Below are 56576 nucleotides of genomic sequence, written 5' to 3' on the forward strand. Positions count from 1 at the left end.
GGCCCGGACCTACTACCGGGCCCGCGCCGTCACATCCACCCGAGCTGCAAGCGCGCCACGTCCGTCATGCGCTCCTGGCTCCAGGGCGGCTCCCACACGAGCTCGATGTTGGCCTCCTTCACACCGGGCACGGAGGAGACCTTCGTCCGGACGTCGTCCACCAGCACCGGGCCCATGCCGCAGCCGGGCGCAGTGAGCGTCATCTGGATGTCCACCCGCTGCCCACCCTCCGGCAGCGGCTCCGCCTTGCACGCGTACACCAGGCCCAGCTCCACGATGTTCACCGGAATCTCCGGGTCATACACCGTGCGCAGCTGCTCCCAGACCTGCTCCTCGTTGAAGGTGCCGTCGTCCGCCGCCACCTTCTCCTTCGGCGCGTACTCCTCGCCCAGGGCGCCGCCGTCCTTCTCGTCGATGCGGAAGAGCTGGCCGTACGGGTCCTGCACGGTGATGTTGCCGCCCAGCGTCTGCGTCACCCGCAGCTCCGCGCCGGCCGGCAGCGACACCTTGTCTCCACTGGGGATGATGGTCGCGGACACGTCCCGCTCCAGCACCGCTGTCAGTCCTCTCATGGTGCCTTGCCTCCCCTATTCCGTGGACACGGCCTCGCCGCGTCCCTCCAGCGCCGCGCGCAGCGTGTGCCACGCGAGGCTCGCGCACTTCACCCGGGCCGGGAACTCGCTCACGCCGGACAGCACCGCCAGCTTGCCCAGCGCTTCAATGTCCACACCCTCCGGCCCCTCCGTCACCAGCTTGTGCACCCGCTCGAAGAGGGCCTCCGCCTCCGCGCGCGTCTTGTCCTTCACCGCCCCCGTCATCAGCGACGCGGACGCCTTGGAGATGGCGCAGCCCTGCCCCTGGAAGCCGATGTCACGGATGACGTCGCCCTCCACCTTTATCGTCACGGAGAGCTGGTCGCCGCACAGCGGGTTGTGCCCCGCCGCCTCGCGGTTGTGGCCCTCCACCACGCGGTAGTTGCGCGGCCGCTTGGAGTGCTCCAGGACGACCTCCTGGTAGAGGTCCGACAGGTCCGAGCTCACTTGAACACCTCCAGCACCTTGTGCAGCCCGCGGACGAGCGCGTCCACGTCCTCTTGCGTGTTGTAGAGCGCCAGCGAGGCCCGCGACGTGGCCGGGACCTTGAAGTGCTGCATCACCGGCTGCGCGCAGTGGTGGCCCGTGCGGATGCAGATGCCCTCGCGGTCCAGAATCGTGCCCACGTCGTGCGGGTGGATGTCGTCCAGCATGAAGGACAGCACGGCCGACTTCTCGCGCGCCGTGCCGACGAGGCGCAGCCCCGGCACCGACTCCAGCGCATTCGTCGCGTACGCCAGCAATTCCTGGTCATGAGCCGCGACGGCCGCCATCCCCAGGTCCTCCAGGTAGCGGATGGCCGCCGCCAGGCCCACCGCGCCCGCCAGGTCCGGCGTGCCCGCCTCGAAGCGGTGCGGCACCCGGTTGTACGTCACCTTCTCCATCGTCACGGAGAGGATCATGTCCCCGCCGCCCTGGTACGGCGGCAGCGGCTCCAGGCGCTCCAGGCGGCCGTACAGCACGCCGATGCCCGTGGGGCCGAACATCTTGTGCCCGCTGAAGGCGTAGAAGTCGCAGCCGAGGTCCTGCACGTCCACCGGGAAGTGCGTCACCGCCTGCGCCCCGTCCACCAGCACGGGGATGCCCTTCGCGTGCGCCCGGCGCGTCAGTTCCTTCACCGGATTCACCGTCCCCAGCGCGTTGGACACGTGCGTCACCGCGAGGATGCGCGTGCGCTCCGTCAGCAGCGCGTCCACCGCGTCCAGCTTCAGCTCGCCCCGGTCATCCACCGGAATGACCTTCAGCACGGCGCCGGTCTGCTCGCACAGCATCCGCCAGGGGACGATGTTGGCGTGGTGCTCGATGTGGGTGATGAGCACCTCGTCGCCCGGGCCGATGTGCTTGCGGCCGTACGTCTGCGCCACCAGGTTGATGGCCTCGGTGGTGCCGCGCACGAAGATGATTTCCTTCGAGTCACGGGCGTTGATGAAGCGGCGCACCGTCTCGCGCGCACCCTCGTACGCCTCGGTGGCGCGCTCGGAGAGCACGTGCACGCCGCGGTGAACGTTGGCGTTGTCGTGCTGGTAGAAGCGGACGATGGCGTCGATGACCGCCTGCGGCTTCTGCGAGGTGGCCGCGCTGTCCAGGTACACGAGCGGCCGGCCCCGCACCTCCTGCCGGAGGATGGGGAAGTCGGCGCGAACCTTCTGCACGTCGAAGCCGCTCATGCCCGTGCCTCCCGCCGGGCCGCGCCCGGCAGCTTCAGGGCCAGCAGGCCCTCCACCCTGTCGCGCACCGGCCCCGCCGGCACCGCCTCCACCACCTCGCGAGCGAAGGCGTACGTGAGCATCCGCTCGGCCTCCGCCTGGGGGATGCCGCGCGAGCGCAGGTAGAACAGCGCCCCCGCGTCCAGCCGCCCCACCGCCGCGCCGTGCGCGCACTTCACGTCGTCCGCCAGGATTTCCAGCTGCGGGCGCGCGTCCGCCTGCGCCGACTCCGACAGCAGGAGGTTGCGGTTCTGCTGCCGCGAGTCCGTGCGCTGCGCGTCCGGCCGCACCCGGATGAGGCCGTGGAACGTGCCGCGCGACTGGTCATCCAGCACGCCCTTGTACAGCTCACGGCTGGTGCACCGGGGCACCGCGTGGTCCAGCGCCGTGCTGTTGTCCAGGTGCTGCGCGCCCCGGCCCACATACAGGCCGTTGAGCGTGGCGTCCCCGCCCTCGCCCGCGAAGGCCGCGTGGACCTCGTTGCGCGCCAGCAGCCCGCCAAAGGAGAAGGCATGCGACGCGAAGCGGCTGTCGCGGCCCTGTCGCACGTGGAGCCCACCGACGTGCACCGCCGTGTCCGCCTCCGCCTGGAGCTTGTAGTGGTGCAGGCTGGCGTTGTCCTCCAGCGTCACCTCTGTCACCGCGTTGGTGAACGTGGCGCCAGAGCCACCGGGACCCGCGCTGGCGTACGTCTCCACCAGCGTGGCCTCGCTGCTCTCTCCCGCCAGCACCAGGATGCGCGGGCTGGCCAGCACCGGCGCGTCCCCACGCGTGAGGAAGACGAGCTGCACCGGCACCTCGCTCACCGTGCCCGGAGCCAGCCGCAGCAGCGCGCCCTCCTCCAGCAGCGCCGCATTGAGTGCAGTGAACGCCGAGTCCTTCGCCAGGGCCCGCTGGCCCAGCATGGACTCCAGCAGCTCCCCGTCCTCGCGCAGCGCGTCCCGCAGCGGCTTCAGCGTCAACCCGCGCGGCAGCCCCGCCACGGAGGACAGCTCCGGCGCCAGCCGTCCGTCCACGAAGACGAGCCGGGGGCCCGGCAGCCCGAGCCCCTCCACCACCGCCGCCAGGTCGCTCGCGCCGCGCGCCGCCGGGGTTGGAACGAACGTTCCTTCCGCGAGGGGCGCCAGCCGGGTGTACTTCCACGCCTCGTTGCGGTTGGTGGGCAGGCCCTGCCGCTCCAGGTGCGCGAGCGCCTCGCCGCGCACGCGCCGCAGCCAGGCCGGCGCGGACGCGTCACTCGCGTGGAAGCGCGAGGCCACGTCCAGGTAGTGCGCCAGGGCCGGCGTCATCGCCGCGCCTCCCCGCCCTTCGGCGCGGCGGCGGCCTTGCCGTCCTGGAGGCCCAGCCAGCCGTAGCCCTTCTCCTCCAGCTCCAGCGCCAGCTCGCGCCCGCCCGAGCGGATGATGCGGCCCGCCGCCATGACGTGCACCTGGTCCGGGACGATGTAGTCCAACAGTCGCTGGTAGTGCGTAATCAGCACCATGCCGCGCTCCGGCGAGCGCAGCGCATTCACGCCGCCCGCCACCGTGCGCAGCGCGTCGATGTCCAGGCCCGAGTCCGTCTCGTCGAGGATGGCCAGGCGCGGCTCCAGCACCGCCATCTGGAAGATTTCGTTGCGCTTCTTCTCGCCGCCGGAGAACCCCTCATTGACGGAGCGGTTCATGAAGGCCGCGTCGAGCTGCACCAGCTTCGACTTCTCCCGGGCGAGTTGGAGGAAGTCCATCGCGTCCAGCTCCTCCAGCCCCCGCACCCGGCGCTGCGCGTTGAGCGCGGTGCGCAGGAAGTGCAGGTTGCCCACGCCCGGAATCTCCACCGGGTACTGGAAGGCGAGGAACACGCCCGACGTGGCCCGGTCCTCGGGCGACAGCTCCAGCAGCGGCTTGCCGTCGAACAGCACCTCGCCCTGCGTCACCTCGTAGCCGTCGCGGCCCGCGAGCACGCTGGCCAGGGTGCTCTTCCCGGAGCCGTTGGGACCCATGATGGCGTGCACCTCTCCAGGGCGCACCTCCAGGTCGATTCCCTTGAGGATGTCCTTGCCCGCCACGCGGGCGTGCAGGTTGCGAACCGTCAGCAATGCCATGACCTACCCCACGCTCCCCTCGAGGCTCACCCCGAGCAGCTTCTGCGCTTCCACCGCGAACTCCATCGGGAGTTCCTTGAAGACCTGTCGGCAGAAGCCATTCACAATCATCGACACCGCGTCCTCCTGCGAGATGCCACGCTGCCGGCAGTAGAAGAGCTGGTCCTCGCCAATCTTCGACGTGGATGCCTCGTGCTCCACCTGCGCGCTGGCGTTCTTCACCTCGATGTACGGCACCGTGTGGGCGCCGCACTTGTCCCCGAGGAGGAGCGAGTCGCACTGCGTGTAGTTGCGCGCGTTCTCCGCGCTCTTCAGCACCTTCACCAGCCCCCGGTACGTGTTCTGCCCGCGCCCGGCGGAGATGCCCTTGGACACGATGGTGCTGCGGGTGTTCTTCCCGATGTGCACCATCTTCGTGCCCGTGTCGGCCTGCTGCAGGTTGTTGGTGAGCGCCACCGAGTAGAACTCACCCACGGAGTCGTCGCCCTTGAGGATGACGCTCGGGTACTTCCACGTAATCGCCGAGCCCGTCTCCACCTGCGTCCACGAAATCTTGGAGCCCCGGTGGGCGATGCCGCGCTTGGTGACGAAGTTGTAGATGCCGCCCCGCCCCTCCGCGTCGCCCGGGTACCAGTTCTGCACGGTGGAGTACTTGATGTTGGCGCCGTCCAGCGCCACGAGCTCCACCACCGCCGCGTGCAACTGGTTGGTGTCACGCTGGGGCGCGGTGCAGCCCTCCAGGTAGCTCACGGAGGCGCCCTCGTCCGCGACGATGAGCGTGCGCTCGAACTGGCCCGTCTCCGCGGCGTTGATGCGGAAGTACGTGGACAGCTCCATGGGGGAGCGAACGCCCTTGGGGATGTAGACGAACGAGCCGTCGCTGAACACGGCCGAGTTGAGCGCGGCGAAGTAGTTGTCCGAGTACGGCACCACCGAGCCCAGGTACTTCTTCACCAGCTCCGGGTGCTCGCGCACGGCCTCGGAGAACGAGCAGAAGATGACGCCCGCCTTGGCCAGCTTGTCCTTGAACGTGGTGGCCACGGACACCGAGTCGAAGACGGCGTCCACCGCGACGTTCTGCAGCAACTTCTGCTCGTGCAGCGGAATCCCGAGCTTCTCGTAGGTGCGGAGGATTTCGGGGTCCACCTCGTCCAGGCTGCCCTTCTTCGGCTTCTGCTTCGGCGCCGAGTAGTAGCGGATGGCCTGGTAGTCGATGGGCGTGTACTTCACGGCCTGCCAGTTGGGCTCCCTCATGGTGAGCCAGTGGCGGTACGCCTTGAGGCGCCACTCGAGCATGAAGGCGGGCTCGCCCTTCTTCTCGGACAGCTGGCGGATGACGTCCTCGCTCAGCCCCGGGGGGAAGGTGTCCGACTCCACCTCGGTGACGAAGCCGGCCTCGTACGGGCGGCGGGTCAGCTCCTGGAGGGTGTCGGTGCTCATGAACGGACTCCTGTGACGGAAACGGAAGGAGGTGGGGGCGCGCCAGCCGGGGCCGCGGGCCGTGACGGCACGCCCAGGCCCACCAGGCGCTCGGGGATGCGGGGCGCGGGGGCGACCAGGTCCGCCAGCGTCAGCCGCCCCAGCGCCTCCTGGATGGCGGTGTTGATGAGGCGCCAGTGGCCTCGCACGTGGCAGACGGCCTCCAGCTCGCAGGGCGCGCCGCCCGAGGTATGGACGCCGCACTCGGTGAGGGCCACCGGGCCTTCCAGTGCCGAGACGAGCTCCGCCAGCGACAGCTCGGGCGCGGGCCGGGCCAGGCCATAGCCCCCGTTGGCGCCCCGGTGGGACACCACGAGGCCCGCCTGGAGCAGGCTCTTGAGCACCTTGCTGGCCGAGGGCAACGGCACGCGCGTGCGCGCCGCCAGCTCGCGGGTGGTGCGCGTGTCACCCTCCGCGCGTGCCAGCTCGGTCATCAGCACGATGCCGTAGTCGGTCATCTTGCTCATCCGAAGCATGGGTGCGGGTGTCTCCTCTCCAGGTAGGACTTCCACGAGGCCACCGGGCCCCGGGGAGCGTCTTATTTAATCTGGACCAATTTAGTCCACATTGCTTTTTACCCCGGGGTCTGGGAACCCCTGGAAAGCAGCCGGGCGTGGACTAGGGTGAGGCGCCCGCTGCTCCCCTGGAGGAATCCGCCCCATGCGTCGTCCCCTGATGCTGCTCGCCACGCTGGCCCTGGCCGCCGTGGCCTGCGAGAAGAAGTCCGCGCCCGCGCCGACGGAGCCCCAGCCGGGCGGACAGCCGGGCGCCGCGAGCTCGCCCTCGAAGGCGGCTCCCGTGGATGCGAACACCCTCCTGCTCGGGGAGGTAGGCAGCCTGACGGGCTCCGAGGCCACCTTCGGCATCTCCGCGCGCAACGGCATCGAATTGGCCATCAACGAGGCCAACGCGGCGGGTGGAGTGAAGGGCAAGAAGCTGGCCGTGCGCCTGTACGACAGCCAGGGCCGCCCGGAGGAAGGGGCCCAGGCGGTGACGCGCCTGATTACGCAGGACAAGGTGGTGGTCATCCTGGGCGAGGCCGCGTCCTCGGTGTCCATGGCCATGGCGGAGAAGGCGCAGGCGGCGAAGGTGCCGATGATTACGCCCACGTCCACCAGCCCCGAGGTGACGCAGAAGGGCGACTACATCTTCCGCGTCTGCTTCATCGACCCCTTCCAGGGGCTCGTCATGGCGAAGTTCGCGCGGGAGAACCTGAAGCTGTCGAAGGTGGCGATTCTGCGCGACAACAAGAGCGCGTTCTCCATGGGCCTGGCGGACGTGTTCCAGCAGAAGTTCACCGAGTTCGGCGGCAAGGTCATCGGCGACGAGAGCTACTCGAAGGGCGACACGGACTTCCGCGCGCAGCTCACGGCGCTCAAGCAGCTCAAGCCCGAAGCCGTCTTCGTGCCGGGGTACTACACGGACGTGGGCATCATCGCGCGGCAGGCGCGTGAGATTGGCCTGAAGGTGCCGCTGCTGGGCGGTGACGGCTGGGACTCCGACAAGCTGTACGAGCTGGGCGGCTCCGCGCTGGAGGGCAGCTACTTCTCCAACCACTACTCGGCGGACAACCCGGACCCGGTGCTCCAGCAGTTCCTGAAGAAGTACAAGGAGACCTACGGCGCCCTGCCGGACAGCGTGGGCGTGCTGGCATACGACGCGGCCCGGGTGGCGATTGAGGCCATGAAGCGCGCCCCGGACCTGAGCGGCCCGGCCCTGCGCGACGCCATCGCCGCGACGAAGGACTTCCCGGGCGTCTCGGGGCGAATCACGTTGGACGCCAACCGCGACGCGGTGAAGGAGGCCGTGGTGCTGAAGGTGGCCGGCGGCAAGGCGGAGTTCGTCACCACCGTGAAGCCGTAGCCCGCGGGCCGGGCACTTCCAGGGAAGAATGTGGCGCCCCTCCGGCCAGATGCCCATCATCGCCGGAGGGGCGTTTTCAGTTCAGGAGGCGGTACATGGAGTTCACGCTGGAGGTGCACAACTTCCGTGGCCTGCGCCGCGTCGAGTGGACGCCTTCGGGTGTGTGCGCCGTCGTAGGGCCCAATGGCAGCGGGAAGACGACGCTCATCGACGTGCTCCAGCTCTTGAGCGATGCAACGGGCTACGGCTTCACCAAGGCGCTCGAGCAGCACGGTGGTGCCTATGGACTGCGTCACTTCGAGGCCCCCAGCGACGAGCCGGTCCTCTTCGGGGTCCGGCTCGGAACTGCGCACTGGGTGCTCCAGCCCGAGGTCAGCCTGGGTCCTGGAGGGGCCCGCCTCCCCTTCAATGAAAAGCTCCTGGATGGAAACACGGTCGTCTACGAACAGCGGAGCGAGACTGGCCCCATGGGACGCCACGGGTCCCATCTACCGGACGACCAGTTGCTGGACTACATACCCGCCCTAGAGGATTCAGTGTCGAGCTTGAGGATCAGCTTGCTGATCCGCGGATACCACCACCATCGCCACTACGCACTCCAGGCCCTACGCGGCGAGGGCTCGCGCCTGAGCGGCGACCTGACACTCGCGAAGGATGGGCGCAACCTCTTCTCGGTGCTGATGAACTGGCACAACCGGCGTGACCAGAGCGAGCGCTGGCGGTTCGTCATGGACCACCTGCGGGCCTGCTTCCCCGAAATGCTGGCTGACTTCTCGTTCCCCATCGCCGCCAACATCGTCTCCTGCGAGGTGCATACGCCACGGGGAAACACGCTGACGCCTGGCCTGCTGCCGGATGGCTTCCTCGTCACGCTGCTCCACCTCTGCGCAGTCGCGTCGTCGGAGAAGCACTCCGTCGTGGCCATCGATGAGCCCGAGAACGCGCTGCACCCCTTCGCCATTCGGCAGTTGGTCGCGGCCTTCAGGGAGTGGTCGGACAAGCACGACGTCACCGTGCTGCTGGCCACTCACTCCCCTGTCCTGCTCGACACCTTCAAGGAGCACCCCGAGAAGGTCTTCGTGATGGAGCCGGGCCACGAAGTGCTACCGGTGCCGCTCGACAAGCTCAAGAAGCGGAGCTGGCTGGCACACTTCTCGCTGGGAGACCTCTACGAGCGCCTCAAGTACGGGGCACCCGCAGGGGTGGAAGAAGAGTGAGCGTGCGTGTCGGGCTGCTGGTGACTGGGAAGTGCGAAGAGAAGGCTCTGGGTGACTCGCTCGGACGCATCTTTCCCGAGGCTCGGTTCGAGCTGCTCGACCGCATTGAATCCTTCACCAGCGCAGACCTGCGGGAGGTACCGGAGCCAGAAGTGCCCACGACGCTCGCGAAGTTCGCGGCGAGCATCGTCGCGGCGGTCGAAGACGAGCCTCCCGACCTGGTGGTGGCCATCGATGACCTCGAGCTCGTCAACGCGCCACACCCCGAGCTGGTGGGGCGCCGCGTGCGAGACGCGGTCAGCCGGCACCTCGAACACCACGACTGGTCGTCGGAGGCCACGCGTCAGAGAGTCGTCCAGCGCGTCCGGGAGCGCTGCTCATTCCACCTGTTCGCCCCCATGGTCGAGGCCTACTTCTTCGCCGAGCCCGAGGCCCTCACACGGGCGGGAGCCACACGGCTGGCGCGCCTCGCCGTCTCGAGAATGGACCTGGAGAACTTCCTCACGGACGACCCGGAGTTCATCCAGCACCCGGCCGTCCCCCACCAGCAGCGGCGGAAGTCCTGGGCGATTGCAGAGCGCGCCCGGCATCCGAAGCACTACCTGCGCTTCCTGTGCGAGCCGTCGAACCCTTTCACTGACCGGTATGTGGAGACGCGTGGAGGAGCCAGCGCCCTGAACCAGCTTGCCTGGGGACAGGTCTTCGCTCACGGCGACCGCGTACGGCTCGCCCGCTCACTCTTCGAGGACATCGCCTCGGCACTCGGCGTCGAGCACCCGTTCCCCGGAGAGAGCCACCCGGCCACGGCGAGCTTCAAGACGGCACGAGTCCTCAGAAACCTCTGAACCGTGAAGCCGTAGCCCACGGCCCCGCGCGTCGCCCGCGCCTCAGGGGATGGGCGACTGGATGATGTAGTAGATGGACTGGTAGTACCGGTGCAGCCCGTTCAGCAGCTGCACCAGGAACGGCCAGCCCAGCACGGTGAAGCCGAACAGCGCCGCGGTCACCACGGAGTACTCCACCATGGCCTGACCGCGGGCGCGCGCACGGAGCCCGGCCTTCATTTCGCGCCCCCGCCACCCGGAGTGCTCTTCGGGGCAGCACCGGGCGTCGGCGCCTGGGCCGGAGCCGGAGCCGGTGGCGTCTTCGCGCCGGACGACTCACAGCCCTCCAGGCAGGTCTGCTTCGCGTCGGAGCAGAGCTTCAGGCACTTCTGCAGGACGACGCTCTTCTTGCCCTTGTACTGCTTGCAGATGTCCTGACAGGCCGTCGCGTCCTCTTCACACGCGACGACACAGCGGTCCGCCGCCCACGCGGACGCCCCCGTGAGGCCCAGTGACAGGCCCGCCAGCAGGGCCAGCATCCCCCGAGTTCTCTTCATTCGGTACATCCCTCCAGAATCCATCATGGCGTGGCGCCCCGTTGCAGCAAGGACAGCCGCCATTCCACGCCCGGCGGTTGCTCGCGCAGCACGGCCCGGCCGCGCGTCTCTCCTCGCTCCACGTCGAAGGCGATGCCCCCCGTCTCCACCGGCTCCGTCGCTCCCGCCCGCCAGCCCTGCTCACGGAGCGTGGCGCGGTAGCGCGCCTCCGCGCCGCCGAGCGTGTCCTCCGGGAGCTGGCCGGACACCACCTGGTGCGTGGTGCCCTCCATGTTGAAGCGCATCGCCACGGGCGCCGAGAGCCCCGGCGGCAACGGCACCCCCGCCGGCACCGTCATCCCGCGCTCCAGCAACGGCTTCACCTGGCCGGCCGACACGAACACCAGCGTCTCTCCACCCTGCGCCAGCACCGACACCAGACGCACCTCGAGGGTATCGGGAGTCCAATAGCCCACGTAGCCGCCATTCTCCCCGTGGTTCTCCCGGATGACGGGCAGGCCCGCGTCGAGCAGCGCCTTCGCGTAGTGGTCCAGCACCTGCCTGGGGGTGTCCTGCGTGGAGAACCACGCCACCGCCATGGGCACGCCAGGCCCCAGGTAGTCCGCCGCCAGCACGTCCGGGCGGCTGCCTCGCGGGTAGGGCGGGAAGTGCACCAGGGCCCGCTGGAGGATGGCCTCTTCTTCGGGTGTGCGCTGCAGCCCTCGCCGCGAGCCCACCTCTCCGTGCCCGGGAAGCTCGGGGGGAGACCACTCCTCCGACGGCGAGCGCTCGCGGTACGAGACGCGCTCCCAGCCAAAGCCGATGAGGCCGCCCACCACCGCAACGGAGAACAGGAGGGCAGGAATGCGGATGGCCCGCCCTGAAGCCGCGGCCATCAGCAGCTTTCCTGGCGTTGACAGCCCATGTACCAGTTACCCCGGCCCTGGTAGGTCCGCTCGTTGTTGTTCGACCCCCAGTCGCGCCACTCGCTGTTGAAGTAGCTCTGCTGGCTGCCCTGCTGGGTAATCGACTCCTCCGGCTCGCCACTCACGTGCGGACTGATGGCGATGCTGGGCTGGCGCGGGTCATCGCCCGAGGGCGTGCTGTCGCTCAGTCGCAGGCCATCGGCGAGCTGCTGGTTCTGGACGCCCTCCTGGACGACGCGCTCCGCGTCCCCCTGCATCTGGGTGTAGCCCTGGTTCTCCTGGTTCGTGTACACGTGGGCCACGCGGTCGAAGAACTGCCCCTCCTTGGCGCCCGGACGGATGTCGGCGTTGGGCCGGGTGAGCGCCCACGTGTCGGTGACGATGGAGATCCGCTCCCAGGGCAGGAGGTAGGCATTGCTCTCGTTGCCACCCGAGGCGTTGCCGTGGACGCCGTTGCCCTTCTCCTGCTTGTCCTTGGCCAGGTCGACCTTGGAGAACTCCGCGAAGACGCTGCGCTGCAGCAGGTAGTTCTGCACGCCGATGCGCGCCGAGCAGCGGATGAGCCCCCCGCGGCCGAACTCGTCCATATAGGACTGGTGGAGCGACACCCCATAGGCCCCCACCTCGCTGCCGCCGCCGTTCAGCGTGCACTGCACCTGCTGGGCGCCGGGGATGAGCCAGCAGGCGTGCGACACCACTTCCTGGTGGTGGTCCTCGAGGTCGCCGCACTCCCGGGGCTCGACGCCCGTGTCGAAGCTGTCGATGCCCGACTCGTGGTCGCAGTACATGAAGCGCACGTAGCCCGCGACGTTGGAGAAGCCGTCGAACGGCTCCCCATTCTGGGGCTCCTTGGCATAGTCCTGGACGGTGAAGTCCCAGATGGTGGAGAGCGCCGCCTCCTGCGCGTCCAGGGCGTGGCGGAGCATGTCGTCCAGGAAGAGGGCGTAGAGGAACACGGGGACGAAGACCAGCAGGCTCAGGGCCGTCTCCACCGCGGCGGCGCCCCGGGCCGCACGGGACTTCACGCGCCTCATCACAGTGACACCCCCGGCGTGCGCGCCAGCTCGGCCGCGTCGCTGTTGCCCGCCGCCTCCAGCACCCGCCCAGCCTCGTCTCCGTCGCGGAAGGGGTGCAGCTTCGCGCGCCAATAGGGGGCGAAGAGGTTGGGGGCCTCCTGCCAGCCGCCCTCCCCGAAGCGGTGGTAGTAGACCAGGGCCTTGGACACGGCCATGCCCTCGTCCGCCGCCAGCGTGAGCCGGCCGGTGCCCTGCTCGCCGTGCTCGAACGATACCGTGGCCGAGGAGTTCAGCTCCCAGGGCGTCTGGTTCGGGTTTCCGCCCCGGAACCGCCGGGTGACGTAGCTGTAGACGCGCGGCTGGCCCCAGTCCCGGGCCTCGGAGGGGTTGGCGCGGAACTTCATGAAGCAGTTGCCGGACTGCGAGCAGGCCGTCAGCGCCCTCGCGTTGACGCCCTCGAACTGGTGCTCGCCGTCGTGCGCATCATCGGGGGTGTGGCCGCCGCCGTTCTCGTCGCTCCAGATTTCGGCCTTGTAGGTCGATATCCCGACGCCGTGCTTCCACTGGTGGGTGATGGCGCCTTCCTCGGAGGCCGCGATGGTGAGGCCCTCGTTGCCGCCCTGCTTGCCTGGCCCGTTGACGCTGCCCTTGTCCTGCACCGTCTTCGCGGTGCCCACGTGCCGGAGCACCTGGTAGTTGCCGTCGTCGGGGATGTCCTGGAACTTCTGCATGAAGTCCGAGTGCAGGTGGGCCGGAATCTGGACCCCCATTCCACCACCGCTCGGCATGGCGCGCGTCGCCGGCCACCCCGAGCGGCTCGCGTTGGCCACCTCCGTCATCACCCGCGCGCGCGCCTCGGTGGCCGAGCTCGCCACGCTGCCCTGGCATTCCATCCCGTCCACCGCGCAGTTGAACTCGTTGGCGTTGATGCCGCCCACGTCCTGCGCGAGGTAGGTGGCCCCCGGCGCGTTGTACTCCGTCAGCTGATCCAACCCGTTGCTCCTGCCGTCCTTCACCGACTGGAGCGTCTTGTCATGCACCTCCCGCTGGGCGATGTGGAGGTTGTCCACCATGAGGTCCAGCCCCTCCATGGCGGTGCGGAAGGTGGGCTCCACGCCACGGCTCTGCTTGTCGTATTCGCTGCCCTCGTCGCTGAACTCACCGGCGATCTGCACCGCCTCGGCGGCATGCTCGCAGTGCTCGACGCAGGGGGGGTAGCAGGCGAAGCACTCGATGAGCTCCATCAGGGCAATCTGATAGAAGTTGTTGCGCGCGGCGCGCATCATCGCGCCCGTCACGCTGATGGCCGTCATGTACGCGTGGAGGCTGTTCATCGCCACGTACGAGCCGGCGATGGCCCGGTTGCCCACCGCGTAGTAGTTGAGCGCGCGCGCCTCCAGCACCGCCATGGAGTAGGCCATGGCGTCGCTGTGCTGCTGCAGGCTCATCTTCTGGCGCAGCGCATGGCTGAGGTTGAAGCTCAGCGTCACCATCAGCGCGAGGATGAGGAAGCACAGGGCGCTGAGCACCATGGCCTGCCCGCGCCGGGCGCGCTGCCTCAGTCGTAGGAGAACGGGAAGACGCATTCGTTGCTCTCCGGCAGGCTTCTCGTGTTCAGGTAGAAGTTCGACTGCATCCGCATGGTGTAGGTGGCGCGGATGGGCATGATGTAGATGCGCTGGGCCGCCGCGTTCTCGTACGTGCTCTCGGACGTCTGCGCGCCGGCGAATCTACGCGTCGACACCTTGCTCTGCTCCGCGGCCTTCACCTTGCCGGTGCGCAGCACCTCCGCCAGCTCGCGGCCGCGGGCCGTGTGGTAGATGACCCAATCCGCGAACGGGACGAACATGCGGTAGTTGAAGGTCACCTGGACGCGCAGCTTGGTGCGCTCGCTCTCACGCCACCCGCTGGGGCTGGTGTTGTTCGGGTCATCGAAGTCCAGCTCGGACCCGCTGGAGCCGATGTCCTCCCGCGTCGGTCCGCAGACGGTGACTTCCGCGTACTTCAGGGGGATGCCCGGCATCTGGTTCGTCACCACCTCGTTCCACTTGGTGCTGAACTCCTGCGCGCTGCCCACGGGCCGGATGTACTCGATGCCGCCCGCCCCCGAGGCCCGGGCGCTCACCAGCGGCAGCAGCACCGCGAGCGCCGCCTTCTCCATCTCCTCCACATGGGCGTTGTGCAACGAGCCGGCACGCACGGCCTTGTAGGCGGCGTACTTCGTCATCAGCCGCGCCTGGTGCATCAGCCCCAGCTGCAGGGTGCCCAGGATGAGGAACACGAACAGCGGCAGGACGATGGCGGACTCCACCGCCGCCTGACCAGACTGGGTCCCCCCTCGGCTGTCGCTCCCCTGGCGATGCATGGCGGGAAGCTAGCTGGGGTCTCCGACGCGGATCAATTCCGTCAAGTGGCCGATGCCCCGAGGGCGGGCGTTGAAGCCTCGCTGAAAAACGGACAAAGACAGCGCATCCCTTCCGCGTGGCATCGTGAAAAGCCCGCATAAGCCCGTCTGTTTTTCCCATCGCCTGCGAAAACGGAGCGCACGTGGCGTTGAGGAGACCTCCGAGCTCGCCTGCCTGCTCACCTCCGCTTCGCGATTTCCTGGATGAGCTCCACGTAGCGGCGGTTCTTCGGGTTCAGCTTGAAGGCCTTGCGGTACGCGTCCTCCGCGAGCGGCAGCTGGCTCTCGCCCTGCGCCACCTCGCCCAGGAAGGCCCAGCCCTCCTCCATGCCCGGCTCCTGGCGCACCACCTCCTGCAGCTCCTGGAGCGCCAGCCGGCCGTGGGCGTCCGGCTTCATGAGGTAGCGCGCGAAGGCGCGGTGAGCCTGGTACAGCGGCTTCGGGTCGATGTCGCACGCATACTCGAAGTACTCGAAGGCGCCCGCGAAGTTGCGGCCTTGCAGCCGGCGCTTCGCCTCCTCGAACTGCGTCGTCGCATCCAGCAGGTCCGTGCGGATGCGGAACTGCTCCGCGGTGCTCGGCCGCGCGGAGCCGCGCTCCTTCTCGCGCTGCGCCGCCCGCCGCTTGCGCCAGAGGTGGGCCTGCTCCGTGTCCGACAGCGCGCCGAACGCCTTCGCGTACGCCGCCAGCAGCGCCTCCGCCTTCTCCCGCAGCTCGGCCGTCTGGAAGCGCAGCGGCGAGTACCGGTCCGCCCACGCCAGGAAGGCCTTGCGCAGCGGCACGGGCTGCACGTCCTCCGGCACCTCCAGCAGCGCGAAGGGGTCCATGCTCCGGTGCGCGAGGAAGGCGCTCACCAGCGCGTTTCGCGCCGCCTCGTCCTCGTCCGAGAAGGGCGTGCCCTGGGGCTGCTGCGCCACCGGCACGGGCGCCGGGGCCTCCACGGGCGGAGGCATGGGCGCCGGGGCGGGGGCGGCCACGGCCAGCTTCGCGGCGCGGGCGTCCACGTCCTCCGCGAAGCCCGACACCTCCAGCAGGCACAGCGCGTACAGCCGGCGCAGCACCGTCTCCGTGTCGAAGGCGGTGCGCTCCATCAGCTCGTTGAACGTGGGGCGCTGGCGCAGGGCCTGGAACAGGCGCGCGTCCTTGGACGACAGCTTCAGCCCGGCCTCCACGCCCGGCATCTGCCCGAAGCGGCGCTCGTCGGTGAAGGTGAAGTGCGTGGCCACCGCGTCGAAGGGCATGACGCTGGCCACGCCGGTGAGGATGAGCTGCGCGGTATTCATCCGCACGCTCGCGTCCGGCGACTCCACGTCGGCGATGAGCCGGTACTTCGCGTCCGTCCACCGGAAGCAGTCGAGCAGCTTGTGCGCGAGGTTCGCCTGGAGCTGCTTGTAGAGGTCGAACGGGCTGATGAGCCCCTTCTGGATGAGCAGCGCGCCCATCTGCAGGCCCGAGGAGACGCTCTCCGCCAGCGCCTTCTGGTAGTCCGTCTCCGCCAGCTTCCCCTTCTCCACGAGGTACTTGCCCAGCGTCTCGTGGAGCAGGTTGGACTGGCACCCCACCGGAGAGCCGTCCTCGAAGACGATGCGCTTCTCACGCTGGCGCACCTTCAGCTCCAGCGTGCAGGTGCGCTCCTCCACCATGAGGGAGTGCAGCAGCAGGGGGAAGGGCGTGTCGGCCAGCGTTCCCTCGCGCTGGCGGAGCACCTGCGACGGCGTGGGAAACATGCGGGGAGCCTCGGTGTGGAGTCCGGGAGCCGGTACAGCCTACCGCTATTCGCCCAGGTCCTCTTCCATCCCCGAGGCCGAGGGCACCTGCTCGTAATAGCCGCCGTAGCCTCGGGAGCGCGGGGTGAGGTCCATGCGACTCACCACGGCCCCGGCGGTGCCCAGCACCACCGCCAGCACCGCCGCGTACATCAGCGGCCGGCTGGGGCGCGCGCGCCACGCCCACTTGCGCTCCCTGCGGCGCTGGAAGCGCGGCGCCACCACGTAGTCACTCCACGCCAGGTCGCGTGCCCGCTTCGCCTCGTCCGCGCGCCCGGCCTTCGCCAGCGCCTGGGCCAGGAGGAAGCGCCCCTCCACCGAGCCGTGCCGCACGGTGTTGAAGCGCTCCAGCGCCTCCACCGCGCCCATCACGTCCCCGCGCTTCAGCCGGAAGCGGCCCCGCTCCAGGTGGATGGCGCCGAGCTGGTAGCCCGCGTCCAGCTTCTCCGCCTCGTCCAGCAGCAGCTCCCCGCGCTGCGGGTCCCCCGCGCCCAGGTAGGCCACGCCGAGCAGGTAGAGGGTGTCCACGTCCTCGTCGCCCGCCTCCAGGTTGGGCTTGAGGATGTCCACCGCCTCCGCGTACCGCTTCTGCGCCACGCGGATGTCCGCCAGTTCGTGCCGTGCCCGCCGCTCATGCGGGTTGGTGAGGATGACGCCGGCCAGGTGCCCCGCGCGCTGGAAGCGCTTGAGCAGCCGCACCGGGCTGGGCAGCAGCTGCCACGTGAAGCGGTCCGCCACGAGGACGATGACCACCATCAACCCGAGCGACAGCAGCGGGCTGCCCGTCAGCAGGCTCAGGAACATCCACAACATCCACTTGCTCATTCGCCCCTCGAAGTCCTTCCAGCGGACCGCACGCTAGAGCAGCCGCGCGCACACGGCGCTGTGCACGTCCGCGCCCTTCTCCGTCAAGGCCAGCCGCCCGTCGCGCAGCGTCGCGAAGCCGTGCTCCACCAGCCGCGCCACCTCCGCGCGCCGGGGCGCCACCGGCTGCCCGTACCGCTCGCACACCGCTTCCCAGTCCACCCCGGACACCAGCCGCAGCCCCATGGCCAGCCGCTCCGCGAACAGCTCCTCCGGGCCCAGCGCCTCGCGGCCCTCCTCCGGCAGCCGCCCGGCCTCCGCCTCCACCAGGTACTTCTCCGCGCTGCGCAGGTTGGTGTACCGGTGCGGCGTGGGCTCCAGCAGCATGCCGGACGCGCCCACGCCCAGGGCCAGGTACTCGCCGCCCGTCCAGTACAGCGCGTTGTGCCGCGAGCTGAAGCCCGGCCGCGCGTGGTTGGATACCTCGTAGCGGTGCAGCCCCGCGGCGCCGTACACCTCGCGCACCACCCGCGCCATGGCCACCACCTCGTCGTCCGGGGGCAGCTCCAGCTCGCCGCGCTTCAGCCGCTTCGACAGCGGCGTGTCCTCCGCCAGCGCCTCGCGCTCCACCGTCAGCGCATAGGTGGACAGGTGCTCCGGCTCCAGCGCCACCGCCCGCCGCGCGTCGGCCTCCACCTCGGCCACCGTCTGCCCGTGCACGCCATAGATGAAGTCCATGGACACCACCGGGAAGCCCGCCCCCCGGGCCGCCTTCATCGCCCCCTCCACCATGGCCGCGTCGTGCGCGCGTCCCAGCGCCTTCAGCGTCCCGGGCTGGAAGGACTGCACTCCCAGCGACAGCCGGTTCACCCCCGCCGCCCGGTAGCCCGCGAAGCGCTCCGCGTCCGCGCGCTCCGGGTTGGCCTCCAGCGACACCTCCACGTTGGGCGACATCGACAGCCGCGCGGCGAGGCCCTCCAGCACCTGGGCCACGTAGCGCGGGTGCCACAGCGACGGCGTGCCGCCGCCGAGGAAGATGGACTCCAGCGGCTTGTGCCTCAGCGCGGGCAGGGCCGCCAGCCGGGAGTCCAGCTCCGCCAGCACCGCGCGGGCGTAGCGCTCCTCCGGCACCTGCCGCGCCACCGCCACCGCGAAGTCGCAGTAGGGGCACTTGGCCAGGCAATAGGGAAAGTGCAGGTACAGCCCGAAGCGGGCCGCCTGCATCCCCGTGAGTGAGTCCACTGGCGCGTCGAAGGGCATGAGAGGGAAACCTCTACTTCTTGCCCTTCAATTGCGCCTCCAGTTTGGCGATCTTCGCCTTGTAGCCGGCCGCGTTCTCGAGCGCTGTCTCGGCTGCCATCAGCTTCCGCTTCAGGTTGGCCACGTCCGCCTTGAGCCCCTCGCGCTCCGACTCCCAGTCGGCCGGCACCGCCGAGGCCGCCGCGCCAGCGAGCTTCTCCTCGAGCGCCTTCCGGGCCCCCTGCTCGGCCTTCAGCGAGGCTTCCACCTGCGACAGCTTCGCCTCGGCCGCCGCGCGCGCCGTGCCAGCCTGCGTCAGCTTCGCCTCGGCTTCCGTCCGCGCCTGCGTCAGCTTCGCCTCGGCCTCCGTCCGCGCCTGCGTGAGCTTCGCCTCGGCTTCCGCCCGCGCCGCCCCTGCCTGCGTCAGCTTCGCTTCCGCTTCCGCTTCCGCCCGCGCCGCGCCCACCTGCGCCAGCTTCGCCTCCGCCTCCGCGCGCGCCGCATCCACCTTGCCGGCCGCCGCCGTCTGGGCCTTCGCGGCCTGGAGCGCCCCCTCCAGCATCTTCACCTGCTGCTGCAGGCGCTCCGCCTTGTCCGCCTCCGAGCGCGCCGCCTCCAGCTCCTCCTGGAGGGCCGCCGCCTGCGCCTCGGCGCCGCCCTGCCCCGCCGACAGCGCGTCCACCCGCGCCTCGAACTCGGCCGCCTTCACTTCCGCGTCCGCGCGCTCGGCCTCCGCCGCCTCTCGGCGCACCCGCTCCAGCGAGACTTCTTCTTGAGCCTGCGCCGCGGCACCCTGGGCCTGCGTCAGGGCGCCCTGCGCCTGGGCCAGCGCCCCCTGCAGCCGCGCCAGCTCCGCCTCGCGCTGCCCGGACGCCGCCTCCAGCATGGACACGCGGGCGGCGAGGCCCACGCGCTCGGCGTCCTTGGTGGCCACCTTCATTTCCGTCGCGGCGAGCTGCTTCTTCAGCTCCTCGCGCTCGGCCTGCGCGGCCTCCACGGCGCCGGACAGCTCCGACACGCGGGCCTCGGCCTGGTGCGCGGCCTCGCCCAGCGCCGCCGCGTCCGACTCCATCCGGTCCCGCAGCGACACCTGCTCGACTTCGGCCGCCTCCAGCGCCTCCTTCAGCGCGGCGGCCTCACCCTCCGCCACCTGCGCGCGCTCGCTGGCCTGGGACAGCCCCTCTTCCAGGGCCTGGGTCCGCTCCGCCGCCTTGGAGGTCTCCGCCGCCAGCAGCGCGTTCACCCGCGCCAGCTCCGCGCTGCGTCCCTCCAGCGCCTGGCGCAGCGGGGGCAGCTCCGCCGCCTCCGTCGTGCGCGCGGTGAGCGCCGCCCGGAGGCCGACGATTTCGGCGTCCTTCAGCGCCAGCGCCCGCTCCAGCTCCGCCACCTGCCCCTGCAGGCCGCGCAGCCCGTCCTCCACCACCGCCAGCTGCTTGCGCGCCTCGTCCCGCTCGGACTCCAGCGTGCGGGCGCGCTCCTGCGCCTCCACCAGCGAGCTCTTGGACCACTCGCTCTCGCTCTCCAGCGCGCTCAGCCCGGACTGCGCCTCGGCCAGCGCCGCCTCGAGCTGCTCGGTGCGCAGCGCCAGCGACTCCTTCTCCGCGGTGGCCACCTCCAGCTCGCCGCCCAGCCGCTCCACGTCCGAGACGACCTGCTGGTACTGCTCCTGCACCGCCTCCAGCGCGCCCTGCGACTCGGACTTCTGCGCGGCCAGCTCCGCCACGCGGTCCTGGGCCAGCGACAGCGCTTCCTTCGCGCCCACCAGTTCCTCGGCCACCGCGCCGCGCGATTCGCGCTCCTCCTGCAGCTCGGCGGTGAGGCCCGGCAGCTCCGACTCCACCTCCGCCAGCGCCCGCGACAGGTCCTTGCGGTCCGCCTCCGCCGAGGCCAGCTCCGCCTCCAGCGCGGCCACCTTCGCCTCGGCCTCCGCCGCCCGCGCCTCCGCGCGCGCCAGGGCCTCTGAGGCCTGGGTCAGCTTCGCCGGCGCGTCCTTCACCGCCACCAGCTGCGCCTTCGCCTCCGCGGCCTCCTTGCGCGCCAGGGTCAGCGACTGCTTCACCCCGTTCAGCTCACCGTCGCGCTCCGCGTACAGCGTGCGCGCGCGGGCCAGCGTCTCCGTCTTCTGACGGACCACGGCCCGGAAGTACTCCAGCTTGTCGTCCGGGGAGCCCCCCATGGGCATCCGGATTTCGGGCGGCTCGCCAAAGGGGTCGCTCCCGGGGGTCCGCGGGGCGCGTGCCGCCGGGGCCGCGCCCACGGCCGGAGCCGCGGGGGCAGCCGCCGGGGTAGCGGGCGCTCCGGTGCCGGCAGGCACGGCGGCCGGGGGGGCGGCCGTTCGGCGGGGCGGCAGCGGGGGTGGAGCAGCGGGCGGTGGAGCCGAGGGCGGGGGCTTGGGCAGGGGCCTGGGGGCGACTTCTTCCAGGCCCAGGCTGTCGCGCAGGTCCGCGAGCGGATCCACCTCTTCCGGTGGTGACGGCATGGGCATTCGCAGGTTACCGCCCGGAGGCGCGCATCACCAGGGACGCTTTGGGGGAGGGGGCGTGCAACTTCCGCCCTTCTGGCTGGACGGCAGCCATACAGTCCCCTCGACTCCGGGGAACCCCGGCGTTAGCCAGTGGGGGAAACATCTCACCTTGTCTTGCCGACCCGCGAGGCCGGTGACAGCTTCGAACGTTCCTTATGGCCATCCGCTACGCGCTTCCCAACGGTCTCACCGTCGTCTTCGAGGAACAGCACGCCGCCAAGGTCGCGGCCTTCCAGGTCTGGGTCAAGGCCGGAAGCGCCGATGAGCGACCGGACCAGGCCGGGCTGGCCCACCTCCACGAGCACATGCTCTTCAAGGGCACCGAGCGCCGGGGCCCCGGTGAAATCGCCCGCGACGTCGAGTCCCATGGCGGCGAAATCAACGCCTGGACGTCCTACGACCAGACCGTCTACCACATCGTCATCGCCAGCCAGTTCGCCCGGACGGGCCTGGACATCCTGGGCGACGCGGTGCGGCGCTCCTCCTTCGACGCGGACGAGCTGGCCCGCGAAATCGAGGTGGTGTGCGAGGAAATCAAGCGCAGCCAGGACACGCCCTCCCGGCGCGCCTCGCGCGACCTCTTCTCCACCGCCTACCAGGTGCACCCCTACAAGCTGCCCGTCATCGGCACCGAGCAGAGCGTGCGGAGCTTCACGCGGGAGAAGGTGCTGGAGTTCTACCACCGGCACTACACGCCGAAGAACCTGGTGCTCTCCGTGTCCGGAGACCTGCGCGAGTCGGAGCTGCGCGAGTGGGTGGAGGACATCTTCGGCGGGGACTGGGGCCGCCCGTACGAGGGCGGGGTGAAGCGCCCGGACGAGCCCGTCCCCTCCGGCCGCCGCGTGCTGCTGCGCCCGGATGACGTGAAGGAGGCGTGGCTGCACCTGTCCTTCGGCATCCCCCAGGCGGACCACGCGGACACGCCCGCGCTGGACGTGCTGGCGATGATTGCCGGCCAGGGCGACGCGTCCCGGCTGGTGCGCGAGGTGAAGCGCCGGCACAACCTGGCCAACGACGTCCACTGCTTCGCCTACACGCCCAGGGACCCGGGCCTGTTCTCCGTGTCGCTGACGACGCAGCCGGGGCACGCGGCCCGGGCCATCGAAGAGGCGGCGCGGGTGCTGTCCACCCTGCGCGTGACGCCGGTGTCCGCGGACGAGCTGTCCACGGCCAAGGCGCTGGTGGAGGCGGAGGCCGTGTACCAGCGCGAGACGGTGCAGGGCGTGGCCCGGAAGATGGGCTTCTACCAGTCCGGCATGGGCAGCCTGGAGGCGGAGGCGCGCTACTACGAGGCGGTGCGCGGCCTGACGCCCGAGCACCTGCGCTCGGCCGCGGAGCGCTACCTGCGCTTCGACCGCGCCATCATCACCGGCCTGCTGCCCGCGGGCACGGACTTCACCGAGGCGCAGGTGAACGAGCTGCTGGACCGCGTGGCCCGCGAGCCGGCCGCCGCCCCGCCCGAGCGCAAGGCGCGCAAGACGCCCGCGGGCGAGCCGCCCATGCGCATCGCCAAGGCGTCGGCCTCCGGCCCCAGCGACATCATCCAGGAGAAGCTGCCCTCGGGCGCGACGCTGGTGGTGCGCGTGGAGCCGGCGGTGCCGCTGTTCGCCATGCGCGCCGCCTTCGCCGGCGGCCTGCGCTACGAGACGCCCGCCGACAATGGCCTCACCACCCTGCTCACCCGCTGCCTCACGCGCGGCACGCCGTCCCATGACGCGGAGGACATCTCCCAGGCCATCGACGCGTATGCCGGCAGCCTGGGCGGCCAGGGCGGGCGCAACTCGGTGGGCCTGCGCGGCGAGTTCCTCTCGCGCCACTTCGAGCCGGCCTTTCGCCTCTTCGCGGACTGCCTCCTCAACCCCTCCTTCCCCGAGGTGGAGGTGGCGCGCGAGCGCACGCTGCTGCTCCAGGACATCCTCACCCGCGAGGACAAGCCGGCCAGCGTGGCCTTCGACCTCTTCGGCAAGACGATGTACCGCACGCACCCGTACCGCATGCCGTCCCTGGGCGAGCAGGCCTCGGTGGAGGCGCTGACGCCGGAGAAGCTGCGCGCGTGGCACGCGGCGTACATGGACCCGTCCCAGCTCACGCTCACCGTGGTGGGCGACGTGAAGGTGGACGAGGTGCTCGCCCTGGCGCGCGAGTACTTCGGCGCCTCGCGCGGGAAGGCCGCCCCGCCGCCCAAGGTTCCCGTCGAGCCGCCTCTCGAGGCGCCCCGTCAGGAGAAGCAGTCGCTGGCCCGCGCCCAGTCCCACCTGGTGCTCGGCTTCCCGGGCGCGCGCGTGGGAGACCCGTGGCGGCACGCGCTTGAGGTGCTCTCCACGGTGCTCTCCGGCCAGGGCGGGCGCCTCTTCGTGGAGCTGCGCGACAAGCGCTCCATGGCCTACAGCGTCAGCTCGTTCGCGATTGAAGGCGTGGACCCGGGCTACTTCGCCGTCTACATGGGCACCAGCCCGGAGAAGGTGGACGCGGCGCTGGCCGGCATCCGCGCGGAGCTGGAGCGCGTGCGCGACGAGCCCATCCCCGAGGAGGAGCTGGCGCGGGCGAAGCAGCACCTCATCGGCACGCATGAGATTGGCCTGCAGCGCAACGGCGCCCGCGCGGGGCTGCTGGCCATGGACACCTGCTACGGCCTGGGCCTGGACAACTTCCTCCACTATGCGGACCACGTGGCCGCGGTGACGTCGAAGGAGGTCCAGGAGGTGGCGCGCCGGGTCATCGACTTCAACCGCAGCGCGCTCACCGTGGTGGGCCCGTAGGAACGCTGTCGGGCTCCAGAGCCTACTTGCAGGCGCGCGCGTCCACGTGGCGGCAGACGTGGACGCTGCGCGGCACCTCCACCCAGGAGATGTCCGAGGCGGGGTCCGTGTTCTCCCGCAGCGTCTCCTGCGTGGGGGACTTGCCCACGCCCGTGTCCAGCGTGGTGTAGCGGATGGCGCCCGTCCGCGAGAGGGTGATGACGCTGGCCGGCTCCGCGGGCGGTGACAGCACCTCGCGCGTCTTGAAGGGCATGTAGCCCACCAGATTCCCGTCGTCGTCGAAGAGCTTGAAGCTCTCCGCCTGGTCCGGCCAGCCGGTGATGATGTCCATCTGCCACGAGCGGCCCAGGTCGCCCGCGCCCGTCATCCTGCAGTCCCCGGGCACCGACACCGGCGGGGCGAAGGACGACCAGAAGACGATGCCGCCGAGGATGCTGGAGCCCGCGGCCGTCTTCTCGTCCAGCCCCCCATAGCGCAGGTACCAGCCCCCGGCCGTGGTGGACGCGCGCGGCAGCAGGGCCAGCGCCTCCGGTGTGACGTAGCTCTGGAGCGAGCCATCCGGCAGCCGGCGCGCCCGCAGCACGCCCTGTGGGACGGTGACGTCTCGCAGGCCGCAGTTCTGGCCGGTGGGGCAGGCGTCATCCGAGTCCGTCCAGCGCCGCAGGTCCAGGGCCTCCGCGGAGGCCCGGTCCGAGAAGACGCGCGCCCCTCCGTAGTTGTAGAAGCCCACGTAGGTGTTGCGCGGCACCACGCTCCGGTCCTCGTTGCTCAGCCCCAGACTCCCCTTGCTGCCGGAGGCCAGCCGCTGCGTCTCGCAACTCCACCGGCCCGCCTCCAACGTGCACTCGCTCCGTGAGCCCGACGGCACGCTGTCGTTGGGCGGGTACCTGTAGCTGCCCGCGCCCAGCGCCCCGCCGTTGCAGTCGATGGACAGCCGCGTCAGCTCCAGCTTGCCCGGGGCGCACACGTTCACCGGCGTGCCCGCCGTCAGGTCCTGGCTCCGGTTGAGCACACCGCCGGAGTACTCGAGCACGTGGGTGCGCGACACGCCGGCCACCGCGCCATCCAGGGTGAGGGAGACGTCGCACTTCATCCGGATGCAGGCCAGCAGGTTGTCCGGCCCGCACGCCTCGCCCTCCGTGTCCCGCAGGTGCTGCCGGTCTCCCGTGCCCAGGTACGTGCGCAGCCAGCCCGTCTCCGGCTGGAGCGTGTTGGAGGCGATGCTGAAGAAGGGCGTCTTCTGGTGGGCGGGCTGGCCACGCGCGACTTCGAAGGTCCGCGCGCCGTGCCAGTTCGTCACGGTGCCGCTGGCGTCATCCCCGGGCTCGAAGAGGCGGAACGTCCACACCTGCCCGCCCAGGTCGCCCACCACCACCGTGTCGAAGAAGCCGTCCTGGTCCGCCTTGATGTCCAGCGCCTTGCCCACGTCCACCAGCGCGGGCGCGGCGGCCACGGGCATCAGCGCATCCCCGGTGAACGTCCAGATTTTCTGCCCCGTCCACGCGTCCAGCACGTACAGGCCGCGGCCCCGGGTGAGGTCCGCGCTGTAGCCACCGTTGATGAAGACGGCCCAGCGTTCCTCCCAGCCGCGCGCCTCGCTGGCGCTCTTCAGCCGCACCGGGCCGATGGGCGGCGGCTTGGGCGCGAAGCTCATCCACCCCTGCCCCATGCGGGCCGCTTCCGGGTCACACGCCTGGGGAAACATCCAGCGGAAGGGCCCGGCCGCTCCGCTCACATTGCCCAGCAGCGCATACGGGTCCGTGACGTCGAGCGCGCTGTAGCGCTGTCCCCCACCCCGCTCGGTGATGACGGCCAGGGTGCGGAACTCCGCCGGCTGCTTCCTGCCGTCGCCCCGGCCCTTCCCCTCGTTGCTGCCCACGTGATTGTCGTCGAGCCCGTCCACCCAGACGTCACGCACCATGGGGGTGCCGTCCACCATGTACTCGTGCCCCCGGATGAGCAGCCCCAGCTTGGGCAGCAGGTCCGGAGGGATGAAGGCCCACAGCTCCTGGCCGGTGCCCAAATCGTAGAGGTCGTCCAGCGCGCTGCCGCGCTCCCGCGAGTCGATGGCCCGCCCCGCGTGCACCGCGTGCAGCATGCCGCCGTTGGAGCCCACCAGCAGGAAGCGGTCCCTGCGGCCCTGCTCCTGGAGGTACTCGCCATACGCGCCATAGCTCCCCTCGGCCAGGCGCAGCGGCGGCTGCATGGGCGTGGCCTGGTAGCAGGGCTTCACGGAGCTGCCGCCTGTACACAGCGGCTCCGACGTGGGCGGCGTGCCCTCCTGCACGTAGTCCGCGTACAGCGTGCGCAGGCACTGCGGGGCCAGGCCGAGGTCGCACAGGAAGGGCTCCGCGGGCGGCTCCACCAGGATGGGCGACGAGTGGAAGATGTCCCCCAGCTTGCAGGAGCGGCTGCTGTCCCCGACGCAGGGCCGGTCCTCGTCGCGGTCCCTGTCTCCGTCCGCGTCGAAGACATCCTGCCCCCGGACGAAGCGGATGACAGCGCGGGCGCACTCGGCTTCCTCGGCCGCGCCGCCCGTCCACACCCTGTCCAGCCGCGCGAAGACGTCCGAGCAGACGGTGTCCCCGCCCGACAGCAGCAGCGGGCGCAGCTCCTCCGCGTGCTGCACGTCGAACGGCACCGGCGGGTTGTCCTCCTGGTCCAGGCGCCCGTTGCCGTCCCGGTCCTTCATGGTGAAGACGCAGCGCCCCCCCGACTCGCGGACGGGCGTGCCGGGGCTGCCGAGCTGCTCGCACGGCGCGGAGGCGCTGCGGCGGCCGAGCGTCTCCGCCAAATCCCAGAAGGGCACCGCCGCGTCGCCGCCCTCCAGCCGGCCCGCGCTGTTGCGGCGCGCGGTAGCGGCCTTCACCCACTCGCCGGAGACGTTCTCCTCGACGATGTTGTTCCGCGTGAAGGCGGTGGGCTGCGGCACCCGGCCAGTCCCCGGCGTGAAGCCCGCCGGCCGGTCCAGGTAGAAGGAGTCATCGCAGTCGCCGTCCTCATTGAGGTCCAGCGGGTCCCCGTCCTGGGTGCGCGCGCGGGCCGCGTCACAGCCCTGGGCGAACTCGCCATAGAAGTAGAAGCGGTACAGGTGGCCCTCGTAGGGCTGGCCCTTGCGGGGGATGAAGCGCGGCACGTACGCGGACGTCTGGGCGCTGCCGGCCTGCACGCTGGCGATGCTGGCGGAGGAGAACGAGGTGGCCGTCTCGCGCAGGTCGCCGATGGCGGTCATCAGCGCGTCGCGGAGCTGGCCGGGCTCGTCCGCGCGGTAGAAGTGGCCGCCGCCCGCCCGCGCCATGCTGCGGAGCATGGGGCTGTTGTCACCGTAGCCGATGGTGTACGTGCGCACCGACTGCACGCCGTCCAGGTCTCCGCGCAGGTCCATGTTGGCGAGGAAGAAGGCGACGTCGTCCATGTAGTTGCGGTTGTGGGCATCGCCTCCCTTGGGGCCGCTGTCGTCGTCGTCCAGGCCGTCGCCATCCAGGTCGAGGAAGTAGTCGCAGTCCTCCTTGGTGACGCCGTACCGGTCGCAGTAGTTCACCCCACCCGGGTTGCCATCCACGCCGGGGTTGAAGGTCAGCGGGGTGCCGTCCGGGTGCTTCGCGCCCGCGTCCACCAGCAGCCGCAGCATCTTGAAGACGGGCACGGTGTTGTCGTTGTCCGGGCGGCCGTCGGACAGGACGATGACGGCGCTGGCCTGGCACGCGGCGCACACGGACTTCTGGTCGCCGGGCCCCTCCAGCGGCAGCGGGTCCTCGTAGTTGCCGCCCAGGTGGGTGAAGTCGTACGTCTTGCGCGCCCACGTGTTGCCGCGGCCGTCCCTGTCATCGCGCGTGCCGCTCGGCTCACCCGGGTAGCCCGCCGTCGAGCCCAGGGGGTTGGTGAACCAGCGCGCCCAGACGTCGTCCTGCCGCTGCGAGGAGAAGTACGCCCCGAGGCTGTAGAGGGACTCGCCGATGGAGCGCTCGCTGTTGATGAACTCCACCGCGTTGACGGCCGTCACCAGCCCGGCGCGCCCCAGGTCCGCCTCGGAGAACAGGGGCCAGGACCTGTCGCACGAAGGCCGCAGCGGGCGCAGGAGCCACGCGGGGTCGAACAGGTCATCGCTGTGGCTGAAGGTGGCCACGCCCATGCGCAAGTCCGGCACGGTGTTGATGACGTCCTTCAGCACCTTGCGCGCGGTGACGAACTTGGGCGGACGCACGTTGAGCACGCGTCCGCTGAGCACCCAGCGGCGGCGGCCTCCGTTGTCCTTCTCGCCGCGATACCAGCCCACGGTGCGCAGGCAGGCCGCGCAGGCCGCCCGCTTCGCCGCGTCCCCCGACCAGAAGCGGCCGCAGGCGGCCTCGGGCTGGTCGCTGCCCAGGGTGCCCTCGAAGTTGCGCAGCACCGTGTACGCCGTCGTCGAGTCCCCCGTGTTGTCTCCGTTGCCGAGCCGCTGCAGTGGCAGCCGCGTGCCGTAGGACAGGTAGTACCGGTCCGGGTCGAAGAAGCCGCGCCCCGCCCCCAGCGCCGCGTCCGGGTCGAAGACGCGCGAGCCGTTGATGCGCGCCTCCGGGGACGCGAGGTCGAACCAGGCCATGCCCGCGCGCAGGTTCGGGTCCGCGCAGCCGGTGACGGTGGGAATGGCCTCCGGCTCCGGCAGCGGCGTGTGGAAGTCCTGCATGCTGGCGTTGTTGCCGAGCAGGAAGATGGCGGCGGGCGGGCGCGTCTGCGCCTCGAAGAAGTCCTTGTCGGCGCCGGAGGGAGGCTGAAGCATCGCGTCTCCCATGGCCAGCGGGCCGGTGCAGCAGGCGGCGAGGGGCGGTGGGTCCATGGCCCCGGAGAGGGCGAGCCCGGCGGTGAGGAGGACGGCGGCCCCGGTCAGGCCACCCACGAGGGCGGCGCGACGGCGCGGGGCATGACGACGGAACAGGGGAGACAGGCGCATGGGGAAGCTCCTGCGTGGGGAAGGAATGGGGACCGGACGGCGACGCCGTGCCGGACGGGGCTACAGGCCGAAGCGGAGGGTGAACTCGACCTCGCTCTCCGCGCCCCGGGCGTCCACGCAGTGGACGATGACCTGGTAGGTCTGTCCGCCGAGGCTGGACGTGGGGGCGACGACGTTGGTGAGGTCTCTCGCGCTGGAGCGACGGCCGTGCGTCACCTGGGGCACCAGCCTCACGCCACTGACGGAGGCTGACTCGCCCAGGTGTCCGCTGCGGATGCAGCGCACGTCATCTCCGGACACACCGCCGTCGCACCCGGGCAGGCCCGCCAGGTCCAGCCGCTGGTCCGTGGGTGTGAGCTGCGTGGGTGAGCTGCCGATGAGCCGGAAGCGCGACAGGAGGTACTGGCGGCCGGCGTCGGCGCAGGCCACCAGCTCCTCGCTGGAGCGGAAGCTGCTGGCCGCGCCGCGCTCGGAGCCGGAGAAGCCGATGGCGGCCAGCGCCAGCACCGTCACCACGGCCAGCAGCACCACCACCAGCAGCAGCACCGCGCCCCGGGGGGAGCGCACGGGTGTGTTCTTCATGGTTCAGCCTCCAGCACAGAGGAGCCCGTCGGCGGGCAGACGGCCCGAGCACGCGCCGGGAGTGGTGGTGTCCTGGGAGTAGGACGGCATCGGCAGCTCCGTGGAGCGGAGGTTGCGGGGCAGGACGGTCGTCTCGTAGAGGAAGCGCCGGTAGCCGGCCGGCGCGGGCAGCGTCGTCTCGCCGGGCAGCGAGGGGATGTTGGCCTCCAGCCCCGCCTCGCGCAGCACGGAGTCCGCCCGCGTGGCGCGCGCCACCAGCCGCAGCCGCACCGCGCGCACGTTGGCCGGGTTGTCGTTGCGGCGCAGGGGCGAGCCCGTCGGCGTCTCGTACTCGGGCGGCGGGTGGGCCACGTTCCACCGGGGGACGAAGGCCTCGCCGCTCTCCCGCAGGAAGGTGACGCGCAGGGACTCGATGCCCTCGGCCACCGGCTCGCCCAGTGCGTCCGGCCTCATGCCCAGGCCATGAGCGCGGAAGAGATAGGGCCGCTCCGGCGTGGCCGGGTCGCTGTCCTCGTCCACCAGCTGCACGGAGTAGTCGTGCACGTCCACCTTGAAGACGCGGGCGGGCAGCCCGGGCGCGCCGTCGAAGCAGGGCTCGTCGAACACCGCGCCCAGGTCCGGGAAGGTGCCGGTGGGCCGCTCCAGCGAGAGCATCGTCGGGCCGTTGGCGGCGGCCACGTCCTCGGACAGCCGCGCGTAGCCCCAGCGCATGGCGCCCGGACAGACGACCTGGAGCACCTGTCCCCGGCGCAGCGACACCGGCAGCGACGCCACGCGGACTCCGCCAGTGGAGGCGCCCTCGTGCAACACGGCGGCGCTGAACATCAAGTCCCGCGAGCGCACCACCAGCCGGTCCGAGGCATTGGGCCCCGAGCCCGCCCAGCCGTCCGGCACGCCGAAGGCATACGCGGGCTCCAGGCCGTAGCCCGCCATGCGGAGCTGCCGCGTCAAATCATGGAGGGCCGAGCGCAGGCCGGCCTGTCCTCCGCGGATGCCCTCCTGCGTGTAGACGTTCCGGGTGAAGGCGATGAAGGCCGCGGCCACCGCCGTCACGGTGAGCATGGCCACCGTGGTGCCCACCAACATCTCCATCAACGTGAAGCCTCGCCGTGAGCGCATCACCGCCCCCCACTGATGCCCGTGAGCGACACCGGGTTGAACTTGATGGCCTGGCTGGTGACGCGGCGGACGGTGCCGCCCTCGCTCCACGTCACCAGCACCCAGACGACCTTGCGCGCCCCCGAGTGCGCCAGCACCCCGGGCACCGGGCGCCCGTCCGCGTCCACCTCGCTGACGACGAAGTAGCGCCGGTAGCGGTCCCACTGGCCGTCGCCCACGGGGAAGTCCGACTCCGACAGGCCGTGCCAGGGCTGCGAGCGAAGCTGCGTCTCGCCATGGGCGCAGGCGAGGAAGGCCGCATGGCCGGGAGCGTTCGAATCCAGCAGCACGCCGGCCCCGTCGGTGGGGTCGTCCGCGCACGGCGAGTCCGAGGGCACCAGCCGCGCGTCGTCATACGCCCAGAGCTGCACCTGCGCGACGAGGTCCGTGGCCACCGCCACCGCATGCACGTGCCGGCGGGCGCTGGCGGTGGAGGTGCGGGCCTGGATGATGGCGCCGAGCAGGCCCGTCATCCCCAGCATGAAGACGACGGAGGCGACCATCGCCTCGATGAGCGTGAAGCCGGCGGCCCGGCGGCGTGGGTGGGAGGGGCGCATGGCGTTCACGGGCTCCCCTCGAAGGAGCGGAACAAGCCGGTGTCCAGCAGCACGAGGGCGCGCACCTCGGCGTCCCCTTCGCTCCCTCTGAAGACGATGGAGCCCGCGCCGCGCGCGTCCTCCTGGCCCTGTGCATTCAGGAGCGCCACGCGCCCGTCCGGCTCGAAGAAGATGGCGCCACGCACCGTGCCGCCGGCCAGCGAGCAGAAGGTGCAGGGCGCGTTGTCGGGCACCTGGCAGAACGGAGGCGGAAAGGCCCAGGAGCCATCCATGGTGCCCGACGACAGCTCCACCGCGGGCGCCCGCGCGTCGACACAGGCCGGCTGGATGGGAGGACTCACCAGCGAGCGGAAGCCCGAGGGCGCCAGCCGCACGGACTCGCCGAAGCGGCCCGAGGACAGCACGCGGAACCCGACGCCGGGCGGTACCGGCAGCGGCGGCAGCAGCTCCTCCGGAGTGCTCCAGCGCGGGCTCGCCGCCATGGCCTCATCCAGCAGGAACCACGGGTCCACCACCGTCCAGTAGCGGATGCGCACGTCCGTCCCCGACGCACCTTCCGCGGTGTCGATGAGCACCGCGGTGCGCACCCCGCGACCCAGGCTGTGGGAGCGGGCCGCGGACAGCGCGGCGTTCAGCTCCAGCACTCCACCGGACATCCGAGCCCGCGCGGGCAGCACACCCAGCGCCATGACGGACAGGCTGACGAGGATGGAGAGGATGGAGAGGACGACCACCACCTCGACGAGCGAGAATCCCCCTGAACGACGTCGCATCGGCACTCCGCAACGGCTGGACAGCCGCGAATCCGCTGCGGGAGACAGGAACCTTCTTCGAGCACGTCACGCCGACGCCCCCGCCCCAGCCCCCCGAGCTGTGAGTCTTGCGTGGCCCTCGCACATGCTGCGTACGAGCCCGCTCGCCGCCGCCAACCGCCTCGCCCGGAATAAACGGTGGACACGCGCTTCCGGTTGAACGCCGTACCGGAGGGCAGGTGCGTGGATTAGCGAACTGTGTCCCGTGGCGCGGGAGGAGCGGGTGTCAACCCGGCGTCGACGCGGGTGTCGTCCCGGAGGCAGGCGCGTCCCCACCACCGACGGCCGCGTCGATGGCCTCCAGCAGCGGACCGACCGGAGCGCCGGGAAGCGTGGTGCAGGCGCGCGCGAGGTCCCGCTTCATGCGCAGCCGCTCCGGGTGGCTCTTCGCCTCGCGGGCCAATGCCTCCGGGTCCACCGGCGCGGCCAGCAACGTGGCGCAGGTGCGGAACGTCTCCAGCCGGGCCTGCTCATCCTCCTTGAGGATGACGGGGGTGCCGTCCAGCAGCAGGCCGGTGAAGGACAGGTCTCGCACCTCGTCCGCGGTGAGCACCAGCGTGCCATTGGACGTCAGGCGGGGCTGGGGCGGCGGACCGCTGCCACCGGCCAGCTCCACCACGCCGTCCGAGGGCTTCGCCTGGCAGGGCACCTCGCGCAGGGCCACCATCTCATCCGCCTTGCGCGTCTCGCGGTCCTCGCCGCTCCGGCTGAGCATGACGAGGCCCGTCACCAGCGCGGGCACGCCGAGGATGGTCAGCGCCGCGCCCCACCCCGTGGCCACCTCGCGACTGGAGGCGCCATAGTGGCCCTCGCGGTCGATGGCGCTCCGGTCCGGCGAGTCCGAGAAGAGCGAGCGCCCCAGCAGCAGGCCCCCGCCCACCGCGGTGAGGATGCCGCCGAAGCTCACGGCCGCCGCCGCGCCCTGCGAGTAGCGGGTGGAGATGACCTCCTCGGCGTACTCCTCGTGGTGCTCGGTGCGGCAGATGTCCGCCGTGGTGAAGCTGACGGAGAGCTGGGGCCACTGGACCCGTATGTCCGCGAAGGGCAGGCGCTCGCCCAGCGTCTTCTCCTGGGTGTAGGTGCGCACCACCGGGCCGCGCTCGGTGCGCCGCTCCACGTCCAGGGGCGCGCAGCCCACCGCGAGGACGAGCACCGCCACGCCGAGCCGCTTCATGGCTGACCTCCCTGGAAGAAGCCCGCCACGTCCGGGCACTCGAAGAGGAAGCGGAGGGTGTCGTCACATGCCGGCGGCTGCTCGGTGGAGGTGCCGTTGCTCAGCAGCAGCTCGCGGCAGTCCAGGAACCGCTCTCGCGTGGGCGAGGTGAAGGTGAAGTCCACCCCCCCACAGCCGGTGCGCTCCTGGAGGGAGAGCACGCAGTCGGTGCCCGGGGCGAGCTCCGTCCCCACGCCGGGACAGGAGGCTGTCTGGCACAGCCGGATGACGACATCCTGACACACCGCCGCGTCCGGCGCGGCGGGGCCGGAGCAGGCGGACAGGAAGACCAGGGGTCCCAGGAAACGAAGGTATCTCACGGCGCTTCCACGCTAGACACGGGAGGATTAAACGGCCCGCATGTCCCAGACCTATCTGTCACTCACAGTGGAGTTGCCCGAGGAAGCGTCCGAGTCCGTACAGGACCTCATCCATGAGTCGGGCGCGCTGGGCCTCGAGGTGAGGGACCGCGAGGCGCCCCTCATGCCGGGCGTGCGCGGTCCGAAGCCGGGCGAGGCCATCGTCATCGGCTACTTCGAGGACCGGGAGACGGCCGAGGCCGCCCAGGCCCAGGTGGAGGAGTCCTTCCCCGCCGCCCGCGTGGGGCTGGAGGAGCAGCCGCAGCAGGACTGGAGCAACCAGTGGAAGTCGCTCATCAAGTCCGTGCACGTGGGCCGGCTGTGGGTGGGGCCGCCGTGGGACGTGGCGAACGCGCCGGCGGACGCGGTGCGGCTGGTGATTGAGCCGAAGATGGCCTTCGGCACCGGAGACCACCCGACGACGGCGCTGTGCCTGGCGGCGGTGGACGCCTACATGAAGGACCACCCCGGCGCGAGCGTGCTGGACGTGGGCACCGGCACGGGCGTGCTGGCCATCGCCGCGAAGAAGCTGGGCGCGGGCCGGGTGGTGGCCACGGACAATGACCCCATCTCCGTGGAGCTGGCCCAGGAGAACCTGACGGACAACGGGACGCCGGACATCGACGTGTCGGGGAAGGAGCTGACGCTGGTGGACGGCACCTTCGACCTGGTGCTGGCCAACATCCTGGCCAACACGCTCATCGAGCTGGCGCCGCTGATTGTGGCCAAGGTGAAGGACCGGCTGGTGCTCGCGGGCGTGCTCGCGCACCAGCGCGCGGACGTGGAGGCGGCCTACCGCAACCAGGGCCTCACCGTGCTGCCCGGCGACGCCCAGGGCGAGTGGGTGCGCATCGACTTGAAGCGCTGAGGGCGCGGCGCGGTGTCACCGTCCCTCCGGCATCGAGGGACGGTGCCCTACTCCCGGGTCCGTACCCGCACGGGCCGCAGCTCGCGGTCCAGCTCCACCACGGCGGAGCCCAGCCCACCGCTCTGCATGCGGGAGTAGCGCACGTCATTGATGCGGACGCGCCAGCCGTCCGCCGTCTCCGCGACTTGATAGGTCGGCAGGCGCAGCCAGTTCGCGAGGCCGCGAAGCTCCGGCGTGGCCAGGGCGGCCTGGATGACGGGGCCGGGTTGCGTATCTCTCGGCTGGCTCGCGTCGGTGAAGCGGAAGCGGTCTGCTTCCCCGGCCAGGAAGTTCGCGCTGACGAAGTGATAGCGGTCCGGCGTCAGGGCGATGATGTCCCGCACGAAGGGATTCGCGGGAATCGGGCCGGCGATGGTGCGCTCCACGGGCAGGTTCTGCGCGCGCAGCCACGCCTGCGCTCCCGGCGCCGCCACCTGCGAGCCCAGCAGGATGGCGCCCAGGTAGAGGACAAGCGCCACGCCGCACACCGTGGCCACGCGCTGCGCGGACAGGGTGTGCGAGGCCCGCAGTCGCAGCCAGAGGATGGCCACCACGCCCACGCTCCACAGCGCCTTGGCGGGCCACGGCACGAAGTCAGGGATGGTGACGAGCGCGGTGGTGGCCGCGCCCAGTATCAGCCAGCCCGCGGCCGAGCGGCGCGTACGCGCATCCGCCATGATGACGGACGCACCGGCGAGGAGCCACACCCACGGGTCGACGATGAAGAGCGTGTCGCCGTAGAACCACGTCCCGTCGAAGGGCATCAGCAGGCGCACGCCGTATGTGTTGAGCCAGTCCAGCGCGGGGTGACTGAGCACGGACAGCACCGAGCACACGAGCAGCGGGCCGAAGCGCGCGGGCGGCAGGTCCGGGTGCCTGCGCCTGCGGACGTACCTGTCCCAGAGCAGCATGAGCCCCGTGAGCACGAAGGGCCACAGGCTCAGCGCGAGCACGCCGTGCGTCCAGCCCCGGCGCCAGTAGAGCGACACGTCCGTGCCCCCGAAGGCGAAGACGGCATCCACGTCCGGAAGGTTGGCGCCGATGACCAGCGTCGCGGTGGCCAGCGGCGTGGTGCGCTTCAGCCCCGCCTCCGCCATCCACGCACCGACGAGCGAGTGGGCCAGGTTGTCCATGGACGCGAAGCACTCCCGTGAGGCGAGGGGCCGTGACTATAGCCTGCCCTCGTGAACGCCCCCGGGACGGGGTAGCGTCCCGCCCCGCGTGGAGACGCCGCCCCCTTCCAGGCCCCCGGCCGAGGTCCGGTCCCAGCTCGTGGGTCCGCTGCTCGCATACCTGCGTGCGACGGGGCACGACCCGTCCCCGCTGGTGGAGCGCTTCGGGTTCCCCGCCAACGCCGCGTTCCTGCCCGAGCTCAGCCTCCCGCTCGCCACGCTGCACGCCTTCCTCGACGCCGCGGAGACCCTCTCCGGCGACGCGTTCCTCGGCCTGCACGTTGCCCAACGCGTGCCGCGCGGCACCTATGGCCTCGTGGAGTACATCGCCCGGGCCTCGCCCACGGTGCGCGACACCTTCCGCGCCCTGGCCCGCTACATGGCGCTGCTGGAGCCCGCGTGGCTGGCGTCCTTCCACGACGCCGCCGACGGGAGCGGCACCTTCGCCTACGGCATCCCCGGCGAGCCCCTGGCCTACGGCCGCCACGCCAGCGAGTACGGCCTCGCCCTCTTCGTCCACGTGGGCCGCCAGCTCACCGAGCGCCCCTGGCGCCCGCGCGCCATCGTCTTCGCCCACCCCGCCCCGGCGGACCTCCGCCCCCTGGTGGAGCACTTCGGCGTCACCCCGGAATTCGGCGGAGGCCGCAACGCGCTCACCCTGGACGCGGCCACCCTGGAGCTGCCCGTGGTGGGCGCCGACCCCGTCCTCCTCTCCGTGCTGGAGCGCGCGGCCGGAGCGCCCCCCGCCGCCACCCCGCCCGCCAGTCCCCCGGCGCCCGACTTCGTCCAGCGCGTGCGCGAGGTCATCCGCGCCGCCCTCCGGGAAGGAACACCCCAGGTGGGCGACGTGGCGAAGGGGCTCCACGTCAGTCTCCGCACCCTCCAGCGCCGCCTCACCGAGCACGGCACGTCCTTCCAGGACGAGGTCGACACGGTGCGCCGTGAGCTGGCCTTCCAGTACCTCAAGGACGCGCACCTGGGCGTCAGCCAGGTGGCCTTCCTCCTGGGCTACTCCGAGCTGAGCACCTTCGACCGCGCCTTCAAGCGCTGGACGGGAATGACGCCCCGCGTCTGGCGCGAGGGCGGCGAGGGCGGCTGAGCCCGGCCCCCAACCCACGGAGTCTGGCGTCCGCTGCCAGGAGTTTGGCGCGTCCGGCCAGGAAACCTGGCGCGACTTCCCATACCGTCACCGGGCTCCAACTTCCCTTCCCCGGAGGACGCATGCTCAAGCCCCAGGTGGTCGCCCTCTTCGACGAGTACTATTCCTCGCACCAGCACCCCACCAACCGCCTCACGCACAAGATCGCCATCCCCCTCATCGTCCTGCACATCGTCACGATGCTGGACTGGGTGCACCTGGTGGCCGTGCCGGTGCTCCCGGGAGGAGTGCTGACGCTGGGCATGGTATCGCTGGCGACGTCCGCCATCTGGTACCTGCGGGCCGACGTGAAGCTGGGCCTCGTCGTCATCGCCTTCATGGCCGCGTGCTTCCCGCTGGGCCGGATGCTGCCCACGTGGAGCGTGGTGGCCATCGCCGTATTCGGCTGGCTCGTCCAGCTCGCCGGCCACAGCGTCTGGGAGAAGAAGTCGCCCTCGTTCCTCACCAACCTCGTGCACGCGCTGGTGGGCCCGCTCTTCTTCGTCGCGGTGCTCATGGGTGACTACGTCCTCAAGCCCCAGCAGCCGGCCGCGGCCCCGGTCCGCGCCTGAGCGCCGCGCCCATGAGCTTCGCCGACAAGCTGCGCGCTTGGATGCCCCTGCACGAGAACGGCGTCAGCCGCGCCGTGCACTTCGTGGGCGCGTACCTGTTCAGCTTCTCCCTGCTGGTGCCACTGAGCCTCGTGCGCTTGCCGGTGGGAGGCATGGAGCTCACCGCCGCGCATGCGCTGGTGGTGGCAGTGGCCCTCTACGCCATCGCCCTGGAGTGGACGGCGGGGCTGCTGATGGCCCTGCCCCTGGTGCCCACGCTCGCCGCCGCCAGCGCCGTGGCGGCCCTGCCCGGGAGCACGGCCGCCTCCGTGGCCGTGGGTGTCATGGTGGTGCGCTTCGCGCTCGTCGTCGGCGCGCACGTCGTCTTCGAGAAGAAGACCCACGGCCTGTCCCTGGGCGGACCGCTGCTCTTCTTCATCGAGCCGGTGTACCTGCTCACGCTCGCCCTGTTCGCCCTGGGGCTGAAGCGCGAGCTGCACGCCCGGGTGACGGCGGGCGGCGCGCCCGTGGCCCGGCTGGCGGTGTGACGGACTGAAGAGGGGGCCTCCTCCACCCGTGTGGAAGAGGCCCGCGCCCCGGCAGACGTTCGGCGTGACGGACTGAAGCAGGCCCGTGGAAGCGACTCGCGGGCCCGCCGCCTACGTCCCGGTAGCGGCCTGGACGGACGGCACCGCATCCGCGGGGAGCCGGCCGTCGAGCGCATAGACGACCACCGCCTCGCGCCGGCCCTTCACGTGCGTCTCGCCCAGGCGCTCGCCGGAGAAGCGGCCACCGCCCTTCCGCCAGGTGCTCTCGCTCACCAGGATGTCCACGCCGTGCGCCTTGGTGAGGCCCTCCACGCGCGACGCCAGGTTCACCGCGTCGCCGATGACGGTGTACTCGTGCTGCTCGGCGCCCCCGAGCATGCCCGCCGCCACCACGCCGGTGTGCAGGCCGATTCCGATGCGCAGCCGGGGCTGGCCGTGCTGCTCCCGGTGCGCGTTGATTTCCTCCAGCTTCGCGCGCATGTCGAGCGCCGCTCGCATGGCCAGCTCCGCGTGGTCCTCGCGGTCGTCCGGCACACCCCAGCACGCCAGCATCCCGTCGCCCAGGAACTTGTTCACGATGCCATCGCGCGCCAGGACGATGTGGGTCATGTGCCCGAAGTAGTCGTCCAGCAATTCCAGCACCTGCCGCGGCTGGAGCGTCTCGCTCAGCGAGGTGAAGTCCCGGATGTCGCTGAAGAGGATGGTGACCTCGCGCTGCACCGGCTGCAGCGGCGCGTCCCCGAGCTGCATCACCCGCTCCACCACCTGCTTCGGCAGGAAGCGCGAGAGTCCATCGCGGCGGCGCAGGTTGAGGAACATGCCGCTCACCTCCGCGTTCGTCATGGCGATGAGCGTGCCCAGGGCCACGTAGCAGAAGACGACGAAGCTGACTCGCGACAACGAGCCTTGCCCCGTATGCACCGCTACCAGCGAGTACGCGGCGGACGACAGCGCCGTGGACAGCAGCACGTGCAGCCCCGAGTAGCGAGCCACCGAGAAGGCCAGCACCATTCCCAGACTGGCCGCCAGCATCCCCGCGTCGAAGTGGCCCGTGCGGTCCCAGGCATACCGAGCCATGAAGGAGTAGAAGCCGGTGTCCACCAGCGTTGTCGGCAGCGGAGCCCACCGGGCCCGCTTGGCGTGGGGCCTCTCGGCGCGCAGCACCAAGAAGGCACCGAGGGCGAACACCGCATAGGCGCCGAAGAACAGCAGGCGCTTCAGGTCCAGGTCCAGGTCCAGCCTGGAGGGGTCCGGGCTCACCTTCGCGAGGCCGCCCTGGCTGACAAATATCAGGCACAACACCGTCAGGCGGACGACGGACACGCGGCGCTCGCCTCGGAGCGAACTGTCCGCCAGCACCATCTCCTCGTTGGCCCGAGCCAGCGCGAAGCGCGCCACCGTGGTGTCCCGGCCCTGGCCCTTGTCGCGTCGGCGCATGGTGACGTGTTCCTCCGGGTTCGTCCGAGGTAGGGGCTTCAGTGGAAGCGAAGCGCGCCGGTGGCCCGCAGCTCGCCCACGGGCTCGCCTCGGGTGGTGCGCAGCACCGGCTCCGCATGTTGCCTCAACTCCGAGATGGGCAGCGAGAGCCCCCGCCGCTCGCCTACCTGCCGGAGCACCGAGAGCAGCGCGGGAGGCGAGCAGCGCATGTCCCCGTCCTCGACCTTCAGCGCCACACCCAGCCCCAGCGCCGGCAGCGCCGCGCAGTAGATGCCCTCCGCCCCCACCTTGGCCACCACCGCGCCCCGCGCCGCCGACATGATGTCCGTGCAGGGCCGTCCCGTGCCCGCCACCAGCTCCGGGTGCGCCACCATGGCCTCGCGCAGCCGCCGCGCCGCCGGCTCCGACGAGGCGCCGAAGCGCGCATAGGAGGTGGCCATGGCGCGCAGGGACAGGCCGAAGCACACCGCCGTGTACCCGTCCACGCCCAGGCGCAGCGCGTCGCGCGACTGCCCCGTCCAGCGCATCACCTCCGCGAGGGCGCGCTCCTGCACGGGGTGGCCGGCGCGCTCGTAACCCTGGGTGGGCCAGCCGTGGTGGCGCGCGAGCGCGAGCATGCCGGCGTGCTTGCCCGAGCAGTTGCTCCAGCGTGGGGTGATGACGACACCCGCGCGCAGCGCCTCGTCCGCCACCGCCTGGGACAGCGGCGGATGCGGGCCACAGGCCAACTGGTGCTCCTCACAGCCACAGGCGCGCAGCATGGACGCGGCCAGCGCCCGGTGCACCGGCTCGCTGGAGTGCGAACCACACGCCAGCGCCAGCTCGCGCGAGCCGAAGCCGTAGCGCTGCGCCACGCCGTCCTGCACGAGCGGCATCGCCTGGAAGGGCTTGGCGGCCGAGCGCCAGTAGGTGAAGCGCTCCGGGTCCCCGGCTTGCGCGACGAGCGCGCCCTCCGTGTCCACCACGGCAACGGACACGGCATGGACGGACTCGACGAGGCCCGAGCGGGTGGTCTCGATGGTGAGCGTCGACATGGCAGGGCGCCATAGCAGGACCGGCGCCGCTTTGCGCGGCCCCCTCCCACGCCCGGACAGTCCGCCTGTCTGCCCTGGCCCAGGGGATAAGTGGCTGGCGCTGGCGCACGGCGCCGGCTTGCTGTTGAAGTCGCGCCCCCCTGACGCGGGACGTCCGAGCCCGCCCCGCTGGAGAAAGCCGCCGTGCTCCGCCTCTTCGTCCCGTTGCCCGACCCCGCCCCCACCGACGTGGACCTGACCGGAGAACGCCGCCACTACCTCCTCCATGTCCTGCGGCTGGCGCCAGGCGACGCGCTGGAGGTCTTCGACGGCCAGGGCCGCGCCTTCGAGGCCCGTGTCGCGAGCGTGGGCGAGGAGGCCGTGCGCGTGTCGCTCGGCACCGCGCGCGTGGCCCCTCCGCGCCGCGCGGTGGGCGTGCTGCAGGGACTGCCCAAGGGAGACAAGCTGGAGCTGGTGCTGCAGAAGGGCACGGAGCTGGGCGCCACCGCGTTCTATCCGGTGGCCACCGCGCGCAGCGTGGTGAAGCTGGAGCCGAAGCGCGCCGAGGAGCGCACCGCGCGCTGGACGAAGATTGTCGAGGAGGCCTCGCGTCAGTGCCGCCGTGACGACGTGCCCCGCGTGGAGACCCCGCGTGCGCTGCTGGACGCGGCGCGCGCGCTGCCCCCCGGCACGGTGCTGCTGGTGCTCGACGAGGAGGAGTCCGCCGTGCCGCTGGGCGAGGCCTTCCGCGCCGCGGGCCCGGGCACGCCGGTGGCGCTGGTGGTGGGCCCCGAGGGAGGGCTCGCTCGCGAGGAAGTCGAAGAGCTCCGGAAAATCGGTGCGCGCAACGTCACCCTGGGCAAGCGCATTCTCCGTACGGAGACGGCGGCGCTGGCGGCCCTTGCGGTGATGATGCACCTGGACGGGGAACTCGGGTAGCAGGCGGTCAGGCGTACGCCCGGGCTGAGCGGGTTCCCAATGTTGGATGGTGATTCCTAGGTTTCTGCCGTCCGGGACCTCATGCGGTCCCTCAACCTAGGAGAGACACTCATGGGGATCATCGCATTCATCGTCATCGGCCTCATCGCGGGTCTCATCGCCCGCGCCATCCTTCCGGGACGGCAGAGCATGGGTCTGGTGGCCACGACGCTGCTGGGCATGGTCGGTTCTCTCGTCGGCGGTCTGATTGGCTCGCTCTTCCAGCGGGACGGGCGGCTCTTCGACCTCCATCCGGCGGGCATCATCATGTCGGTGATTGGCGCCATCGCCGTACTCTTGTTGGTCGGGGCAGCGGGACGTCGGCGCGTCCATGCCTAGGGGTGAATGCCCCCACACGGAACGTCCCCAAGGGGACGTGCTGAGCCAGCGGTTGACGAGCCCCTGACGGTTCCCCAAGCAAGGAACCTCGGGGGCTCGCACTTTTCTTGCTCCCCGCTCATGGACGTCTTTTCATGTAGCGCCGTCCAAGCCGGAGGAGTCCCGTTGTCCAAGTGCCTGAAGTGCGGTGCCATGCTTCCGCCCGTGGGGGATTGCTCCTCCTGCGCCAGTACCCTGCACGACACCCCGGTGCCGAGCCTGCTCGACCGGGACATCCGGATTGACCGTCGCACGGCCGAGCGCGCCGCGGAGCCAGCCTTCGTCGAGGCCGCGCATGCGCCTCCGTCGGTGGCCCCGCTCGCCGCGCCGCTGCCGCCTCCCGCCGCGCCGCGTGCCGCCGCACCCCAGGCCGCCCCCCCGGGTGTCGCCGCGCCGCGCATGCCCGCGCAGCCCCCGGGCGTGGCCGCTCCTCGCGCGGCGCCTCCGGCCGCCGCTCCCCGCATGGCCCCCGCGCAGCCTCCGCCTCCCGGTGTTGCTCCGCGCGTGGCGCCCGTGCAGGTCGCGCAGCCTCCCGCGGCTCCGCGAGCGGCGCAGCCTCCGGCCGCGTTCTCTCCGATGACTCCCGCCTATGGCACGCCCACGGCTCCGGCACCTCGCGCTCAGGCGCCGATGCCCGAGGCGGCCGCGGCCCCTGCGCCCGCTCCGGCGGGGCTGCCTCGGATGGAGTCCGCGGCGCCGGCTCCGTCGGGTCTGCCGCGCATGGAGTCCCTGCCGCCGACACCCGCCGCCACCGCCAACATCGGCATCGCGCGCGCCGAGGCGATCCGCGCTCCGCCCTCCGCGGCGACGGCGAAGCCCCAGCCCGCCTCCAGCAAGGGCGAGGTGCACGCGCGTCCGGCCTCGCTGTGGCGCCGGCTGCTGTCGTTCACCATCGACACGGCGGCCATCGCTGGCGTGGCCGCGCTCTACATCACCCTCGCCTCGTCGGTGACGGGGACGAAGGCGCCCGAGGCCGGGCTGACGGGCCTGGATGCCTTCGTGGGGTGGCTGCGCGCGCTCCATACCGTGCTGCTGCCCGGGTTTTTCCTGGTGCTGGTCCTGGCCGTCGTGTACTGCGCGGTGGCGGCCTTCCTGTGGAACGGGCGCACGCTTGGCCGGTTGCTCCTGGGTCTGAGGCTCGTGGACACGCATGGCCTGGCCCCGGCACCGGGTCGCGCCATCGTGCGCGCGATGCTCTCCAGCCTGTCCTTCGTGCTCTTCCTGGGCGGTTTCTGGATGGCGCTTTTCGACCGACGCGGGCAGACACTGCATGACAAGCTGACGTCCACCTTCGTCGTTCAACCAAGCTGACCCTCCGTTTCATTGTGCCTTGCGGCCGCGGCCGTAAGATGCCGCGTCCTACATGCCCGCCCGCCTCGCCCAGCTTCTCGTCTCGCGCATGCTTCTCTCCCAGGAGAAGGCGGGGGAGGTGCTGCGCCAGCACCAGGCACAGGGCGGGCACCTGGACACGCTGTTGTTGGAGCGGGGCGTCGCCGGTGAGGCCGACGTGCTCGCGCTGCTGGGCGAGGTCTCCGGCTTCCGGCCGGTGAACCTGATGGACTTCGAGCCCAACCCGGACGTCGCCTCCTTCATCCCACCGAAGCTCGCCGAGCGCCTGTGCGTGGTGCCGCTGTCGCTGGACGGCAGCACGCTGCACGTGGCCTGCGGCTACCCGGTGCCGAAGAAGGAGCTCGACGAGGTGGGCTTCCTGCTCGGCAAGCCGCTCGAGCTGTGGGTGGCCGCGGAGGTGCGCATCCGCGAGTGGGTCTCCATCATCTACCGCCAGCCGCTGGCGCCGCGCTTCGCCCAGCTCTCCGCCGCGCTGGACCCCGAGCGGCGCGCCGCGACCTCCCCTCCTCCGCCCCCGGCCGCCGCGCAGGAAGACTCGCTCACGGCGGACATGGTGGAGCGCCTGGCGCGCTCCGTGGCGCAGGAGCCGCTTCCCACCGAGGTGCGAGCCACGCCGCGCGAGGCCGCAGCGCCGAAGCCTCCCGAGCCGCAGCGCCCGCCTCCGCCTCCGCCCGAGGCGGCCAACCCGGCCCCGCCGGCTTTCGTCCGCGCACCGCTGCGGCTGAACATGCCGAAGGACGAGCCGGCCCAGGCGCCGCCCCCTCCCGCGCCGAAGGCCGCGCCGCCCGTCGTCGTCGCCAGCGCCCAGCCCGCGGCGCGTCCCACGGCGACGCCCGCCATCCAGGCCCCGCCGCCCGCGAGCCGTCCCGCCACCCCTCCGGCGGTGGCCACCCCTCCTGTCATCAGCGGCCCGCAGCCCGCGGCCCGGCCCGCCACGCCTCCAACAAGCGCCCCGGCGGTGTTGCAGCCCGCCTCGGCGGCTCCTGCCACCGGCCCCGCTCGCGCGCCTTCCAACGGGGTGCAGCCCGGCGCACCGCAGCCGTCGGCCGCACCCCAGCAACGGCCCGCCGCTCCGGCTGCGCCCCAGGTGTGGCCGCCCGCGCCCGCCGCCGCTCCGGCTGCGCCCCAGGTGTGGCCGCCCGCCAACGCCCAGCCCGCTGCCGCGCCGGTGGCGGCGAGGCCTGTCGTCGCGCCTCCTCCACGCCCCGCGCCCGCGGGAGAGCCCGCGTTCCTCGTCTTCCCCAACCCCAGCGCTCCGCCGCGCCCGCAGCCCGCCGCGCCCGAGGCCCGCGCGCCGCAGGCGCCGGTGGGACAGGACGTGCCGGACTGGACGCTGACCCAGGCCCGCGCCGCGCTGAAGGAAGCCACCAAGGACCGGGACCGGCTCATCGACGTGGCGCTGCGCTTCGGCCGCCGCACGTTCGACTACGTGGCCTCCTTCGCCGTGGTGCGCGGAGCCGCACAGGGCCTGGAGGCTCGCGGCGACGGCATGACGGGCGAGCCGCTCACGCAGGTGTCCGTCCCGCTCGACGCGAGCAGCGTCTTCCGCACGGTGGCCGTCACCCGAGGCAGCTACGCGGGCCCGCTGCCGCCGGACGCCCTCACCCGGCACTACCTGGAGCTGTTCGGCCGGCAGACGCCGCGCACCGTCTTCCTGTACCCGGTGGAGGTGAAGGGCCGGCTGGTGGCCATCCTCTACGGTGACTGCGGGCAGAAGCCCATCAGCCAGCGCCGCCTGTCCGACTACATCCTGTTCTGCCAGGACCTGCCGGCCGCGTTCCAGGAGCTCATCCTCTTCCGCAAGCAGCGCCTGTCGGAGCTGCGCGCGCCGGACGAGGAGGAGTTGACCATCGACGTGGACGTGCCGGTCGCCGCGCTGCCAGCCCCCGCGCCCGCGGTGGTGGCGGGCCTGGGCTGGAGCCCCTTCTTCGGCCGGGGCGCCGGAGGCACCATGGGCCGCGCCGCCGCGCTGCCGCCCCGCGCGCAGTCGCAGGAGGAGCGCCCGCCGCCGGACTTCACGCCGCTGCTCAAGCGCCTCACGGGTCCGGACGCCGCGCAGCGCTCCAACGCCATGGCGGAGCTGGCGCGCTCGCCCGAGGCCAGCGCCAAGGTGCTGGCGCAGCACTTCCCCGGCCCCACCGCGTGGAGCCGCCTGCCCGTGGTGGAGCTGCCCGAGGCGGACGAGCTGGGCCCCATTCCCGGCGCGCTCTCGCGGCTGGGCCGCCCCGCCGCGCATGCCCTGGCGCCGCTGCTGGACTCGCACGACGCGGACACGCGCTACTTCGCACTGCTGACGGCGGGCAACCTGCCGTACGTGGAGCTGGTGGACGGCGTGCTGCGCGGCCTGTTCGACCTGGAGCCGGACATCAACAGCGCCGCGCGGGTGGCCGCCTCCGCCCTCAAGCAGCTTCCCCGGTTGGACGCCGCCCTGCGCGACCTGCGCCAGGAGCTGCGCAACCGGGACGCGATGCGCCGTGCGCTGGCCGCGCGCGCCCTGGGCACGCTGCATGACCGGGAGGCGGTGGAAGGCCTCATCCAGCTCACCGGCAGCGACGACGAGATGTGCGCCCAGGCCGCCGCCGAGGCGCTGCGCGACGTGACGCGCGCGACCTTCGGCCAGAGCCCGCGCCAGTGGACGCAGTGGTGGGCGGAGAACCGCAGCCGTCGCCGCGCGGACTGGCTCATCACCGCCCTGCGCCACCGCGAGCTGGACATGCGGCTGGCGGCGATTGAAGAGCTGAGCCGCGCCCTCAACGACACGCTCGGCTACTACGCGGACGCCCCCGAGGCCGAGCGCGAGGTGGCGGTGCGCCGCTGGGAAGCCTCTGCGGTAGCCCCCGCCAACGCGCGCCGGCTGGGCATGCTGTAGGGCTCCGTCCCAGGAGGCCGCGATGACCGGCGGGATGTGGATCAGCCTGGTGGCGTGTGTGGGGCTGCTCGCCCTGGCGGGGCTCGCGCTCTCGCGCGTGGGCCGCAGCCCGCTGGCGCTGCCGCTGTCGTTGCTGTCCATCACCCTGGCCACCTGGAACTTCTCCGGCTTCGCGCTGGAGCGCCTGGACGATGGGGGCTGGCGGCTGCTGGGCTTCGCCGCGGGGCTGATGACGGTGCCCTGCACGCTGCACTTCATCCTCGCGTTCGTCGGACGGCGGCGGCGCTCGGCGTGGGCGATGTTCGGCAGCTATGCCGTCTTCAGCGCGCTGGGCCTGGTGATGCTGGCCGGGCTCTTCGCGCCGTCGCTCGCCGAGCACCTGCTCTCGCTGCGCTTCGGGCTGACGGTGACGGCGCTGGTGACACCGCCGCTGGGCGGAGGCTTCACGCTGCTGGTGCTGCACCTGCGCCGCACGCACCAGCCGGACGAGCGCGCCCGGGCGGGGCTGGTGCTGCTGGGGCTGACGCTGCTGGTGGCGCTGCTGCTGACCGAGCTGGCGGCGGAATTGGGGCTGCTGGTTCCCCGGCTGGGCAACATCGGCACGCTGCTGGGCCTGCCGGTGATGGGGACGGCGGCGCTGCGCTTCGGACTCTTCGGCCGGGACGCGGGAGCGCCGCGCATGGCGCTGCACGCGGCGGCGGTGGCGGGCGTGGGCGTGCTGGCGTACCTCACCGTCTTCCGCCTCTTCGCCGCGCAGGCCGCCACGCTGGTGGTGTGCACCACGGCCGTCACGTTCGGCCTGGTGGCCGCCACGCGCCGGGGCGTCACCGCCTACGTCACTCGGAGCGAGCGCATGGAGCGGCTGGCCACGCTGGGCCGCTTCTCCGCGCAGATGGCGCATGACCTGAAGAACCCCATCGCCGCGATGAAGGGCGCCGCGCAGTACCTCAAGGAGGAGCACGCGCGCGGGCAGCCGTGGGACGGGCACGGCGAGTTCCTGGACCTGCTGCTGGAGCAGGTGGAGCGGCTGGACCGGGTGGTGGACACGTACCAGCGGCTGGCGCGCGTGGAGCCGCTGCCCCGGCCCGTGGACCTGGGCCGGCTGGTGGAGGGCGTGCTGTCGCTCCAGTCCTTCGCCAGCCCGGGGCAGGTGTCCATCCTCCGCGAGCTGACGCCGGGCCTGCCGCCCTGCTCGGGGGACGAGGACCTGTTGGCGAACGCGCTGGAGAACCTGGTGCGCAATGCCTTCGAGGCGATGTCGAAGGGAGGCACGCTCACCGTGCGCACGCTGCGGGATGGCCCGGGCGTGGCGGTGGAGGTGGAGGACACGGGCGAGGGGATGGACGCACGCACCCGTGAGCGCGCCTTCGACGACTTCTACACCACGAAGGCCTCGGGCAGCGGCCTGGGGCTGGCGTTCGTCCGGCGGGTGGTGGAGGCACACGGCGGCGAGGTGTCCCTGACAAGCCGGGAGGGTCACGGTACGGTGGTTCGCATGCGCCTGCCGGCGGGTATCCCGCACATGTCGACCGGGGAAGGAGAGGCCGCGTGAGCGAGCCATTGAAGGGGAACGTACTGCTGGTGGACGACGACCCGGCGGTGGCCAAGGTGCTGGGCGCGCTGCTGACGCAGGCGGGGCTGACGACGCACACGGCCCGAGACGGGCAGGAGGCGCTCGCGCTGCTGGGGCGCAAGCCCATCGACGTGGTGGTGAGCGACGTGCGCATGCCCGGCATGGACGGCATGCAGCTGCTGTCGGAGGTGGCGAAGAGCTGGCCGGACGTGCCCGTCATCCTGCTCACCGCGCACGGCACGGTGCCGCTGGCGGTGGAGGCGATGAAGGCTGGCGCCGCGGACTTCGTGCTCAAGCCGTTCGACCGGGAGGAGATTCTCTTCACCGTCCGCAAGGCGCTGCTGCGCGCGCACGACGACACGGCGCGCGAGCCGCTCCGGGCGCCGGGCCCCTTCATCGGCCGCAGCCGGGCCATGGCGGACGTGCAGACCATGCTGGCGAAGGCGGCCACGGGCACGGCGACGGTGCTGCTGCGCGGCGAGTCCGGCACGGGCAAGGAGCTGGCGGCGAAGGCGGTGCACGACGGCAGCCCCCGGCGTGCGGGGCCCTTCGTGAAGCTGCACTGCGCGGCGCTGCCGGACACGCTGCTGGAGAGCGAGCTGTTCGGCTACGAGAAGGGTGCATTCACCGGCGCGGCCACTCGTAAGCCGGGGCGCGTGGAGCTGGCGCACGGCGGCACGCTGTTCCTGGACGAGGTGGGCGACATCCCCCTCTCCATGCAGGTGAAGCTGCTGCGCGTGATTCAGGAGCGCGAGTTGGAGCGGCTGGGCGGCACGCAGCCGGTGAAGGTGGACGTGCGCTTCGTCGCGGCCACGCACCAGCCGCTGGAGCAGTTGGTGAAGGAGGGCCGCTTCCGCGAGGACCTCTTCTACCGGCTCAACGTGGTGCCGGTGGAACTGCCCCCGCTGCGCGCGCGCCCGGAGGACATCGAGCCGCTGGCCCGGCACTTCCTGGAGGCGCATGCGAAGGCCAACGGCCGGCCGCCCTTCACGCTGACCGATGATGGGCTCGCGGTGCTCCAGGCGCAGCCGTGGCCGGGCAACGTGCGCCAGCTCCAGAACTTCCTGGAGCGGCTGGTGGTGCTGTCGGACGGACAGGTGCTCTCGGCGGCGGAGGTGACGCACGAGCTGGCCCGCCAGCCAGGACTGTCACCCTCCCCCACCATCATGGCCGTGGCGAGGCCTGGCCCGGGCGCTCTGCAGCCCGCGAGCGCACCGGCGGGAGGTACGGATTCGGGCCTCACGCTGGAGTCCCAGCGCAAGGGCATGGAGCAACAGGCCCTGGTAGACGCACTGAAGCGCGCGGGCGACAACCGCACGCTCGCGGCGCGGCTGCTCGGCATCAGCCGGCGCACGCTCTACAACAAGTTGGAGGAGCACGGGCTGCTCTGAGGCAGACCGCGGGCCTCACACGGGCTTCAATCAGAATACCCGAATTTCTGCTTTGCTCTCACCGGGGCCGGACAGTCCCGCCCCTTGAAAAGCGAGAGCCTCGTGCAGAGAAGCCCCATCTCCAGAGCCCTGCCGTTCCTCCTTGCCTTATCGGGCACCCTCCTCGCCTCGGGATGTGGTGCAGGCGAGCAGCCCCCTGCACCCGTCGCCCAGGAGCAGTCCCTCTCGACCGACACGAGCGAGTTGTACGTCGACACCACCTCGCTCTGGATCTCTCCAGTCATCAGCGTCTGTTGGGAGAATCCGACGACCGCGAACGCTACCGAGCGGGCCTGGGTGCAGAACGCGGCCGAGGGCACATGGGGCAGTGTGTCGCGGGTGGACTTCGTTGGCTGGGGCACGTGCACCTCGACCTCACGCGGCATCCGCATCCGCATCGCGGACACGGGGCCGCACGTGAAGCAGCTCGGCAGCCGGCTGGACGGCTACGTCAACGGCATGGAGCTCAATTTCACCTTCGCCAACTGGGGCCAGAGCTGCCAGTCCCAGCGGGAGTTCTGCATCCGGGCCATCGCGGTGCATGAGTTCGGCCATGCGCTCGGCTTCGCGCACGAGCAGAACCGCCCGGACCGGCCGTCCACCTGCACTGAGCCCGCGCAGGGCTCCAACGGCAACCTGATGATTGGCGCCTGGGACCTCCGGTCGGTGATGAACTACTGCAACCCGGACTGGAACGGGAACGGACAGCTGAGCGCGACCGACATCGCGGGCGTTGTGCAGCTCTACGGTGACGTGCTGTCGATCCGGGAGTATGGCTACAACCAGGGCTGGCGTGTGGAGACGCATCCACGTATCGCCGCGGACGTGAATGGGGACGGACGCGCGGACATCGTCGGCTTCGCCAATGGGGGCGTGTACGTCGCGCTGTCTACCGGCACCGGCTTCACCGCTGGCCAGATCTGGTTCCCGGAGTATGGCTACAACCAGGGCTGGCGCGTGGATCAGCACCCGCGCACCGCTGCCGATGTGAATGGAGACGGACGTGCCGACATCGTCGGCTTTGCCAATGGAGGGGTATACGTCGCGCTGTCCACCGGCACCGGCTTCACCGCTGGCCAGATCTGGTTGTCGGAGTTTGGCTATGACCAGGGCTGGCGCGTGGAGGTGCACCCGCGCACCGCCGCGGACGTGAATGGGGACGGACGTGCCGACATCGTCGGCTTCGCCAATGGGGGCGTGTACGTCGCGCTGTCTACCGGCACCGGCTTCACCGCTGGTCAGATCTGGTTGCCGGAGTATGGCTACAACCAGAGCTGGCGCGTGGAGCAGCACCCGCGCACCTCTGCCGATGTGAATGGAGACGGACGTGCCGACATCGTCGGCTTTGCCAATGGGGGGGTATACGTCGCGCTGTCCACCGGTACCGGCTTCACCGCTGGCCAGATCTGGTTGTCGGAGTTTGGCTATGACCAGGGCTGGCGCGTGGAGGTGCACCCGCGCACCGCTGCCGATGTGAATGGGGACGGGCGTGCCGACATCGTCGGCTTCGCCAATGGGGGCTTGTACGTCGCGCTGTCCACCGGCACCGGCGTCGCCGCTGGCCAGATCTGGTTGCCGGAGTATGGCTACAACCAGGGCTGGCGCGTGGAGCAGCACCCGCGCACCCTGGCGGACATCGATGGCAACGGCCGCGCCGACGTCATCGGCTTCGACAACGACGGTGTGAGCACGCACTTGTACTGAGGTACCCGGATTCTTCCGCACCTCACGCCGCGCGCCGGCCTCACGGCGCGCGGCCCCGGGCTCGGTGCCCGCTCACTCGCCCGTGGGCACCATCGCCCCCGCCAGTGCCTCCATCTCGTCATGGAATGCGCGGATGAGCGCATGCGGGTCCGGAACCCGGCCCGCGTCCGCGGCCACGCCCACCGTCACCTGCCCGGCGTAGCTGAAGAGGCTCACCCCCAGGCCCAGGTGTCCGGCCTGCGGCACCCAGAAGGTGAGCCCGCCCAGCTTCGTGCCCGCCACGGACACCGCCTCGCGAGGGCCCGGCACGTTGGTGGCCACCAGCGTCGCCTTGGAGCCGAAGGCATCCACCATCGTCCGCTCCAGTGGCGCGGGCGCATACCCCAGCACCTCCAGCGCGCCGAACGTCAGCACCGCCTCCGGTGAGCGCTTCACCATGTCCATCCGCCGCGCCAGCTCGAGCAACCGCCGCCGGGGATTGCTGATGTGCACCGGCAGCCGGAGGAACACCACCCCGAAGCGGTTGCCCAGCTCGCGAGGCACCGGCTCGTCCAGCGGACGCAGGTTCACCGGCACCAGGGCGTGCACATCCTCCGGAACCACGTCGCGCGACTCCAGGTAGCGCCGCAGCGCCCCCGTCACCGCCGCCAGCAGCACGTCGTTCACCGTGCCGCCCAGCGCCTGGCCCACCGCCTTCACCTGCGCCAGCGGCACCGGAGCCGACCAGGCGGCGCGCTTCTCCTGCCCCAGCGGCCCGCGCAGCGGCGTGTTCGGGTCCTGGGGTATCACCAGCAGCTTCCCCATCGCCGCCAGCCCCTTGGCCCCCTGGCGCACCAGGTCTCCCGCGAGAATCGGCTCCGCCGCCAGCTCCGCGCCCTTCTTCAGCACCGTGCGCGCCGTCCCCGCCACCGCCCGCGCCCCACGCATCCACCGTGACAGCCCGCCTTCAGAAGGCGCACGTACCTCACGAAGCCCGGGCGCCACGCCCTTCTCCGCCCCCTGCGCGTCCGTGAGCGTCAGCAGCACCCGCGCCAGCGCAATCCCATCCGCGAGGCAGTGGTGCAGGCGGCACAGCAGCACGTCCCCGCCCTCCGCGCCCTCCAGCACGTGGAACTGCCACAGCGGCCGTGAGCGCTCCAGGGGAGTGCTCATCCACTCCCCCACCAGCGTCTCCAGTGCGGCGCGGTCTCCCGGGGGCGGCACCGTCAGCCGGGACAGGTGCGCGTCCAGGTCCAGGTCCGGCACGTCCTCCCAGTGGGGCACGCCCACGCGGCCTGGCACCACGCGCTGCCGGAAGCGCGGGTAGCGCTCCACCAGTCGCTCACGCACCACCGCCTGGAGTTGCTCGAAGTCCAGCCGGCCCTCGAACCAGAGCACGGCGGTAATCATCATCAAATTCGCGGGTTCCTCCATGTGGAACCACAGCGCATCCACGCTGGCCATCCGCTCGTGCGCCGCCATTGCTCCGCGTCCCTCCCAGGTGCGCGGGGTTCTACTTCATCCCGCCCTCCGGTGGCGTGCGGTCGAACTGGAAGGTCTGCTTGCTGGCGTCGTCCACCATGAGCGTCAGCGTGCCCTCCTCGAGGTCCCAGCGGTACGTGCCGCCGCGGAACTTCAGCTTCTTGCGGGTGAGGGGAATGACGCGCTTGTCGCCGCACACCGGCCCCACCGCCTGCCCGTCCTTCGTGCGCAGCGACACCCGGTCCTTGCCGGACAGCTCCACCAGGCCCCACGCGCGGACCACCAGCTGGTTGCCCTGCCCCAGCGTCGCGTCCTCCAGCTTGGTGCGCAGCACGAAGCAGCCGTTGGGCATCACCTGCAGCGTGCGCTCGTAGTCCGCGCGCGGCTGCGCCTCGAGGCGCTCGGGCCCGCCGCCGTCCACCTCCTCCGGAAGACTGGCCGCCGACAGCGTCCACGTCCCCACCAGCTCCTTGGGAACCTTCGCCGCGGAGGCGGGCAGCCCCTGGCACGGGTCCGCCTTCTCCTTCTCCGGACTCGGCGGGGCCGGCTCGAAGGAGCGCTTGCAGGTGTTGCCGCAGGCGCGCGCCGAGCACTGGGTGTCATCCGGAGCGCACCCGGCCTTCTCCGTACACAGCTTGAGCCGCGCCAGCGCCTTCTCGCAGTCCTCGCGCAGGCACCGGTCCACGCACTCGGCGTCGATGCACTCGGCGACGCACGCCCAGTTGGTGGCGCCGCACACGCCGGCCACGGTGCGAGGGCGCTCGGAGGTCGTCTGGGCGGCGGCCAGGGCGGCGGCGCCCAGCGACAGGGACACGACGGCGAGGAGGACTCGGGAAGAGGGCATGCCTCGGCGAAAGCTAGCCACGCCCCCACCGGGCCCCAGCCTCCCCCCTCCCGGGCTGTCCACCCGCTAGCACTGCGCCCGAGGGCTCTGCCCTCAGGTGAACTGCCAGCGCCAGGTGCGAACGTCGCCCGGGTCCGGCAGCTCCAGCTCGAAGGAGAGCGTGTCGAAGCGCTCGAATTCGCGCGAGTCCACGCGCAGCAGCGTCATGCCCGCGTGGTTCTGCCCGCGCAGCGGCGACACGGTGAAGGACAGCTCCGCGTCGAAGGCCACCTTGTAGAAGAGGCAGAAGCCGTCCACCCGGCCCTCGTCCACCACGGGCCGCTCGTAGCGCACGCGGTGCGGCAGGCCATCCGCCGCCATCGTCTCCAAATCGAAGGCGAAGGCGGGCTCCGGGTCGCACAGGAGATGGTCCACCTCGTACGAGCGGATGACGCGCGTGAAGTAGGACGGGTTCATCGCCTCGCGCAGCGTCTGGAGGCAGCTGTAGTCCACGCTGGGGAAGCGCTGGCTCCAGATGAAGGGGAGGCAGGCCTCGTCGCGAAGCTGCACCGGCTCCACGAAGACCTCGAAGCGGTTGGGGAGGATGCGCCCGCCCGGCTTCAGCATGCGGGTGCGCAAATCCAACATCCTCGGCACCAGGCCCGCGTCGAAGAGGGCGTCGCCCAGCAGCTCGTGCAGCAGCACGTCCACCTTCTCCGGCGGGTGGTACTGCCAGGGGTGCGAGCGCACGAAGTCGATGTGCTCCAGCCCGTTGCGCCGCGCCACCCACTGCGCCGTGTCCAGCAGCCGCGAGCCGTCCACCGCGTACAGCTTCTTCGGATGACGGGAGGCCGCCAGGAAGGTGCGCAGACCCGTGCCGGTGCACGCATCCATCACCACGTGCCCGGGGCGCACATACCGCTCACACGCCTTCTGCCAGACGTCCACCCGTTCCGGGTCCGCCAGCGCGTGGTCCTGCGGCGCGGGGCTGGACAGGGACAGCAGGTCCGGCACGACATTGCGCAGCGGGAGCTGGGACACCAGTGGCAGGTGGCTCAGCCGCGAGCGCAGATCCATCAATGCCTGGCGAGGCAGGTCGAGCAGATTCGGCATGGCATCCCCCCGGATGCTTGGATGGTTCGAGCCACTTTCCCGGACCGGCCTTGCTCCGGGATTTCCCACCATGCGGGACTTACCGGCACGGGCCCATAGACCGAAGGGGCAAGATGATTGTCCCCGGGTGAACAGGCGCCCGGCCCCGGTGTCACGGCGTCGTGGCGCGCAGCTTCGCACCGAAGGCCAGCAGCCGCTCGCGGGCCTTCACCAGCTTCTCACGGGGGATGGAGAATACCGCGCGCGCCCGCTCCGGGTCACCGCACCACGGTCCGCCGTTGAGCACCACGTGGGTGTGCGCGTAGACGACGGCGGGCAGGTTCTCCGGCGTGAGGCGCTCGCCGTCCACCTCGCGGCCCAGCCACGCCGTCATCCGGGGTGACAGGAAGAGGCCGCCCGCGTCGCCCGCGTCCGAGCGCCCATCCCCCGGCAGCGCCTGCGCCAGCAGCTCGCGCTTCTCCGCCAGCTCGCGCCGCATCTTCGTCAGGAAGGCGCGCAGCGCGCGGTGCCGCGTCGGGTAGAGGAGCTGTCCGTCCGGGCTGCGCGCATAGGCCGCGTACAGGTACGCCGCGGCGCGCGCCGTCAGCAGATGGAGCACGCCGGGGCCGCTGTCGCGCACCGCCGCGGCCAGGGCCCTGTCCCGCGTGGCCAGCCAGCCCACGCGCAGGCCGCCCGCGGCGAACTCCTTGGACAGGCCGCCCAGCAGCACCGTGCGAGCGCCCACGCCCGGCACCGCGCCCTCCAGCGTCACCGGGCTGTGCACCGTCTCCGCCGTGGGGCTGGTGAGGTTGACCAGCCCGAAGATTTCGTCCGACACCAGCAGGCAGCGCTGCTCCACCACATAGGTGGCCAGCGCCACCAACTCCTCCTGTGTGAGATAGGTGCCGGTGGGATTGGAGGGCTGTGAGACGACGACCGCGTCCGGCGCGACGCCGCCCTGCCCCCGCCGCGCCAGGAGGCCGGACAGCGGGCCCAGCTCCACGTCACAGCCAGCGGACACGAAGGTGGGCGCCAGCACGCCGTAGCAAGGAGTGGCGAGGAAGACGCGAGGCGCGCGCCCCAGCCGCCGACGCAGCGCCACGCCCAGGTGGTGGATGAGGGGCCAGACACCCGGTGCCATCGCCACGTCCTCCGGGGCGTAGCGCGCGGCGCGCGTCTCCAGCAGGAAGGCGGCCACCGCCTCGGCGAGGCCCGTCTGCGCGCCGGAGTCGCGGGGCGCGGTGCCCGCGGCGATGAGCCCCTCCACCAGCGGAGGGGGTAGCGGGCCCTCATTCTCCCCGTAGTCCAGCCGCACCAGCTCCGCGTCATCCTCGCGGAACACCTTGGGCGCGAAGGCGGGGAAGCCCGCCAGCCGGGCGATGCGCTTCGAGCGGGGCAGCGGCACCGCGGGCGCCGGACGCACGGCGGGCGCCTCCGGCTCCGCGAAGGAGATGCGGAAGGAGAGCAGGTCCGCGAAGGTGCGCTCGTAGAACCCCTGCGCCAGCGTGCTGATGCGCGAGTACGTCACCTCCGCCGCCACCTCCAGGTCCGCCCGCAGCGGCTCCGGCACGGGGAGCAGCAGCGTCAGCTCCAGGTCCGGCCACACCGCGTTCTTGATGAGGCCGTAGAGCACGACGAGGTTCGGCGAGTACGGCTCGCGCGCGAGGAACTCGAACAGCGTGTGAGGCTCCACCGCGCCGGTGATGTTGAAGAAGGCGCTCTCGTCCAGCACCACCCAGATGCCCCGCCGTGCTGCCTCCGCGAGGATGTCGCGCAGCACGGCGAGGTTGGTGCGCTCGCCCGGCTCCACCGTCAGCAGCACCAGCTTCACGTCGAAGGCCGTCAGCAACTGGCGGACCTCGTCCAGCGTGGTGTGCGTCACCGTGGTGCGCACGCCCGCCTTCTCCAGCGCCCGCGCGTAGAGCGGCTGCAGGTTGCGCGACACCAGCACCTCGTCGCCCACGTCGCACGTGGCCATCAGCAGCGAGTAGACGGCCTGCTCCCGCTCGGGCGCGACGAACAGCTCCTCCTCCGTCAGCCGCAGCCCGAAGTACCGGTCCAGGTAGCGCACCACGCGGCGGCGAAAGGACGCGTCCCCCGCCTCGTGCGCGTAGGGCATCAGCGGCCCGCGTGCCAGCCGCGCCGACAGGTCCGCCACGAAGCCGAGCTGCTCGGCCGAGGCCGCGCCCAAATCCAGCTCCTCCTGCAACGGCGCCGCGCCCAATTGCCGCAGGGCCGCGCGCAGCGCCAGCGTCTCCCGAGGCAGCGCGAGCTGCGCCTCCCACACGGCCACCTCGTGCCACACCGGGTGGCCCGCCTGCAGCCAGCCCAGCGCCGTGGCCGCGCGCAGCGGCTCCGGGCTGTGCGCCTCCATGAAGAACTCGAACTCGCGTCCGGTGCGCTGCTCCAGCGTCACCAGCGGGCGGATGTCCGTGTCCGCCGCCTGCATCACCCGCCGCGCCACGCGCACCCGCGTAGTGAAGCCGCGCCGGGTCAGCATGCGCTGGATGATGAGGCGCCCGGGCCGGCCCGCGAGGTTGAGCAGCAGCCGCCCGCCCGGCGCCAGCCGCTCCGGCGCCTCATCCAGCAGCCGCGCGATGAGCCCCAGCCCGAAGTGGTCCTCGTAGACGTTCTGCAGCGTGCAGTAGTTGGACAAGTCATACAGCGCCTGCTCGTCCGCCTGGGACAGCTCCGACGGCAGCTCCTCGCCGCGCAGCACCTGGGGGATGCAGCCCACCACGAAGTCCCACGAGGCCTCCAAGGGTACGCCGCGCAGCAGGTCGCTCTCCCCGAAGGACAGGCGCG

Annotated in this window: 47 protein-coding genes (1 of these 47 running past the window's edge); 15 read left to right on the forward strand and 32 right to left on the reverse strand. The window is 71.4% G+C overall.

Going from position 1 to position 56576, the window contains the following annotated elements:
- Positions 1–29: 29 nt before the first annotated feature.
- The 7 genes from sufT to G4D85_RS03635 are packed head-to-tail and all read right to left on the reverse strand — an operon-like array spanning position 30 to position 6334.
- Positions 30–572: a putative Fe-S cluster assembly protein SufT gene (gene sufT, locus G4D85_RS03605; protein ID WP_164007858.1), complete on the reverse strand. Its 543-nt coding sequence runs from the start codon at positions 570–572 to the stop codon at positions 30–32.
- Positions 573–587: 15 nt separating this feature from the next.
- Complete coding sequence (sufU, locus tag G4D85_RS03610) at positions 588–1040, reverse strand: Fe-S cluster assembly sulfur transfer protein SufU (protein ID WP_164007859.1); 453 nt, start codon at positions 1038–1040, stop codon at positions 588–590.
- Complete coding sequence (locus tag G4D85_RS03615; RefSeq protein ID WP_164007861.1) at positions 1037–2260, reverse strand: cysteine desulfurase; 1224 nt, start codon at positions 2258–2260, stop codon at positions 1037–1039. Before G4D85_RS03615 ends, sufU begins: the two co-directional genes overlap by 4 nt.
- Positions 2257–3588 (reverse strand): Fe-S cluster assembly protein SufD, encoded by a 1332-nt coding sequence (gene sufD, locus G4D85_RS03620; protein ID WP_164007862.1) that lies wholly within the window; start codon positions 3586–3588, stop codon positions 2257–2259. Before sufD ends, G4D85_RS03615 begins: the two co-directional genes overlap by 4 nt.
- Positions 3585–4379, reverse strand: coding sequence for a Fe-S cluster assembly ATPase SufC (gene sufC / locus G4D85_RS03625; protein WP_164007864.1), 795 nt, complete (start codon positions 4377–4379; stop codon positions 3585–3587). The genes sufD and sufC overlap by 4 nt, the downstream gene beginning before the upstream one ends.
- 3 nt (positions 4380–4382) lie before the next feature.
- Complete coding sequence (gene sufB, locus G4D85_RS03630; RefSeq protein WP_164007866.1) at positions 4383–5819, reverse strand: Fe-S cluster assembly protein SufB; 1437 nt, start codon at positions 5817–5819, stop codon at positions 4383–4385.
- Positions 5816–6334 carry an SUF system Fe-S cluster assembly regulator gene (locus tag G4D85_RS03635; RefSeq protein WP_164007868.1) on the reverse strand — a complete coding sequence of 173 codons (519 nt, stop codon included), beginning with the start codon at positions 6332–6334 and terminating at the stop codon, positions 5816–5818. Before G4D85_RS03635 ends, sufB begins: the two co-directional genes overlap by 4 nt.
- A gap of 184 nt (positions 6335–6518) precedes the next feature.
- Between G4D85_RS03635 and G4D85_RS03640 the strand changes: the two genes are divergently transcribed.
- The 3 genes from G4D85_RS03640 (at position 6519) to G4D85_RS03650 (ending at position 9783) form a co-directional block, all read left to right on the forward strand.
- Positions 6519–7721: an ABC transporter substrate-binding protein gene (locus tag G4D85_RS03640; protein ID WP_164007870.1), complete on the forward strand. Its 1203-nt coding sequence runs from the start codon at positions 6519–6521 to the stop codon at positions 7719–7721.
- A 95-nt stretch (positions 7722–7816) separates the two neighbouring features.
- Entirely contained in the window at positions 7817–8938 is a 1122-nt protein-coding gene (locus G4D85_RS03645; protein ID WP_164007872.1) for an AAA family ATPase, read from the forward strand.
- Positions 8935–9783, forward strand: a complete 849-nt coding sequence (locus tag G4D85_RS03650; RefSeq protein WP_164007874.1) for a hypothetical protein — start codon at positions 8935–8937, stop codon at positions 9781–9783. Before G4D85_RS03645 ends, G4D85_RS03650 begins: the two co-directional genes overlap by 4 nt.
- A 42-nt stretch (positions 9784–9825) precedes the next feature.
- Here G4D85_RS03650 and G4D85_RS48780 read toward each other — a convergent pair whose 3' ends face one another.
- The 10 genes from G4D85_RS48780 to G4D85_RS03695 all read right to left on the reverse strand — a co-directional run bounded on the left by G4D85_RS48780 (position 9826) and on the right by G4D85_RS03695 (position 20932).
- Positions 9826–10002 carry a hypothetical protein gene (locus G4D85_RS48780; RefSeq protein WP_205525400.1) on the reverse strand — a complete coding sequence of 59 codons (177 nt, stop codon included), beginning with the start codon at positions 10000–10002 and terminating at the stop codon, positions 9826–9828.
- Positions 9999–10319: a hypothetical protein gene (locus G4D85_RS03655; protein WP_164007875.1), complete on the reverse strand. Its 321-nt coding sequence runs from the start codon at positions 10317–10319 to the stop codon at positions 9999–10001. The genes G4D85_RS48780 and G4D85_RS03655 overlap by 4 nt, the downstream gene beginning before the upstream one ends.
- Positions 10320–10342: 23 nt before the next feature.
- Positions 10343–11194, reverse strand: a complete 852-nt coding sequence (locus tag G4D85_RS03660) for a hypothetical protein (protein ID WP_205525401.1) — start codon at positions 11192–11194, stop codon at positions 10343–10345.
- The gene (locus G4D85_RS03665) at positions 11194–12258 is read right to left on the reverse strand and encodes a hypothetical protein (RefSeq protein ID WP_240359052.1); all 1065 of its coding nucleotides are present in this window, start codon (positions 12256–12258) and stop codon (positions 11194–11196) included. The genes G4D85_RS03660 and G4D85_RS03665 overlap by 1 nt, the downstream gene beginning before the upstream one ends.
- Entirely contained in the window at positions 12258–13826 is a 1569-nt protein-coding gene (locus G4D85_RS03670; protein ID WP_164007879.1) for a TadE/TadG family type IV pilus assembly protein, read from the reverse strand. The genes G4D85_RS03665 and G4D85_RS03670 overlap by 1 nt, the downstream gene beginning before the upstream one ends.
- Complete coding sequence (locus G4D85_RS03675; protein WP_164007881.1) at positions 13799–14605, reverse strand: TadE family protein; 807 nt, start codon at positions 14603–14605, stop codon at positions 13799–13801. Before G4D85_RS03675 ends, G4D85_RS03670 begins: the two co-directional genes overlap by 28 nt.
- Positions 14606–14823: 218 nt before the next feature.
- Complete coding sequence (locus G4D85_RS03680; RefSeq protein ID WP_164007883.1) at positions 14824–16371, reverse strand: DUF4388 domain-containing protein; 1548 nt, start codon at positions 16369–16371, stop codon at positions 14824–14826.
- Between the two features lie 45 nt (positions 16372–16416).
- Positions 16417–17235: a hypothetical protein gene (locus G4D85_RS03685; protein ID WP_164007885.1), complete on the reverse strand. Its 819-nt coding sequence runs from the start codon at positions 17233–17235 to the stop codon at positions 16417–16419.
- Positions 17236–17268: 33 nt separating this feature from the next.
- Positions 17269–18474, reverse strand: a complete 1206-nt coding sequence (gene hemW / locus G4D85_RS03690) for a radical SAM family heme chaperone HemW (protein WP_164007887.1) — start codon at positions 18472–18474, stop codon at positions 17269–17271.
- 13 nt (positions 18475–18487) lie between these two features.
- Positions 18488–20932: a plectin 1 isoform 8 gene (locus G4D85_RS03695; protein WP_164007889.1), complete on the reverse strand. Its 2445-nt coding sequence runs from the start codon at positions 20930–20932 to the stop codon at positions 18488–18490.
- Positions 20933–21132: 200 nt separating this feature from the next.
- Between G4D85_RS03695 and G4D85_RS03700 the strand changes: the two genes are divergently transcribed.
- A complete protein-coding gene (locus G4D85_RS03700) occupies positions 21133–23736 on the forward strand; it encodes a M16 family metallopeptidase (RefSeq protein WP_164007891.1) in 2604 nt (867 codons plus the stop codon).
- Positions 23737–23758: 22 nt separating this feature from the next.
- Here the strand turns inward: G4D85_RS03700 and G4D85_RS03705 are convergent, their stop codons facing one another.
- The 7 genes from G4D85_RS03705 to G4D85_RS49155 all read right to left on the reverse strand — a co-directional run bounded on the left by G4D85_RS03705 (position 23759) and on the right by G4D85_RS49155 (position 33308).
- Positions 23759–28666: a pilus assembly protein gene (locus G4D85_RS03705; protein WP_164007893.1), complete on the reverse strand. Its 4908-nt coding sequence runs from the start codon at positions 28664–28666 to the stop codon at positions 23759–23761.
- A gap of 60 nt (positions 28667–28726) precedes the next feature.
- A complete protein-coding gene (locus G4D85_RS03710; protein WP_164007894.1) occupies positions 28727–29248 on the reverse strand; it encodes a hypothetical protein in 522 nt (173 codons plus the stop codon).
- Between the two features lie 3 nt (positions 29249–29251).
- Positions 29252–30367 carry a PilW family protein gene (locus G4D85_RS03715; protein WP_164007896.1) on the reverse strand — a complete coding sequence of 372 codons (1116 nt, stop codon included), beginning with the start codon at positions 30365–30367 and terminating at the stop codon, positions 29252–29254.
- A complete protein-coding gene (locus G4D85_RS03720) occupies positions 30367–30963 on the reverse strand; it encodes a type IV pilus modification PilV family protein (protein ID WP_164007898.1) in 597 nt (198 codons plus the stop codon). The genes G4D85_RS03715 and G4D85_RS03720 overlap by 1 nt, the downstream gene beginning before the upstream one ends.
- 5 nt (positions 30964–30968) lie before the next feature.
- Entirely contained in the window at positions 30969–31736 is a 768-nt protein-coding gene (locus G4D85_RS03725) for a pilus assembly FimT family protein (protein WP_164007900.1), read from the reverse strand.
- 265 nt (positions 31737–32001) lie between these two features.
- A complete protein-coding gene (locus G4D85_RS03730; RefSeq protein ID WP_240359054.1) occupies positions 32002–32949 on the reverse strand; it encodes a hypothetical protein in 948 nt (315 codons plus the stop codon).
- Complete coding sequence (locus G4D85_RS49155; protein WP_240359055.1) at positions 32946–33308, reverse strand: hypothetical protein; 363 nt, start codon at positions 33306–33308, stop codon at positions 32946–32948. Before G4D85_RS49155 ends, G4D85_RS03730 begins: the two co-directional genes overlap by 4 nt.
- Before the next feature lie 40 nt (positions 33309–33348).
- On the opposite strand from G4D85_RS49155, the gene G4D85_RS03735 reads away from it, so the two are divergent.
- Positions 33349–34215: a 50S ribosomal protein L11 methyltransferase gene (locus G4D85_RS03735; protein ID WP_164007903.1), complete on the forward strand. Its 867-nt coding sequence runs from the start codon at positions 33349–33351 to the stop codon at positions 34213–34215.
- Between the two features lie 47 nt (positions 34216–34262).
- Here G4D85_RS03735 and G4D85_RS03740 read toward each other — a convergent pair whose 3' ends face one another.
- Complete coding sequence (locus G4D85_RS03740; RefSeq protein WP_164007905.1) at positions 34263–35387, reverse strand: metal-dependent hydrolase; 1125 nt, start codon at positions 35385–35387, stop codon at positions 34263–34265.
- A 139-nt stretch (positions 35388–35526) separates the two neighbouring features.
- Between G4D85_RS03740 and G4D85_RS03745 the strand changes: the two genes are divergently transcribed.
- The 3 genes from G4D85_RS03745 to G4D85_RS03755 all read left to right on the forward strand — a co-directional run bounded on the left by G4D85_RS03745 (position 35527) and on the right by G4D85_RS03755 (position 37663).
- Positions 35527–36525: an AraC family transcriptional regulator gene (locus tag G4D85_RS03745; RefSeq protein ID WP_240359056.1), complete on the forward strand. Its 999-nt coding sequence runs from the start codon at positions 35527–35529 to the stop codon at positions 36523–36525.
- Positions 36526–36647: 122 nt separating this feature from the next.
- Positions 36648–37136 carry an Mpo1 family 2-hydroxy fatty acid dioxygenase gene (locus tag G4D85_RS03750; RefSeq protein WP_164007909.1) on the forward strand — a complete coding sequence of 163 codons (489 nt, stop codon included), beginning with the start codon at positions 36648–36650 and terminating at the stop codon, positions 37134–37136.
- 11 nt (positions 37137–37147) lie between these two features.
- On the forward strand, positions 37148–37663 hold the full coding sequence (locus tag G4D85_RS03755) for a DUF962 domain-containing protein (protein ID WP_164007911.1): 516 nt from the start codon (positions 37148–37150) through the stop codon (positions 37661–37663).
- A 111-nt stretch (positions 37664–37774) separates the two neighbouring features.
- Here the strand turns inward: G4D85_RS03755 and G4D85_RS03760 are convergent, their stop codons facing one another.
- Complete coding sequence (locus G4D85_RS03760) at positions 37775–39100, reverse strand: adenylate/guanylate cyclase domain-containing protein (protein WP_164007913.1); 1326 nt, start codon at positions 39098–39100, stop codon at positions 37775–37777.
- Positions 39101–39138: 38 nt separating this feature from the next.
- Complete coding sequence (locus tag G4D85_RS03765) at positions 39139–40134, reverse strand: asparaginase (protein WP_164007915.1); 996 nt, start codon at positions 40132–40134, stop codon at positions 39139–39141.
- 183 nt (positions 40135–40317) lie between these two features.
- Here G4D85_RS03765 and G4D85_RS03770 point away from each other — a divergent pair, with 183 nt between their 5' ends.
- From G4D85_RS03770 to G4D85_RS03795, 6 genes are all read left to right on the forward strand, one after another.
- On the forward strand, positions 40318–41052 hold the full coding sequence (locus tag G4D85_RS03770; RefSeq protein WP_164007917.1) for a 16S rRNA (uracil(1498)-N(3))-methyltransferase: 735 nt from the start codon (positions 40318–40320) through the stop codon (positions 41050–41052).
- 111 nt (positions 41053–41163) lie between these two features.
- Entirely contained in the window at positions 41164–41430 is a 267-nt protein-coding gene (locus G4D85_RS03775; protein ID WP_164007919.1) for a GlsB/YeaQ/YmgE family stress response membrane protein, read from the forward strand.
- Between the two features lie 192 nt (positions 41431–41622).
- Positions 41623–42780, forward strand: coding sequence for an RDD family protein (locus G4D85_RS50185; protein ID WP_275900265.1), 1158 nt, complete (start codon positions 41623–41625; stop codon positions 42778–42780).
- A 52-nt stretch (positions 42781–42832) separates the two neighbouring features.
- Positions 42833–45688: a GspE/PulE/PilB domain-containing protein gene (locus G4D85_RS03785; protein WP_164007922.1), complete on the forward strand. Its 2856-nt coding sequence runs from the start codon at positions 42833–42835 to the stop codon at positions 45686–45688.
- Positions 45689–45710: 22 nt separating this feature from the next.
- Positions 45711–47240, forward strand: a complete 1530-nt coding sequence (locus G4D85_RS03790) for a sensor histidine kinase (RefSeq protein WP_164007924.1) — start codon at positions 45711–45713, stop codon at positions 47238–47240.
- Positions 47237–48652, forward strand: coding sequence for a sigma-54-dependent transcriptional regulator (locus tag G4D85_RS03795; RefSeq protein ID WP_164007925.1), 1416 nt, complete (start codon positions 47237–47239; stop codon positions 48650–48652). The genes G4D85_RS03790 and G4D85_RS03795 overlap by 4 nt, the downstream gene beginning before the upstream one ends.
- A gap of 26 nt (positions 48653–48678) precedes the next feature.
- Here G4D85_RS03795 and G4D85_RS48785 read toward each other — a convergent pair whose 3' ends face one another.
- Positions 48679–48936 (reverse strand): hypothetical protein, encoded by a 258-nt coding sequence (locus G4D85_RS48785; protein WP_205525402.1) that lies wholly within the window; start codon positions 48934–48936, stop codon positions 48679–48681.
- 52 nt (positions 48937–48988) lie between these two features.
- Here G4D85_RS48785 and G4D85_RS03800 point away from each other — a divergent pair, with 52 nt between their 5' ends.
- On the forward strand, positions 48989–50395 hold the full coding sequence (locus G4D85_RS03800; protein ID WP_205525403.1) for an FG-GAP-like repeat-containing protein: 1407 nt from the start codon (positions 48989–48991) through the stop codon (positions 50393–50395).
- A gap of 72 nt (positions 50396–50467) precedes the next feature.
- On the opposite strand, the gene G4D85_RS03805 is transcribed toward G4D85_RS03800, so the two are convergent.
- The 4 genes from G4D85_RS03805 to G4D85_RS03820 all read right to left on the reverse strand — a co-directional run.
- Positions 50468–51856 (reverse strand): WS/DGAT/MGAT family O-acyltransferase, encoded by a 1389-nt coding sequence (locus G4D85_RS03805; RefSeq protein ID WP_164007927.1) that lies wholly within the window; start codon positions 51854–51856, stop codon positions 50468–50470.
- A gap of 31 nt (positions 51857–51887) precedes the next feature.
- Complete coding sequence (locus G4D85_RS03810) at positions 51888–52700, reverse strand: hypothetical protein (protein WP_205525404.1); 813 nt, start codon at positions 52698–52700, stop codon at positions 51888–51890.
- Between the two features lie 93 nt (positions 52701–52793).
- Positions 52794–53792: a class I SAM-dependent methyltransferase gene (locus G4D85_RS03815; protein ID WP_164007929.1), complete on the reverse strand. Its 999-nt coding sequence runs from the start codon at positions 53790–53792 to the stop codon at positions 52794–52796.
- Between the two features lie 151 nt (positions 53793–53943).
- Positions 53944–56576: the 3' portion of an aminotransferase class I/II-fold pyridoxal phosphate-dependent enzyme gene (locus G4D85_RS03820; RefSeq protein WP_164007932.1), read on the reverse strand. 454 nt of this gene lie beyond the right edge of the window; only the last 2633 of its 3087 coding nucleotides appear in the window; its start codon lies off the right edge, out of view — the gene reads right to left on this strand; the stop codon is at positions 53944–53946.

The sequence above is a fragment of the Pyxidicoccus trucidator genome (assembly GCF_010894435.1).
GTDB classification, from domain to species: domain Bacteria; phylum Myxococcota; class Myxococcia; order Myxococcales; family Myxococcaceae; genus Myxococcus; species Myxococcus trucidator.

Bases quoted from the DNA above. Each gene is read 5' to 3' on its own strand.
- sufT (WP_164007858.1), bottom strand. From the start codon at position 572: ATGAGAGGACTGACAGCGGTGCTGGAGCGGGACGTGTCCGCGACCATC.
- G4D85_RS03615 (WP_164007861.1), bottom strand. From the start codon at position 2,260: ATGAGCGGCTTCGACGTGCAGAAGGTTCGCGCCGACTTCCCCATCCTC.
- sufD (WP_164007862.1), bottom strand. From the start codon at position 3,588: ATGACGCCGGCCCTGGCGCACTACCTGGACGTGGCCTCGCGCTTCCAC.
- sufC (WP_164007864.1), bottom strand. From the start codon at position 4,379: ATGGCATTGCTGACGGTTCGCAACCTGCACGCCCGCGTGGCGGGCAAG.
- sufB (WP_164007866.1), bottom strand. From the start codon at position 5,819: ATGAGCACCGACACCCTCCAGGAGCTGACCCGCCGCCCGTACGAGGCC.
- G4D85_RS03635 (WP_164007868.1), bottom strand. From the start codon at position 6,334: ATGCTTCGGATGAGCAAGATGACCGACTACGGCATCGTGCTGATGACC.
- G4D85_RS03640 (WP_164007870.1), top strand. From the start codon at position 6,519: ATGCGTCGTCCCCTGATGCTGCTCGCCACGCTGGCCCTGGCCGCCGTG.
- G4D85_RS03645 (WP_164007872.1), top strand. From the start codon at position 7,817: ATGGAGTTCACGCTGGAGGTGCACAACTTCCGTGGCCTGCGCCGCGTC.
- G4D85_RS48780 (WP_205525400.1), bottom strand. From the start codon at position 10,002: ATGAAGGCCGGGCTCCGTGCGCGCGCCCGCGGTCAGGCCATGGTGGAG.
- G4D85_RS03655 (WP_164007875.1), bottom strand. From the start codon at position 10,319: ATGAAGAGAACTCGGGGGATGCTGGCCCTGCTGGCGGGCCTGTCACTG.
- G4D85_RS03660 (WP_205525401.1), bottom strand. From the start codon at position 11,194: ATGGCCGCGGCTTCAGGGCGGGCCATCCGCATTCCTGCCCTCCTGTTC.
- G4D85_RS03665 (WP_240359052.1), bottom strand. From the start codon at position 12,258: ATGAGGCGCGTGAAGTCCCGTGCGGCCCGGGGCGCCGCCGCGGTGGAG.
- G4D85_RS03670 (WP_164007879.1), bottom strand. From the start codon at position 13,826: ATGCGTCTTCCCGTTCTCCTACGACTGAGGCAGCGCGCCCGGCGCGGG.
- G4D85_RS03675 (WP_164007881.1), bottom strand. From the start codon at position 14,605: ATGCATCGCCAGGGGAGCGACAGCCGAGGGGGGACCCAGTCTGGTCAG.
- G4D85_RS03680 (WP_164007883.1), bottom strand. From the start codon at position 16,371: ATGTTTCCCACGCCGTCGCAGGTGCTCCGCCAGCGCGAGGGAACGCTG.
- G4D85_RS03685 (WP_164007885.1), bottom strand. From the start codon at position 17,235: ATGAGCAAGTGGATGTTGTGGATGTTCCTGAGCCTGCTGACGGGCAGC.
- hemW (WP_164007887.1), bottom strand. From the start codon at position 18,474: ATGCCCTTCGACGCGCCAGTGGACTCACTCACGGGGATGCAGGCGGCC.
- G4D85_RS03695 (WP_164007889.1), bottom strand. From the start codon at position 20,932: ATGCCGTCACCACCGGAAGAGGTGGATCCGCTCGCGGACCTGCGCGAC.
- G4D85_RS03700 (WP_164007891.1), top strand. From the start codon at position 21,133: ATGGCCATCCGCTACGCGCTTCCCAACGGTCTCACCGTCGTCTTCGAG.
- G4D85_RS03705 (WP_164007893.1), bottom strand. From the start codon at position 28,666: ATGCGCCTGTCTCCCCTGTTCCGTCGTCATGCCCCGCGCCGTCGCGCC.
- G4D85_RS03710 (WP_164007894.1), bottom strand. From the start codon at position 29,248: ATGAAGAACACACCCGTGCGCTCCCCCCGGGGCGCGGTGCTGCTGCTG.
- G4D85_RS03715 (WP_164007896.1), bottom strand. From the start codon at position 30,367: ATGCGCTCACGGCGAGGCTTCACGTTGATGGAGATGTTGGTGGGCACC.
- G4D85_RS03720 (WP_164007898.1), bottom strand. From the start codon at position 30,963: ATGCGCCCCTCCCACCCACGCCGCCGGGCCGCCGGCTTCACGCTCATC.
- G4D85_RS03725 (WP_164007900.1), bottom strand. From the start codon at position 31,736: ATGCGACGTCGTTCAGGGGGATTCTCGCTCGTCGAGGTGGTGGTCGTC.
- G4D85_RS03730 (WP_240359054.1), bottom strand. From the start codon at position 32,949: ATGAAGCGGCTCGGCGTGGCGGTGCTCGTCCTCGCGGTGGGCTGCGCG.
- G4D85_RS03735 (WP_164007903.1), top strand. From the start codon at position 33,349: ATGTCCCAGACCTATCTGTCACTCACAGTGGAGTTGCCCGAGGAAGCG.
- G4D85_RS03740 (WP_164007905.1), bottom strand. From the start codon at position 35,387: ATGGACAACCTGGCCCACTCGCTCGTCGGTGCGTGGATGGCGGAGGCG.
- G4D85_RS03750 (WP_164007909.1), top strand. From the start codon at position 36,648: ATGCTCAAGCCCCAGGTGGTCGCCCTCTTCGACGAGTACTATTCCTCG.
- G4D85_RS03755 (WP_164007911.1), top strand. From the start codon at position 37,148: ATGAGCTTCGCCGACAAGCTGCGCGCTTGGATGCCCCTGCACGAGAAC.
- G4D85_RS03760 (WP_164007913.1), bottom strand. From the start codon at position 39,100: ATGCGCCGACGCGACAAGGGCCAGGGCCGGGACACCACGGTGGCGCGC.
- G4D85_RS03765 (WP_164007915.1), bottom strand. From the start codon at position 40,134: ATGTCGACGCTCACCATCGAGACCACCCGCTCGGGCCTCGTCGAGTCC.
- G4D85_RS03775 (WP_164007919.1), top strand. From the start codon at position 41,164: ATGGGGATCATCGCATTCATCGTCATCGGCCTCATCGCGGGTCTCATC.
- G4D85_RS50185 (WP_275900265.1), top strand. From the start codon at position 41,623: ATGCTTCCGCCCGTGGGGGATTGCTCCTCCTGCGCCAGTACCCTGCAC.
- G4D85_RS03785 (WP_164007922.1), top strand. From the start codon at position 42,833: ATGCCCGCCCGCCTCGCCCAGCTTCTCGTCTCGCGCATGCTTCTCTCC.
- G4D85_RS03790 (WP_164007924.1), top strand. From the start codon at position 45,711: ATGACCGGCGGGATGTGGATCAGCCTGGTGGCGTGTGTGGGGCTGCTC.
- G4D85_RS48785 (WP_205525402.1), bottom strand. From the start codon at position 48,936: ATGACTGGAGAGATCCAGAGCGAGGTGGTGTCGACGTACAACTCGCTC.
- G4D85_RS03805 (WP_164007927.1), bottom strand. From the start codon at position 51,856: ATGGCGGCGCACGAGCGGATGGCCAGCGTGGATGCGCTGTGGTTCCAC.
- G4D85_RS03810 (WP_205525404.1), bottom strand. From the start codon at position 52,700: ATGCCCTCTTCCCGAGTCCTCCTCGCCGTCGTGTCCCTGTCGCTGGGC.
- G4D85_RS03815 (WP_164007929.1), bottom strand. From the start codon at position 53,792: ATGCCGAATCTGCTCGACCTGCCTCGCCAGGCATTGATGGATCTGCGC.